72 protein-coding genes (1 of these 72 cut by a window edge) are annotated in these 53,665 nt (G+C 44.6%); 40 read left to right on the top strand and 32 right to left on the bottom strand.

Annotated features, from left to right (window positions below; genetic code table 11):
• The 4 genes from ACE1CM_RS35550 to ACE1CM_RS35535 form a co-directional block, all read left to right on the top strand.
• On the top strand, positions 1-195 hold the final stretch of the coding sequence (locus ACE1CM_RS35550) for a CHASE2 domain-containing protein (RefSeq protein ID WP_374883623.1). It extends 2,091 nt beyond the left edge of the window; the window shows 195 of its 2,286 coding nt (coding positions 2,092-2,286); its start codon lies beyond the left edge, outside the window; the stop codon is at positions 193-195.
• Between the two features lie 19 nt (positions 196-214).
• The gene (locus tag ACE1CM_RS35545) at positions 215-982 is read left to right on the top strand and encodes a DUF928 domain-containing protein (RefSeq protein WP_374883622.1); all 768 of its coding nucleotides are present in this window, start codon (positions 215-217) and stop codon (positions 980-982) included.
• Between the two features lie 176 nt (positions 983-1,158).
• Positions 1,159-1,323 (top strand): hypothetical protein, encoded by a 165-nt coding sequence (locus ACE1CM_RS35540; protein ID WP_374883621.1) that lies wholly within the window; start codon positions 1,159-1,161, stop codon positions 1,321-1,323.
• A gap of 17 nt (positions 1,324-1,340) precedes the next feature.
• Entirely contained in the window at positions 1,341-2,153 is an 813-nt protein-coding gene (locus ACE1CM_RS35535) for a DUF928 domain-containing protein (RefSeq protein WP_374883620.1), read from the top strand.
• Positions 2,154-2,274: 121 nt separating this feature from the next.
• Here ACE1CM_RS35535 and ACE1CM_RS35530 read toward each other — a convergent pair whose 3' ends face one another.
• On the bottom strand, positions 2,275-3,051 hold the full coding sequence (locus ACE1CM_RS35530; RefSeq protein WP_374883618.1) for a DUF4058 family protein: 777 nt from the start codon (positions 3,049-3,051) through the stop codon (positions 2,275-2,277).
• Positions 3,052-3,084: 33 nt separating this feature from the next.
• On the opposite strand from ACE1CM_RS35530, the gene ACE1CM_RS35525 reads away from it, so the two are divergent.
• On the top strand, positions 3,085-3,246 hold the full coding sequence (locus tag ACE1CM_RS35525) for a hypothetical protein (RefSeq protein WP_374883617.1): 162 nt from the start codon (positions 3,085-3,087) through the stop codon (positions 3,244-3,246).
• Here the strand turns inward: ACE1CM_RS35525 and ACE1CM_RS35520 are convergent.
• From ACE1CM_RS35520 to ACE1CM_RS35510, 3 genes are read right to left on the bottom strand one after another with little or no spacing between them, the layout of a single operon-like run.
• A complete protein-coding gene (locus tag ACE1CM_RS35520) occupies positions 3,243-3,629 on the bottom strand; it encodes a helix-turn-helix domain-containing protein (protein ID WP_374883616.1) in 387 nt (128 codons plus the stop codon). The two genes, ACE1CM_RS35525 and ACE1CM_RS35520, sit on opposite strands and share 4 nt — an antisense overlap.
• 16 nt (positions 3,630-3,645) lie before the next feature.
• Complete coding sequence (locus ACE1CM_RS35515) at positions 3,646-4,395, bottom strand: sugar transferase (protein WP_374883614.1); 750 nt, start codon at positions 4,393-4,395, stop codon at positions 3,646-3,648.
• Positions 4,396-4,432: 37 nt separating this feature from the next.
• On the bottom strand, positions 4,433-5,248 hold the full coding sequence (locus tag ACE1CM_RS35510) for a PEP-CTERM sorting domain-containing protein (RefSeq protein ID WP_374883613.1): 816 nt from the start codon (positions 5,246-5,248) through the stop codon (positions 4,433-4,435).
• Positions 5,249-5,275: 27 nt separating this feature from the next.
• On the opposite strand from ACE1CM_RS35510, the gene ACE1CM_RS35505 reads away from it, so the two are divergent.
• Entirely contained in the window at positions 5,276-5,422 is a 147-nt protein-coding gene (locus ACE1CM_RS35505; protein WP_374883612.1) for a hypothetical protein, read from the top strand.
• Between the two features lie 33 nt (positions 5,423-5,455).
• Here ACE1CM_RS35505 and ACE1CM_RS35500 read toward each other — a convergent pair whose 3' ends face one another.
• Positions 5,456-6,148, bottom strand: coding sequence for a PEP-CTERM sorting domain-containing protein (locus ACE1CM_RS35500; RefSeq protein ID WP_374883611.1), 693 nt, complete (start codon positions 6,146-6,148; stop codon positions 5,456-5,458).
• 93 nt (positions 6,149-6,241) lie between these two features.
• Positions 6,242-6,976 carry a C-type lectin domain-containing protein gene (locus tag ACE1CM_RS35495; RefSeq protein ID WP_374883610.1) on the bottom strand — a complete coding sequence of 245 codons (735 nt, stop codon included), beginning with the start codon at positions 6,974-6,976 and terminating at the stop codon, positions 6,242-6,244.
• Positions 6,977-7,256: 280 nt separating this feature from the next.
• On the opposite strand from ACE1CM_RS35495, the gene ACE1CM_RS35490 reads away from it, so the two are divergent.
• The 3 genes from ACE1CM_RS35490 (at position 7,257) to ACE1CM_RS35480 (ending at position 8,495) form a co-directional block, all read left to right on the top strand.
• On the top strand, positions 7,257-7,514 hold the full coding sequence (locus ACE1CM_RS35490) for a hypothetical protein (RefSeq protein ID WP_374883609.1): 258 nt from the start codon (positions 7,257-7,259) through the stop codon (positions 7,512-7,514).
• 103 nt (positions 7,515-7,617) lie between these two features.
• Positions 7,618-8,016, top strand: a complete 399-nt coding sequence (locus ACE1CM_RS35485) for a UPF0175 family protein (RefSeq protein ID WP_374883607.1) — start codon at positions 7,618-7,620, stop codon at positions 8,014-8,016.
• Positions 8,013-8,495, top strand: coding sequence for a DUF3368 domain-containing protein (locus ACE1CM_RS35480; protein WP_374883606.1), 483 nt, complete (start codon positions 8,013-8,015; stop codon positions 8,493-8,495). The genes ACE1CM_RS35485 and ACE1CM_RS35480 overlap by 4 nt, the downstream gene beginning before the upstream one ends.
• Here ACE1CM_RS35480 and ACE1CM_RS35475 read toward each other — a convergent pair.
• The 13 genes from ACE1CM_RS35475 to ACE1CM_RS35415 form a co-directional block, all read right to left on the bottom strand.
• A complete protein-coding gene (locus ACE1CM_RS35475) occupies positions 8,462-8,716 on the bottom strand; it encodes a type II toxin-antitoxin system VapC family toxin (RefSeq protein ID WP_374883605.1) in 255 nt (84 codons plus the stop codon). The genes ACE1CM_RS35480 and ACE1CM_RS35475 overlap by 34 nt on opposite strands.
• 418 nt (positions 8,717-9,134) lie before the next feature.
• Positions 9,135-9,326 carry a hypothetical protein gene (locus tag ACE1CM_RS35470; protein WP_374883604.1) on the bottom strand — a complete coding sequence of 64 codons (192 nt, stop codon included), beginning with the start codon at positions 9,324-9,326 and terminating at the stop codon, positions 9,135-9,137.
• Positions 9,327-9,346: 20 nt separating this feature from the next.
• Positions 9,347-9,640, bottom strand: a complete 294-nt coding sequence (locus ACE1CM_RS35465; RefSeq protein WP_374883603.1) for a hypothetical protein — start codon at positions 9,638-9,640, stop codon at positions 9,347-9,349.
• Positions 9,641-9,756: 116 nt separating this feature from the next.
• On the bottom strand, positions 9,757-9,879 hold the full coding sequence (locus ACE1CM_RS35460) for a PEP-CTERM sorting domain-containing protein (RefSeq protein WP_374883602.1): 123 nt from the start codon (positions 9,877-9,879) through the stop codon (positions 9,757-9,759).
• 531 nt (positions 9,880-10,410) lie between these two features.
• The gene (locus tag ACE1CM_RS35455; protein ID WP_374883601.1) at positions 10,411-17,304 is read right to left on the bottom strand and encodes a CHAT domain-containing protein; all 6,894 of its coding nucleotides are present in this window, start codon (positions 17,302-17,304) and stop codon (positions 10,411-10,413) included.
• Positions 17,305-17,372: 68 nt separating this feature from the next.
• Complete coding sequence (gene fghA / locus ACE1CM_RS35450; protein WP_374883600.1) at positions 17,373-18,221, bottom strand: S-formylglutathione hydrolase; 849 nt, start codon at positions 18,219-18,221, stop codon at positions 17,373-17,375.
• Between the two features lie 345 nt (positions 18,222-18,566).
• Positions 18,567-18,977, bottom strand: a complete 411-nt coding sequence (locus ACE1CM_RS35445; protein ID WP_374883599.1) for a peptide chain release factor 1 — start codon at positions 18,975-18,977, stop codon at positions 18,567-18,569.
• Positions 18,978-19,049: 72 nt separating this feature from the next.
• Entirely contained in the window at positions 19,050-19,619 is a 570-nt protein-coding gene (locus ACE1CM_RS35440; RefSeq protein WP_374883598.1) for a CAP domain-containing protein, read from the bottom strand.
• Between the two features lie 68 nt (positions 19,620-19,687).
• Positions 19,688-20,668: an alpha/beta fold hydrolase gene (locus ACE1CM_RS35435; protein ID WP_374883596.1), complete on the bottom strand. Its 981-nt coding sequence runs from the start codon at positions 20,666-20,668 to the stop codon at positions 19,688-19,690.
• A 14-nt stretch (positions 20,669-20,682) separates the two neighbouring features.
• Complete coding sequence (locus ACE1CM_RS35430) at positions 20,683-20,898, bottom strand: hypothetical protein (RefSeq protein ID WP_374883594.1); 216 nt, start codon at positions 20,896-20,898, stop codon at positions 20,683-20,685.
• Positions 20,899-20,918: 20 nt separating this feature from the next.
• Entirely contained in the window at positions 20,919-22,028 is a 1,110-nt protein-coding gene (locus tag ACE1CM_RS35425; RefSeq protein ID WP_374883593.1) for an S-(hydroxymethyl)glutathione dehydrogenase/class III alcohol dehydrogenase, read from the bottom strand.
• A gap of 155 nt (positions 22,029-22,183) precedes the next feature.
• Positions 22,184-22,657 carry a DUF3368 domain-containing protein gene (locus ACE1CM_RS35420; RefSeq protein WP_226586869.1) on the bottom strand — a complete coding sequence of 158 codons (474 nt, stop codon included), beginning with the start codon at positions 22,655-22,657 and terminating at the stop codon, positions 22,184-22,186.
• Complete coding sequence (locus ACE1CM_RS35415; protein ID WP_226586870.1) at positions 22,654-22,935, bottom strand: UPF0175 family protein; 282 nt, start codon at positions 22,933-22,935, stop codon at positions 22,654-22,656. Before ACE1CM_RS35415 ends, ACE1CM_RS35420 begins: the two co-directional genes overlap by 4 nt.
• Positions 22,936-23,238: 303 nt before the next feature.
• On the opposite strand from ACE1CM_RS35415, the gene ACE1CM_RS35410 reads away from it, so the two are divergent.
• Positions 23,239-23,667 carry a hypothetical protein gene (locus ACE1CM_RS35410; protein WP_374883592.1) on the top strand — a complete coding sequence of 143 codons (429 nt, stop codon included), beginning with the start codon at positions 23,239-23,241 and terminating at the stop codon, positions 23,665-23,667.
• Entirely contained in the window at positions 23,667-25,835 is a 2,169-nt protein-coding gene (locus ACE1CM_RS35405) for a DHH family phosphoesterase (protein WP_374883591.1), read from the top strand. Before ACE1CM_RS35410 ends, ACE1CM_RS35405 begins: the two co-directional genes overlap by 1 nt.
• A gap of 71 nt (positions 25,836-25,906) precedes the next feature.
• On the opposite strand, the gene psb30 is transcribed toward ACE1CM_RS35405, so the two are convergent.
• Complete coding sequence (gene psb30 / locus ACE1CM_RS35400; RefSeq protein ID WP_226586892.1) at positions 25,907-26,038, bottom strand: photosystem II reaction center protein Ycf12/Psb30; 132 nt, start codon at positions 26,036-26,038, stop codon at positions 25,907-25,909.
• 373 nt (positions 26,039-26,411) lie between these two features.
• Here psb30 and ACE1CM_RS35395 point away from each other — a divergent pair, with 373 nt between their 5' ends.
• The 4 genes from ACE1CM_RS35395 (at position 26,412) to ACE1CM_RS35380 (ending at position 29,592) form a co-directional block, all read left to right on the top strand.
• A complete protein-coding gene (locus ACE1CM_RS35395) occupies positions 26,412-26,774 on the top strand; it encodes a YkgJ family cysteine cluster protein (protein WP_374883590.1) in 363 nt (120 codons plus the stop codon).
• A gap of 388 nt (positions 26,775-27,162) precedes the next feature.
• Positions 27,163-28,623, top strand: a complete 1,461-nt coding sequence (locus tag ACE1CM_RS35390; protein WP_374883589.1) for a serine hydrolase — start codon at positions 27,163-27,165, stop codon at positions 28,621-28,623.
• Positions 28,624-28,826: 203 nt separating this feature from the next.
• Complete coding sequence (locus tag ACE1CM_RS35385; protein ID WP_374883588.1) at positions 28,827-29,237, top strand: TMEM165/GDT1 family protein; 411 nt, start codon at positions 28,827-28,829, stop codon at positions 29,235-29,237.
• A gap of 76 nt (positions 29,238-29,313) precedes the next feature.
• Positions 29,314-29,592 (top strand): TMEM165/GDT1 family protein, encoded by a 279-nt coding sequence (locus tag ACE1CM_RS35380; RefSeq protein WP_226586894.1) that lies wholly within the window; start codon positions 29,314-29,316, stop codon positions 29,590-29,592.
• Between the two features lie 65 nt (positions 29,593-29,657).
• On the opposite strand, the gene ACE1CM_RS35375 is transcribed toward ACE1CM_RS35380, so the two are convergent.
• Positions 29,658-30,161, bottom strand: coding sequence for a hypothetical protein (locus tag ACE1CM_RS35375; RefSeq protein WP_374883587.1), 504 nt, complete (start codon positions 30,159-30,161; stop codon positions 29,658-29,660).
• A 167-nt stretch (positions 30,162-30,328) separates the two neighbouring features.
• Here ACE1CM_RS35375 and ACE1CM_RS35370 point away from each other — a divergent pair, with 167 nt between their 5' ends.
• From ACE1CM_RS35370 to ACE1CM_RS35340, 7 genes are all read left to right on the top strand, one after another.
• Entirely contained in the window at positions 30,329-30,889 is a 561-nt protein-coding gene (locus ACE1CM_RS35370; RefSeq protein ID WP_374883586.1) for a DUF2808 domain-containing protein, read from the top strand.
• Between the two features lie 187 nt (positions 30,890-31,076).
• Complete coding sequence (locus ACE1CM_RS35365; RefSeq protein WP_374883584.1) at positions 31,077-32,486, top strand: DUF5009 domain-containing protein; 1,410 nt, start codon at positions 31,077-31,079, stop codon at positions 32,484-32,486.
• A gap of 225 nt (positions 32,487-32,711) precedes the next feature.
• On the top strand, positions 32,712-33,323 hold the full coding sequence (locus ACE1CM_RS35360) for a hypothetical protein (RefSeq protein WP_374883583.1): 612 nt from the start codon (positions 32,712-32,714) through the stop codon (positions 33,321-33,323).
• A gap of 70 nt (positions 33,324-33,393) precedes the next feature.
• Positions 33,394-33,738: a type II toxin-antitoxin system RelE/ParE family toxin gene (locus tag ACE1CM_RS35355; RefSeq protein ID WP_374883581.1), complete on the top strand. Its 345-nt coding sequence runs from the start codon at positions 33,394-33,396 to the stop codon at positions 33,736-33,738.
• Positions 33,710-34,024 carry a DNA-binding protein gene (locus tag ACE1CM_RS35350; protein WP_374883580.1) on the top strand — a complete coding sequence of 105 codons (315 nt, stop codon included), beginning with the start codon at positions 33,710-33,712 and terminating at the stop codon, positions 34,022-34,024. Before ACE1CM_RS35355 ends, ACE1CM_RS35350 begins: the two co-directional genes overlap by 29 nt.
• Before the next feature lie 23 nt (positions 34,025-34,047).
• Positions 34,048-34,905, top strand: a complete 858-nt coding sequence (locus ACE1CM_RS35345) for a hypothetical protein (RefSeq protein ID WP_374883579.1) — start codon at positions 34,048-34,050, stop codon at positions 34,903-34,905.
• A 120-nt stretch (positions 34,906-35,025) separates the two neighbouring features.
• Complete coding sequence (locus ACE1CM_RS35340; protein ID WP_374883577.1) at positions 35,026-35,337, top strand: type II toxin-antitoxin system HigA family antitoxin; 312 nt, start codon at positions 35,026-35,028, stop codon at positions 35,335-35,337.
• A 101-nt stretch (positions 35,338-35,438) separates the two neighbouring features.
• Here ACE1CM_RS35340 and ACE1CM_RS35335 read toward each other — a convergent pair whose 3' ends face one another.
• Positions 35,439-36,134, bottom strand: coding sequence for an MAE_28990/MAE_18760 family HEPN-like nuclease (locus ACE1CM_RS35335; protein WP_374883576.1), 696 nt, complete (start codon positions 36,132-36,134; stop codon positions 35,439-35,441).
• Complete coding sequence (locus ACE1CM_RS35330; protein ID WP_374883574.1) at positions 36,131-37,216, bottom strand: DUF262 domain-containing protein; 1,086 nt, start codon at positions 37,214-37,216, stop codon at positions 36,131-36,133. Before ACE1CM_RS35330 ends, ACE1CM_RS35335 begins: the two co-directional genes overlap by 4 nt.
• A 99-nt stretch (positions 37,217-37,315) precedes the next feature.
• On the opposite strand from ACE1CM_RS35330, the gene ACE1CM_RS35325 reads away from it, so the two are divergent.
• Complete coding sequence (locus ACE1CM_RS35325; protein ID WP_374883573.1) at positions 37,316-37,504, top strand: hypothetical protein; 189 nt, start codon at positions 37,316-37,318, stop codon at positions 37,502-37,504.
• Between the two features lie 156 nt (positions 37,505-37,660).
• On the opposite strand, the gene ACE1CM_RS35320 is transcribed toward ACE1CM_RS35325, so the two are convergent.
• On the bottom strand, positions 37,661-37,891 hold the full coding sequence (locus ACE1CM_RS35320) for a helix-turn-helix domain-containing protein (RefSeq protein WP_374883572.1): 231 nt from the start codon (positions 37,889-37,891) through the stop codon (positions 37,661-37,663).
• A gap of 235 nt (positions 37,892-38,126) precedes the next feature.
• On the opposite strand from ACE1CM_RS35320, the gene ACE1CM_RS35315 reads away from it, so the two are divergent.
• Entirely contained in the window at positions 38,127-38,324 is a 198-nt protein-coding gene (locus tag ACE1CM_RS35315) for a hypothetical protein (RefSeq protein WP_374883571.1), read from the top strand.
• Positions 38,325-38,471: 147 nt separating this feature from the next.
• On the opposite strand, the gene ACE1CM_RS35310 is transcribed toward ACE1CM_RS35315, so the two are convergent.
• The gene (locus tag ACE1CM_RS35310) at positions 38,472-38,819 is read right to left on the bottom strand and encodes a DUF86 domain-containing protein (protein WP_374883570.1); all 348 of its coding nucleotides are present in this window, start codon (positions 38,817-38,819) and stop codon (positions 38,472-38,474) included.
• Positions 38,800-39,123, bottom strand: a complete 324-nt coding sequence (locus tag ACE1CM_RS35305; RefSeq protein ID WP_374883569.1) for a nucleotidyltransferase family protein — start codon at positions 39,121-39,123, stop codon at positions 38,800-38,802. The genes ACE1CM_RS35310 and ACE1CM_RS35305 overlap by 20 nt, the downstream gene beginning before the upstream one ends.
• Positions 39,124-39,502: 379 nt before the next feature.
• On the opposite strand from ACE1CM_RS35305, the gene ACE1CM_RS35300 reads away from it, so the two are divergent.
• Positions 39,503-40,081: a sugar O-acetyltransferase gene (locus ACE1CM_RS35300; protein WP_374883568.1), complete on the top strand. Its 579-nt coding sequence runs from the start codon at positions 39,503-39,505 to the stop codon at positions 40,079-40,081.
• A gap of 146 nt (positions 40,082-40,227) precedes the next feature.
• On the opposite strand, the gene ACE1CM_RS35295 is transcribed toward ACE1CM_RS35300, so the two are convergent.
• Both ACE1CM_RS35295 and ACE1CM_RS35290 read right to left on the bottom strand, forming a co-directional pair.
• Positions 40,228-41,034 (bottom strand): pentapeptide repeat-containing protein, encoded by an 807-nt coding sequence (locus tag ACE1CM_RS35295; RefSeq protein WP_374883567.1) that lies wholly within the window; start codon positions 41,032-41,034, stop codon positions 40,228-40,230.
• 5 nt (positions 41,035-41,039) lie between these two features.
• Entirely contained in the window at positions 41,040-41,678 is a 639-nt protein-coding gene (locus ACE1CM_RS35290) for a hypothetical protein (RefSeq protein ID WP_374883566.1), read from the bottom strand.
• Between the two features lie 178 nt (positions 41,679-41,856).
• Between ACE1CM_RS35290 and ACE1CM_RS35285 the strand changes: the two genes are divergently transcribed.
• The 3 genes from ACE1CM_RS35285 to ACE1CM_RS35275 all read left to right on the top strand — a co-directional run bounded on the left by ACE1CM_RS35285 (position 41,857) and on the right by ACE1CM_RS35275 (position 43,053).
• Entirely contained in the window at positions 41,857-42,078 is a 222-nt protein-coding gene (locus tag ACE1CM_RS35285) for a hypothetical protein (RefSeq protein WP_374883565.1), read from the top strand.
• Positions 42,075-42,380 carry a hypothetical protein gene (locus tag ACE1CM_RS35280; protein ID WP_374883564.1) on the top strand — a complete coding sequence of 102 codons (306 nt, stop codon included), beginning with the start codon at positions 42,075-42,077 and terminating at the stop codon, positions 42,378-42,380. The genes ACE1CM_RS35285 and ACE1CM_RS35280 overlap by 4 nt, the downstream gene beginning before the upstream one ends.
• Positions 42,381-42,570: 190 nt before the next feature.
• Positions 42,571-43,053 carry a pentapeptide repeat-containing protein gene (locus ACE1CM_RS35275; protein ID WP_374883563.1) on the top strand — a complete coding sequence of 161 codons (483 nt, stop codon included), beginning with the start codon at positions 42,571-42,573 and terminating at the stop codon, positions 43,051-43,053.
• Positions 43,054-43,306: 253 nt separating this feature from the next.
• On the opposite strand, the gene ACE1CM_RS35270 is transcribed toward ACE1CM_RS35275, so the two are convergent.
• Positions 43,307-43,558 (bottom strand): hypothetical protein, encoded by a 252-nt coding sequence (locus ACE1CM_RS35270; protein WP_374883562.1) that lies wholly within the window; start codon positions 43,556-43,558, stop codon positions 43,307-43,309.
• 116 nt (positions 43,559-43,674) lie between these two features.
• Here ACE1CM_RS35270 and ACE1CM_RS35265 point away from each other — a divergent pair, with 116 nt between their 5' ends.
• The 3 genes from ACE1CM_RS35265 to ACE1CM_RS35255 are packed head-to-tail and all read left to right on the top strand — an operon-like array spanning position 43,675 to position 44,485.
• The gene (locus ACE1CM_RS35265; RefSeq protein ID WP_374883561.1) at positions 43,675-43,932 is read left to right on the top strand and encodes a helix-turn-helix domain-containing protein; all 258 of its coding nucleotides are present in this window, start codon (positions 43,675-43,677) and stop codon (positions 43,930-43,932) included.
• A complete protein-coding gene (locus tag ACE1CM_RS35260) occupies positions 43,907-44,200 on the top strand; it encodes a helix-turn-helix domain-containing protein (RefSeq protein ID WP_374883560.1) in 294 nt (97 codons plus the stop codon). The genes ACE1CM_RS35265 and ACE1CM_RS35260 overlap by 26 nt, the downstream gene beginning before the upstream one ends.
• Positions 44,201-44,227: 27 nt before the next feature.
• Complete coding sequence (locus ACE1CM_RS35255; RefSeq protein ID WP_374883559.1) at positions 44,228-44,485, top strand: helix-turn-helix domain-containing protein; 258 nt, start codon at positions 44,228-44,230, stop codon at positions 44,483-44,485.
• Between the two features lie 154 nt (positions 44,486-44,639).
• Here the strand turns inward: ACE1CM_RS35255 and ACE1CM_RS35250 are convergent, their stop codons facing one another.
• Positions 44,640-45,269: an HAD-IB family phosphatase gene (locus ACE1CM_RS35250; RefSeq protein ID WP_374883558.1), complete on the bottom strand. Its 630-nt coding sequence runs from the start codon at positions 45,267-45,269 to the stop codon at positions 44,640-44,642.
• A gap of 250 nt (positions 45,270-45,519) precedes the next feature.
• On the opposite strand from ACE1CM_RS35250, the gene ACE1CM_RS35245 reads away from it, so the two are divergent.
• From ACE1CM_RS35245 to ACE1CM_RS35225, 5 genes are all read left to right on the top strand, one after another.
• Positions 45,520-45,975: a DM13 domain-containing protein gene (locus ACE1CM_RS35245; RefSeq protein WP_374883557.1), complete on the top strand. Its 456-nt coding sequence runs from the start codon at positions 45,520-45,522 to the stop codon at positions 45,973-45,975.
• Positions 45,976-46,027: 52 nt separating this feature from the next.
• On the top strand, positions 46,028-46,516 hold the full coding sequence (locus ACE1CM_RS35240; RefSeq protein WP_374883555.1) for a quercetin 2,3-dioxygenase: 489 nt from the start codon (positions 46,028-46,030) through the stop codon (positions 46,514-46,516).
• Positions 46,517-46,561: 45 nt separating this feature from the next.
• Positions 46,562-47,128: a peptide-methionine (R)-S-oxide reductase MsrB gene (msrB, locus tag ACE1CM_RS35235; protein ID WP_374883554.1), complete on the top strand. Its 567-nt coding sequence runs from the start codon at positions 46,562-46,564 to the stop codon at positions 47,126-47,128.
• A gap of 207 nt (positions 47,129-47,335) precedes the next feature.
• On the top strand, positions 47,336-48,340 hold the full coding sequence (egtD, locus tag ACE1CM_RS35230; protein WP_374883553.1) for an L-histidine N(alpha)-methyltransferase: 1,005 nt from the start codon (positions 47,336-47,338) through the stop codon (positions 48,338-48,340).
• An 89-nt stretch (positions 48,341-48,429) separates the two neighbouring features.
• Positions 48,430-48,873, top strand: coding sequence for a GNAT family N-acetyltransferase (locus ACE1CM_RS35225; RefSeq protein WP_374883551.1), 444 nt, complete (start codon positions 48,430-48,432; stop codon positions 48,871-48,873).
• A gap of 12 nt (positions 48,874-48,885) precedes the next feature.
• Here ACE1CM_RS35225 and ACE1CM_RS35220 read toward each other — a convergent pair whose 3' ends face one another.
• Positions 48,886-50,157, bottom strand: coding sequence for an ATP-binding protein (locus tag ACE1CM_RS35220; RefSeq protein WP_374883550.1), 1,272 nt, complete (start codon positions 50,155-50,157; stop codon positions 48,886-48,888).
• 175 nt (positions 50,158-50,332) lie between these two features.
• On the opposite strand from ACE1CM_RS35220, the gene ACE1CM_RS35215 reads away from it, so the two are divergent.
• Positions 50,333-51,007 (top strand): response regulator transcription factor, encoded by a 675-nt coding sequence (locus ACE1CM_RS35215; protein WP_374883549.1) that lies wholly within the window; start codon positions 50,333-50,335, stop codon positions 51,005-51,007.
• Between the two features lie 148 nt (positions 51,008-51,155).
• Here the strand turns inward: ACE1CM_RS35215 and ACE1CM_RS35210 are convergent, their stop codons facing one another.
• A complete protein-coding gene (locus tag ACE1CM_RS35210) occupies positions 51,156-51,365 on the bottom strand; it encodes a high light inducible protein (RefSeq protein ID WP_374883548.1) in 210 nt (69 codons plus the stop codon).
• Positions 51,366-52,026: 661 nt separating this feature from the next.
• Here ACE1CM_RS35210 and arsM point away from each other — a divergent pair.
• From arsM to ACE1CM_RS35195, 3 genes are read left to right on the top strand one after another with little or no spacing between them, the layout of a single operon-like run.
• Positions 52,027-52,995 (top strand): arsenosugar biosynthesis arsenite methyltransferase ArsM, encoded by a 969-nt coding sequence (gene arsM, locus ACE1CM_RS35205; protein WP_374883547.1) that lies wholly within the window; start codon positions 52,027-52,029, stop codon positions 52,993-52,995.
• A gap of 9 nt (positions 52,996-53,004) precedes the next feature.
• A complete protein-coding gene (locus ACE1CM_RS35200; protein ID WP_374883546.1) occupies positions 53,005-53,271 on the top strand; it encodes a hypothetical protein in 267 nt (88 codons plus the stop codon).
• Entirely contained in the window at positions 53,181-53,477 is a 297-nt protein-coding gene (locus ACE1CM_RS35195; protein ID WP_374883635.1) for a methyltransferase, read from the top strand. The genes ACE1CM_RS35200 and ACE1CM_RS35195 overlap by 91 nt, the downstream gene beginning before the upstream one ends.
• The last annotated feature ends 188 nt before the right edge of the window (positions 53,478-53,665 follow it).

Genomic DNA, 53,665 nt, shown 5'->3' with positions numbered 1-53,665 from the left:
GGTTTAATCGCTTGGAAGGTTCGCAGACTACCGGATTTGATACTAGCTGCTGCTGTAGCTGTTGGTGTTTTGTATGGAGTCTGTTTTGTTGTTTTAACCCAGGGTGGATGGGTACCGCTAGTGCCTTCAGGTTTGGCATTAGTGATGACTGGGGGGAGTGGGTTCGCTTACATAATTTACCAACAGCGACAATAGTAGAAAGGTTCAAGATGGTATGAGCAAAGGTAAACTGCTATTGAGGCAGATCTCGCTTAACTTATTTTTGGTTTTAATCATTATTCAACCTAACTTAGCCGCGACGCTAAAATACGACCCGCCAACGCAAGGAATGCCAAGCGATCGCACAGACGGAGGCAGCCGCAATCACCCGCCATTCCCGACAACGCTACAATACGACCCGCCAATGCGAGGCGCACCAGGGGATCGGGGAGATGCAGGGAGTCGGAGTCCTTATGATATCTCAGCTATTAGCCCTGCCACTAATTTGGGATTGACTGCTGCCGAGTATCCGACTTTCTGGCTTTACGTGCCGACTCGCATTTCATCTCGCTTATCAATACAGTTAATACTGCGGAATGAAAACAAACAAGTTATCTACCGAACTACTTTTGAAATCACCCAAGGAAAAGGAATTGTAAATTTTCGTCTGCCCAAAACAGCGCCTCCTTTGGAAATTGGTAGGAAATATCAATGGGTGTTCCGTAGCGAAGATCTTACCCGCTACGGATGGGTTGAACGGGTGGCACTCAAACCCGAAATTGTCAGTCAATTAGCAACTGCAACACCACGGCAGCGGGTGCTAATTTTTGCTCAAAATGGCATCTGGTACGAGACTTTAACTGAATTAGCTGAACTGCGTCGCACCCATCCCCAGGATGCTGAAATTGCTGCTGATTGGGCGGCTTTGTTGCAACATCGGTTGGTGCGTTTGGACAAGATTGTTGCAGAACCTTTTCTTCCTTGTTGTACGCCTGAAGAATAGATATCTCCAAAACAGGACTGATACTAAATCCGCTTTGATTACCCCTTTGATGCCGAACGACTGAAGTCGCGGCTATACAAACAAAGACCGCCTGCGCGGTCTATAAGAATAAAGGGGTCGTTGGCCCGGATTTGGTATGATGCAAAGAAACCGGGTTTCTCGGAAAAATCGTTGATTTGTCAGCTACAGATCTAAAAAGAAACCCGGTTTTTGGCCTGGTTGTGGGGTGGTGTCCCGCCTGCCTGTTTGAGGATGGCAATCTTTCCGGAAAAGTGATGGAACTGGGTGTAGTGCTAGATACCCCTTTCGCAGCGATCGCACGGCGCTATACCTATAAATGAACCCCGATCCGAATGGGATGAGCAACTACAAACTGTTCTTGAGGCAGATATCAGTTAACTTATTTCTGGCTTTGACAATTGTTCAGCCCAGCTTAGCAGCACCAAGGATGGGCAAGATGCCCATCCGACAAGACAAATCAACCCCAGAATTCAACCCGACAACAACAGGGGCACTTAGCGATCGCCAAGATGCAGGTGGTCGAAATCACCCGCCATCACCGACAAGGCTAGAATACGATCCGCCACAGCGAGGGGCACCTGGCGATCGCAACGACGCAGGTAGCCGGGGATCGGAGGAATTGTTGGCTCTAGTTCCTGTGAATAAATATGGATGGACTACTGCTGAATATCCCACTTTTTGGTTTTATCTGAAGCGTCAAACTTCCTCAACCAGCACTATCAAATTAGAGCTAATCGATGAGAATCAAAAAGTAGTTTATCAAACCACTTTGGCGCTGACTCAAACAGAAGGAATTATGCATATTACTCTCCCGAAAACAGCGCCTAGATTGGAAATTGGCAAGCAATATCAATGGGTGATTTTCTCGGGTAATATGGATAATGAAATGCACGCTAGCGGGTGGATAGAACGAGTGGCATTGACACCCGAATTGGCGAGTCAATTGCAGCAAGCCAAGCCAAGAGAGCGGGTGCTGATTTTTGCTAAAAAAGGCTTTTGGTACGAGACTATTACCGAACTGGCTGCACTCCGCCGTGCCAATCCCCAAGATGCTCAACTCGCTGATGATTGGGTTGCTTTATTGCAAGATCCAGATGTTAGTTTGAAGGAGATAATTTCCCAGCGTCTTGTGCCTTGCTGCACGCCTTAATTAACGTAAGTTGCTAGACGAGGCAGCAGCCCACTTTCCTCTCCCTCTCGTTCCCAGGCGTAAGCCCGGAGAACGAGATCTGGGAGGCAGAGCCTCCTGACGGGGTAATGCAATTGAAACTTTATTGTGCATCTCGCCCTCTCAGCAATGTTTCTGCCCACTGGCTATCTGCCTCGGACAGTGGCGGTTGTGGTGGCTGGGTGTAATCGATTGCTAAATGATACCGCCCTTTTTCGTAAACGCGGTTGAGCAAGGGTTGTAAATCTAAAATTGGCTCCACCTCACCGGCAGAGAGAGGAATCGGCACGGGTGGGATTGGCTGGCGCAAGCTGAAGGCATACAATTCTCCCGTGGGTCGCCGATCGCCACGACAAATTAAAATGCGATAATCCCCCAAGTTTTGACTTTCAATCGGAAAGGGTTTACCACCTCGCAACAGATCGATTTCAACTAGATGAGTAGCGCTGGTTAAAACTTGATTTCGTTTGCGATCGTAGGCTATGCGCCCTTCACCGGAACGCTTATTTTTGGGAGACAAAAGTTCGATTGTGGTAACGACGATACCTGTAGCAACTTCTCGAATTTCGAGATACCGCTCGTTCACTTCTTCTGCCATTGGAACTGTCACCTTCTCAGGTTGAACGGACAAGGATAGAGTAGCAATAGATGAGGTAGTTTCTGCTGTTCTGCTAGTTAGCACCGCGACATCGGAAATGCCAACTAAAACGCTTTCTGCATCGTTGCTGAAGTAAGTCCGTTTTTCTATTTCGACTCGATATTTCTCGCTGAGACGATCGACCAAATCATCTGCGATCGCTACAATTAAACGATTATGCACAGCTGACCACAATTCTGGATTTTCGAGATAGGGATTCATTCCAGGCCAGGGCGATCGCATAGGACAGTTCCACTAAGTCAGAGACATATATCTATGGTACTGGTTGGCATCCAGATCGATCGTCGCCAGCGATGCGATCGCCACAGGAGGCAAGAGCCTCCTTTCCTCTCGTTCCCAGGCGTAAGCCCGGAGAACGAGATGCGGTGGGCTGCTGCCTCCCCAGGGGATGTTGGTTCTTTTTATCTCATCAGTTAGTCATTTCCCCAGTGGCATCTGGCATTTTCTCTCAACATGGCAATTAGTATGACCAGTAATTTTTGTTCAAAAAACCAAGCATATTCTTGCATAATTTCATCAGAAAGTAGCAAGGGATTGGGGTCACACTTGTTGTGGTCTGGGTAAGCGATCGCCAAGCGTTGCGTCAGCATTATCCCTTGCCAATCTAGCCCTAATTTATTGCTAATTTCGATAAAGTTTGTGGGTGAAACGGGTTTGCCATTGAAATAGCTAGTCATCGTAGAACGAGAAACGCCTATCGCTTCAGCCAAATCTATTTGGCGAGCAAAGCGACGATATAGAGCATGTTTCACTGTTGGGATATGCTCTGGAGACACTCGAATTCCTGGTGTTCTTGCCATAGTCTTTAGCCGTTCCTTAAAAAGCTCCTTGTCGGGTAATTACTACCCAAATTGTCTTGAGAATCAACCACAGGTCATACCAAAGACTCCACCGTTTTTGGTAACGCAAATCTAATGTAACAATTTGTTCAAAATCATTGACAACAGAACGACCGTTGACCTGCCATTCGCCTGTTATACCGGGTTTAACATTTAACCTGCACCAATGGCGATCGCTATAATAAATAACTTCATCGAAGCTGGGCGGACGAGTGCCAACTAAACTCATTTTTCCCACCAAAACATTCCAAAACTGCGGTAGTTCGTCCAAACTGGTACGGCGCAAAAAACGACCGACTCTGGTGATGCGCGGGTCATTCTTATTCTTAAAGATTGCTCCACTGGCTTCGTTTTGAATCTCAGATTTCAAGGCGTCGGCATTGTTGACCATTGTGCGAAATTTATAAATGGTAAAGGGACGACCTCTCAGTCCGCAGCGCTTTTGCCGGTAAATGATAGAACCAGGACTATCTAGTTTGATGGCAATGGCAATGGGGATAAATAATATGGCTAGAATTAGCAGTCCTACGATACTGCCTACAATATCTAACGAGCGTTTAAAAATGCAGCGAGTGGAGAGGTGAGTTGTGGGGAATAATCGGAAAGGTGATGAAGGGAAAAGAGTTGGTTTAATTGTTGGAGTTGTGAGCATATTTGAGGAACCATGAAGAGGTAAATCATAGGAAGAGAAGATGGGGGTAGATGTGAAGAGTAATGGCGATCGCATATGATTTGGATGTGGTGCGATCGCGCGAGTGAATCAATCAGTTCAAACTGCTACCTGACGCAGGTTGTTTGCGTCTCAATAAAAAACCTGCACCAAAGACACCAAAAGCCAATAAACTCAACGCAGAAGTGGGTTCGGGAACGCTTGCTGGTGGCGTTGGAGTTGAAGTTGAAATAGTGGCAGCAACACTTGTAGTGTCAAACCAAAAAGTTTGGTTGCTGCCAAAGCCTACAGCAAAGTCTATGATATCGCCAGTATTAAGTGATAGAGTATTTATAAATGACTTAGCACTGGCAGCACCAAAACCGTTAACTAAATCGTTGAAAATCGAAATACCATTCCGAAGAACATGGACATCCGTCGTTGTTGGACCTACAAAGTCTGCTCCAGCAAACTTTGTAGAAAGTGAGTAAGTTCCTGTTTCAGGCGCAACCCAACGAAGAATACTATATTGCCCATTTGCACCAGGATGCAACAAGACTTCATCTCCTGGGAGTTGCCCTGTACCACAGTTTAATGTGCTTCCGGTGTTGTTGTGTCCGACAGCGGGATTGTCCCAGTAGGGATTGCTTGAGAAAGAGCCTATCCATCTGTTAAGTTTTCCATCACATACAGTATCAGTTTGGCTGAGTTGATTGAAAACAGATCCAAGTGTTTGCGACCACCCATAGCGCCAAACACCATTAGGATTATTAGTTGTAGAAAAGTCAGCGGCAGCGTTGAAAGTCAGAGCAAGACTGGGACTAGCAGCGAAACCAACAATGGCAGTTGCCATTAACATGATTTTGGATGTTTGGAAAATTGACATGAAAAATCGTCCTTGTAATTCTTCAAGATGAGCTAATCTGTTCAATGAGCGATCGCATTTACGCAAGGATAGATGCATCAATGTCTTCAATCGGCGATCGCATCTAATTTAGATATCTGCCAAAATTCAAGTTTTTCGCGGCGGCTGAGATATTGTTACAAAAGTTTATATTCGGGAGGCGATCGCATTGCTCAAGGAAGTAAGTGCGATCGCATATGATTTGTATGTGGGGCGATCGCGCGAGTGAATAAATCAGTTGAAACTGCTACCTGAAGCAGGTTTTTTGCATTTCAACAGCGAACTAGCGCCGAATGCAGCCAACGCTAATAAACCCAATGCAGAAGTAGGTTCAGGGACAGATTGAGATTCGCCAGCAGTGACTTGATTAAAGGTGAAATCGTCGAAAGCAGCAGTACCATTCCCAGTAATTTTTACAGAATGAATTCCAGTCGCAGAAATGCTCAGAGTAGATGAATCTTGTGCCGAAAAACTTCCTAACAAATTCCCATCAACTCCAAATGCTTCAATTAATAGCGATCTCGTCGGGTCAGGCCACCTGTCTGGCTTAATAGAGACAAAGTTGGTTACTGCTTTTATAGCAGGATTTGATGGCATAAAAAAGCTAGCAAAAATTGGATCGGAGTAGCTTAATATGCCATTCTTGATGGCTCCAATTCCATTGCTTCCACTCACTGCATGACCGAATCCTAAATTAACAAGAGCTACTCCAGAATTGCCAGAACTGTCTGAGCTGAAGCTAACGCCTGATGTCTCTAAAAACTGATTCGATATACGTGCCTGTGAAGGAACTGGATTCCCTGCATAAAAAGTCATTGCCCCACTCAGGTTATCAAAATTTATGGTAATAGCGAGGCTGGGACTAGCGGCAAAACCAAGCATGGCAGATGCCATTAACATAACTTTGGGTGTTTGGAAAGCAGACATGAAAAAATCTCCTTATCGTTAATTGGAATTAATGCAGCGAATCAGCGCGATCGCATATTCTGGGTATGTGATGCGATCGCGCTAGTGAAGAAACTACCTGAAACCGCTACCATTTACTTGCTGTTGCTGTTTGCGTTTCAGCAGCGAAGCTACACCTAGCGCACCAAATGCAAATAAACCTAATGCAGAATTAGATTCAGGAACAGATACAGATTCATCCGGATTAGAAGTACCGTACTCCACGTAATAACCTTGACGTGCAAAACCCGTCCAGTCATTCCACGTACCAGGAATTGGTCTGTAGTCTAGGTGTGCATAATCTTCGTTCCCCAAATTATTAGGTTCGCCAAGACTCCAGTTTGAATAGGCACTGTTAACTGCCGCTCCCCCTGACCAAAATATTGTTCCCGCTTCTGGTCCTGTTACCCATTTCCAGATTCCTTCTTGTTCGGCATCGCTAGCACCAATCCACCCCCAAGCATCAAAATTAGTCCAAGCTCCAGGGGGAACAGGAGGATTGGGAAAGTCAGGCAAGATTAAGTTCGAGACAATAAAGTCCATTTCGACTTGAGAAGTAATTGTCGTCAAATAACCTTGGAGATTGTTGAAAATTCTTGTTTCAGCAGCAGATTTTGCCTCATTCCAAGTGAAACGACCAGGAACAAATTCGTAGTAGTGTCCTGTCGCTGAATTAAACAAAACAGTCGCTTGTACCCTTTTGGGTATTAGAGACACTAGCATCAAGGGTAGGGCTGCTAAAACTAAACCCCGATTTAACATGGAAAGAAACCGTTGCTTAAGCTTTGTGGATTTTCTTAAGCCAGACATATGCAACATCCTCCTTGTGATTCTGAAATAGTAAGAGAAACCACTCATGCTTTTGGAGATGAGCTAATCTCGATCAACTAGCGATCGCATTCACGCGGGTATAGATGCACTCAATTTGAGCAATGCGCGATCGCATCTAATTTAGATATCTGCCAAAATTCAACTTTTTCGCAGCGGCTGGAAATTTTTACAAAAGTTTATATTAGGGAGGCGATCGCCAAATAACAAAGTATAATCAACAACATTAATCTTCTAGTCGTCTCACATGGGAATCAGTTCCATGTCCATATCCGAACCAGAAAAGCAACCATCATTAAAACCGATTAATCTCCCCGATCCTCAAATGCGAGCGATCGCGTACAGTCTAGATACTTTGATTCCAGGACTCTACATTTGGCTAGGTGCCATCAAGATTCGCATCGGCGGTAGCTTACCGGAAGAAAGCTATCCGGGAACAATTCACAGCCCAATTGGCATTGCCTTAGTTCTTCCAGGCTACCGCATCTATAGCAGTTACCAAGGTAGCTATGACCCTTGACAACCTTGCCATCTACAGAATTTGAGTTACTTTTACTGAGAACAAGCTATAGTAAAATAAGTAATTTTATTCAATCATTATGATACCACAAACAAAAAAAATAGTGACAGATGAACAAAACCGTTTAGTTGCCGTGTTAATTGATTATCAAGACTGGGAAAAAATCGAGCAATTATTAGTGGTTCATCAGGGTAAAGAAGCAGCCACTTCAGACAGTAAAACACCTCAGATTGAAGTTAATTTTACTATCCCGGTGCGAGATATACCAGATACCCATAGGCAAGAAGCAGAAAGCAAAGCGAAAGAAGCCTATGTAATGACGCTCTTGAGACATGGAGATATCAGCACCGGAAGAGCAGCAGAAATATTAGGGATGCCTCGCGTAGATTTGTTTGATTTAATGGGTGAGTATGGCATTTCAGTGTTTCCAGATTATACACCCGAAGAATTAGAGCGTGAAGTGAATGAAACAGCTCGGATGCTGGAGAAATACAAGCAGTGATTATTATTTCAGACACCACACCTCTAAGCGAATTGTCTAAAATCGGACAACTGAATTTACTCAAAGATATTTTTGGACAAGTAATCATTCCTCAAGAGGTTTACAATGAAGTCACTACAGGAACTCATCCAGCAACAACAGAAGTCCCATTAGCTAAGTGGATTGAGGTACGAATGGTTAGCGACTCCCAAAAAGTTTTAAACCTAAAGAATACTACAAGACTTGGTTGGGGTGAGTGTGGAGCAATTATCTTAGCTGAAGAATTAGGTGCAGATAGATTGTTGATAGATGATTCGCCAGCTAGAAGAGAAGCTGAATCTCGAAACTTACCCGTTGTCGGCACCGTTGGCATACTATTACTTGCCAAACAACAAGGTTTGATCCCTAATGTTAAAGAAGTTTTAGATGATCTCATTGCTAATGGTAAACGTATAAGTCAACAGCTCTACCAGCAAGTACTTAATTCGGCAAAGGAATAGCGATTTGCCAAAGCGATACTGGCGATTAACAAATCTGCTCGTCCAATCTTGCGTAGTTTCGGGGTGACACGTAGGCGATCGAACTGTTCTGCTGCTACCTGACTGATCGGCACAATTAGAAGCTTGTTCAGTAATTCTTCTGTACGGAATAAAAGCTCTTGTGCTTTCAACAAGTCAACCCCTGTTTCAGCTTTGAGCAGGTAATCAATCCGTCCCCGCAAAACTTCAACTTTTGTGATGATAGTAATTCCAATAACTCAAGTTGCTAGTTATAAAAGCGATCCCCCCAACCCCCCAACACACGGGGGGCTTAAGAGAAAGTAAGAGGGATTTCCCGCCTTTTTAAGCAGGTAAATCGATTTAAAGTCCCCCTTACTAAGGGGGATTTAGGGGGGTCTCCAAAGGTTAAGCTTATAACTAGCAACTTGGGTTAAATACCGATCTTTAAAGTCTTTCAGTCCACTTAAGTGGACTTTTGCTATTAGCCCGGAAATTGATTTCCGGGCGGGCTATGAGACTGATGCAATATCTGAGTAAAACCACCAAAGAGATGAGCTTAATAACTGAATTTCTTCCGTCGTCGTGCCCAGCGAGTCTCTTGCCAAAGACGAATAAACAGAACGCTCGATACAATCGCTCCTAAGAACCATTTAATCGCATTTTTTGCCAGCGCTTGGCGCTGATTTGCCCGCTTGTTGATTGTGCGTTCAATGTTTGTTCTGCTTTGGCGATTTCTGAAGACAACTGGCTTTTTAACTTTTCTGGATCTTGAGCATCTTTAATTTCCGGTGAGTTGCCTTGGTTGTTTAAACGACTGGCAAAATTAGTCAACTCTGCGGTTGAAGCATTGTTTAATTGAGTTTGAAACTGTTGAAGTTGCGATCGCTGCTGCTCAACTTGTGCGTTAATTTGAAACAGATAATAATTGTTGCACCCAGAAAGCTGGAGAATTTTTCACTTTTTAGGCTTAAAGTGTCGCGTTTTTCCCAGATGCGGGAAGCTACAGCCAGCCAAAACAGAATACTTGTACCCAGAAAGAAAGTGGGTGCAGTTTTACTGACTAAAGTTAGGTGAATAGCAATTAAGCTGACTGCTATTCCCACGAGCCAATATTTGGGATTGTGTAAAAGCTTTAGCGAGTTCATGATGGTAAAAGGTATGGCCTCGTACTACAGAGAAAAGATAACTGATTGAGTTTCATAAAAGTTTATTAAAGGTTAGACAAAAAACAGTAAAGCTATGAAACCCATACTAGGCAAGGTTAGCTTATTTTCTTGTCTTTAAGCTTCCTTTGTTTTTTTGAATATTCTCGTTTTAGTAAACCTCCAAATCCCAGAGCTAACCCTGAGCCAAGTAATGTGGTGATAGGTTCAGGAACTGCCATAAGTGTGAAAGAAGCCGTATTTGGAGCAGTACTGGTAGAAAATTTTTAACTCCACAGTCTCAGGACAGAATAACCTCTCAGCTTGGCAAATACACCTAAAAACTAATCAGTATCGCTGTCACTGTTAGTCAACAGGCATAGCTATATTTAGGAACTTTGACGTTGCGTCTGCCTCAACATTGAAGAAGCTTAAAAGTTACTTACAGTAAGGTTTTCAGCTTAGTTGATGCTTCATAGCAGCGTCCCTAAGATGACTCTCAACTCAGATCTTGCACCAGTCCACTCACCCGCCGTGGAATCAATTCCACGGATCATAGCTCAAGTCCATTGAAATGGACTGAAATCTATAGCAAGCATTTAGTCCTCTTGAGAGGACTTTCGCTATTAGCCAGGGAATTGATTCCCTGGCGGGTAAGCGGGTAGGTGCAAGATCTGAGTCAATGAGCGATCGCATCTATTACAGATATCTGCCAAAATTCAACTTTTTCGCAGGAGCTGAAAATTGTTACAAAACTTAACCTCAGAGATGCCCTACCACGGGTTACCAATTAACGTAAACGCTGCCCAAAAATAAGGATGAGAAAAGTCTGTATCTGCGGTTTCGGGCAATTCCACTGCTGTACCATCCCAAAGGCGCAATTTTCCCGCTGCTACTCGCACCTGACCTTCTATTAAAGCAATTTGCGCTTGTCTGATCGCTTCAGACCGAATTGGCGCTGTTTGTAAGTGCTGGTAAAATGCCACCATCAGTCCCAGAGTACCCTTATCGTTGGCGCGCCACAAACTTGCCAGCGCCGATTTTACTCCCGCTTCCACTCCCAATCCAGCAAATCCTAATTCTGCTTGTTCGTCTCCTAACGCAGTTTGACAAGCAGAAAGTACTAACAATTCCACAGGTGGATTGTTCCACTTTAACTGGCGCATTTGCGGCAGCAGCAAGCGATTATCCCACAGTTGAATGTAAGAATTATCGGGATTTCCTGCCTGAAATCTGGCATGGGTTGCTAAATGGATAATTTCAAATTCTTGCTGATGGCGCTGTAGGTTGAGATTATTCAGCGTGAAACTTTCATTTAAAAATCGGCGATTTTGCCCTAATTTAGCAGTAATGGTCGCTAATTCAACTGGTACAAAGGGCAAAGGTTCTTGTTCGCGAAAGGTTGCCGCACCCATGCCTAAAATTCTGGCTTTTTGCAGATTGATGTAGCGAGGTTGGGTTAAGCTGAAACTGGGAATTAAAGCTAGACTGTATTGCTGGATGAGAAAGTTTTGTCCATCGTGAAGTGCGGCGAAGGGAAGCGATCGCAACGTCGCATCTGGTACGAACATTATATTGGTAATACCTTGCGATCGCAATGTTGGTTGAACTGGTGCAATTAGAAGTTCGTACAGTTTTTGCGCGGATGTTAAATAACTGGTGGTGCGGGTTTTATAAGGATTGGTAACTTCACCGCGAAATTCGCTTGCTAGCGCTAGCACTTGTTGGCGCATCGCGTTGGGAATTAGCAGGCGCAGAGGTTCGCTAGTTCCCGTCACCAGTATAAGTTCGATGGGGTCGTTGGCAGAGCGATCGCACAAAAGTTGTCGCAGTTCTAAATTAGTTTCCCTGACTAACCAAGACTCCCGCGAAGGACAGATTAAAGCTGCATTTGTCCCCAAGTTGCTGCGACTAAATACTATGTATAGCACCGCCGATTTTATTTTCGTTTCCCTTTCCGTTTGTCGCAACCGCTGCTGAATATTTTCTAAAGTAACGATAGGCGTAACAGCAGGTTGACCAAAATAAGCTTCAAATTCCCGCGTCAGCACCTGTTCAATTGCAGCGACAGAGGCATCAATTTCTACAGGAACAGTATCGCTAGTTTCTGATTGAATAGGAGGATTTTTTTGATTATGAAGAAACTCAGTATCGTCTACCTGTGCGCTAGGTTGCGGTTGGGGTTGCGGTTGTGGTTGTGGTTGCGGTTGCGGTTGCGGTTGCGGTTGTGGTTGTGGTTGTGGTTGCGGTTGTGGTTGCGGTTGTGGTTGTAGAGTTGCGCTGTCGGTAACTAAACCAATATTGCCCAAATTGAAAGCACGGGGAAAAGATTCTCCTGGAGATAGTGTAAATTCTCCCGTAGTAATAGCAGATTGAGTGCCATTCGGTGTCAAACTGCCGATTACAAATGGTTGAATGGGAGGCGTTTCGTCTCCGCCAACGTGGCGAATTGTAATCGAACCTCCCCCTAAATTACCTGCTGTAGAAATACTCGCGGTTCCTGTTGGGGAAAAAGCAGTGGAAAATGAACCAGTAGCGCGGAAAAAACCGCCTGTAGACTCAATAAAAACATCTCCGCCTCTGCCGTTATTTCCTCCTTGGGTGTTGATGAAACTTACTTTAATATCTCCAATCGGATCTAGGGTAACGTTACCCCCATTTCCAATAGTTGCACTGGAGTTAATTTCGCCAGTTGCAATCGCGGTTTGAGCTTGAAGGATAATATTACCGCCGCTGGTGACTCCAGATGAATTCAGGTTACCAGTAGTAATGGTTCCCGTTTGGGAGGTTAGGGTAATATTTCCTCCTCTATTTGTTGTGGAATTAGAGTTGAGATTGCCAGTAGTAATGTTAGCAGGTGTGGTGAGATCGATCGCCCCGCCATCCCCGGTCCCAGAACTAGCATCAACTATCCCCGCCGTTGTATTAATTTGCCCTTGTTGACTGGTAAGAGAAATCGCACGACCAGAGTTAACAATACTGCCTGTAGTAATATTTCCCTGCGCTGTTACAGTAATCGTGGCATTATCAGCACCTCTAAGAGTGCCGCCTGTATAAGTAATAGAACCAAGAGTTTGTAACGTCACCGGGTCTTGAAACGTCGCATCTCCTGCTAGATTTATTCTGCCGCTTCCATCGGTCCTGCCAATAGTAATCGAACGAAAACCATTTCCCAGCAAACTTATTTCTGCACTGGTTAACTCTAGAACGCTATCGTTTCGACTATCTGTCCCTCCAACTTGAATTGCTTGGTTAACCGTTGATGGTTCAATTCTTAAATCACCCGTGCCTGAAACAGTACCAAAAAAATTAATTTCATCTCCAATTAGGGTCAGGTTACCAGCACCGCCATCGATGTTGCCGCTAATGCTAGCTGCGGGAGTAAAATTAAATGTATCTGCTTCAGTTCCTCCCGTTAAGTTTTGGAATTGACTAAAACTCAGCGTCCCGTTGTACGTGCCGCTATTATTTCCGGCGATATTCCAATTGTTAGGTGTATTTCTCCCCATCAGCGTACTCGTCGCATTGTTCGTTCCAATGATATTTTCAATACTGGTAGCTGTCAAAGCCTGTAAATTGACGACTAGATTGCTGGTGAAGTTAGCATAATTTAAGGTATCTGTTCCGCTGCTGCCATCAATCGTGCCGTTCCAGTTAATCCCATCATTAAAAACAAATTCGTCGTTCAGGTTGCCGCCAACCAGACGTTGAAAATTGCTAAAGTTGATATTGTTATTAAATCTGCCGCTATTATTTCCGGCGATCGCCCAAGTATTGCTATCATTATTGCCAATTATGGTACTGGTGGCATTCGTCGTTCCAATAATGTTGTTAATATTGAGGTTGTTGATTCCGATTGCGTTCAAGTCTACTGTGACAGGAACGGTAAAAGCAGAATAGTCAAGAGTATTTATACCCTGATTCCCATGGATAATTCCGCCCCAGGTTACTCCATTAGCCAAGATAAAGTTATCATCTAATCTTCCCCCGATCAAGCGTTGAAAGTTGCGGAAATTGAGGACATAATTGAGCCGCCCGCTGTTGCTGGTTATGATATTCCAAGTATTGTTAAAATCGGGAGCGATTAAAGTACTGGTAGCATTGTTTGTGCCAATTATCGTTTCAATGCTGATAGCATTGAAGGTAGACAAATCTATATTAATAGGAATCGTGGAACTGGAATAATCTAGCGTATCGTTTCCGGCATTACCATCAATTACTCCACTCCAGTTCACCCCATTGCGGAAAATGAAGTTATCGTCTAACAGTCCGCCAACCAGATTTTGAAATTGAATGAAATTCAGCGTATTGTTTAGCGTGCCGCTGTTATTGCTGGCGATATTCCAATTGTTGTTTGTATAGCTGCCAATGAGAGTGCTAGTAGCATTATTTGTCCCAATAACTATTTCAATACCAGTTGCTCCCAAAACAGATACATCTACAATTAAGGGAGTCGTAAAGGCAGAATAATCTAAAGTGTCAGTTCCCGTGTTTCCAGCGATAGTTCCGCCCCAGTTGACGCCATCATTGAAAACAAAATTATCATCCAGCGTACCACCTACAAGATTTTGGAAGTTCCTAAAGCTGAGAATATTGTTAACCGTGCCGCTGTTCGTTCCGGTGAGGTTCCAATTGTTGTTTGTATTCGTACCAATGAGAGTACTCGTTGCGTTGTTTGTGCCAATAACTGTTTCAATGCCAGTTGCACCCAGATTAGCTAAATTTACGCTTAAGTTGCTGGTAAAAGCAGAATAATTGAGGGTATCGGTTCCCGCATTGCCATCGATGGTTCCTTGCCAATTTGCGCCATCATTGAAAACAAAATTATCGTCTAGGGTTCCACCCCTGATATTTTCAATGTTATTGAAAGTAAAACCGTTTGCATAACCGCTAATACTGCCTGAGTTGCTACCTGTAATTGTCCAATCTGTATTGCGGTTAGCACCTACTAAAGTTGCACCGCCTGCAATATTCACTGGAATGTTGAATGTGGCATTAGGGTCGAGTGTAATTGTCCCAGTGTTGTCGGAACTGCCAATAATAATTTGCGAGAAACCATTATTTTGTAAATTGGCGAGTTTGGAGTTATCAAGATTTAAGTCATTGTTCTCAAAACTTCCGCCTATAGTAATACCCAAACTGGGGTTGAGTGGTTGCAATCGGATTGTGCCAGTCCCTCTAATTTGAGTTGTGCCAAGTAGGTTAATTTCATCACCTTTTAAAGTAATATTTCCGCTGCCAGGAGTTGGGTTAATATTAATGTCGCTGAGTGTAACTTCATTGCTACTGAGATTAATAGCACCGCTGGTAGATTGAATAATGCTATCAGTATAGAGAAAAATCAAATCAGTGCCAGTGATATTGATGACCCCACTGGTAGATTGAACTCTGCTATCAGTGATGAAAATGTCATTATTGCTAGCGAGTGTTATAGCACCAGTGGTTGATTGGATGCTGCTGCCATTATTGATGAAAATGACATCAGAGTTATTGATAGTTATGGCACCAGTTGTAGATTGGATGCTACTGCCAACATTGAGGAACATGCCACCAGTGCCACTAAGCGTTATTGCACCATTATTAACGGTTAACTGACTACCGTCGCCAATTGTCAGACGACCACCACCGTCGCTGACATTAAACCTAATATTTCCATTCCCTGTAGCGGTTAGTCGGGTGGCATTGTTGAGCAAAATGCCATGTCCAGGAGGCTTGCCAGTGCCGTTGATTGTAATATTTCCATTTTCAACTGTGAACTGACCACCCGTAATAAAAACGCCAGGATTGTCACTACTACTGCCATTGAATGTAATATTTCCATTCCCTGTAACATTGATTGGACTGTTATCAAAAGATACAGCAATCGTGTTAGGAGAGGTAGCTGTACTTGTAATCGTAAGATTTCCGCCACCTGTATTAATAGTAGTACCCGTAAGGATATGCATTACAGGAAATAAGTTGGGATTACTGCCCCTACCTCTTGCTGTTAAGCTGATATCACCGCCAGCCGAATTTAGAATAGGATTACCAATAATGCCTAGTCGATTATTTGCATTGAAAACAAGATTCAAGGGGGCGCTGTTTGCTGTCCCTTGAATCGATTGCAAAATGGCAATATCGTTATCAGCATTAAGCGTCAGAGTTCTTTCGGCAGCTAGATTAAACGTCAGCGGCGCATTCCAAGTAATATCCCCAGCTTGTCCGCCACTATTTCCAGTTGAAATAGTAACATTGCCAGCATCGAGTGCAGTTTTAATTAAATCAACTCCCAACTGTGCGTTGTTACCAGATGGTTCAAAGGGTGAATTAGCGTCGATATTGGTGTTACCGCTACCGGCAACAATGGTGATATTGTAAGGATCGATTAGCCATTCGCCGCCTAAACCTGCTGGTGCGCCTACGTTGGGGACTGTGGTAATTGTAAGCGATCGCATCCCGCTAGTCTCAATAAATCCCCCATTCCCAGATTGCACCCCACCCCGTGCGGTCAGCGTACCGTAAACTTGGGCAGTATCTTGTGCAAAAACAATTATTTGCCCCCCATTTCCCCGTTGCCAAGCATCAGCAGCAACAACAGAATCGGGACTAATAAAGGTATATTGAGCATTAGGAAGATCGCCAAGTCCAGAACGATTACCGCCGATGAAAATATTACCCCCGCCATTCGCCCCAGAAGCATTAATATGAGCATCAATAACGGCAATGCGCGAACCTAAAATATTAACTTCTCCTCCAACTGCCTGCTGACTGCTACTAGAGACGATCCCAGAAACAATCGCGGTTCCTGCTTGATTTGGTATGGCAATACCCGAACCCGTCAGAACTACTTGCCCTTGTTGGTTCACCGAAATAGCATTCGCATTACCGACATTACCGCCAGTGAGTAATTGAGGCAAAGACAGCGGTCTTATTCCTGTTTCACTCTCTGATGTCAGCGGCAATTCTATACTTAACAAATGTCCCGCTTGAGAAATGCGAATAACATTTCTCCCCGGAATTGCGGCAATGGTAATTCTGCCTCCCGGTGCTTCTAATGTGCCGAGATTGATTGTATTTCCACCCAGTAAGGTTAAACTTTCTCCCGTGCCGACGGCTAGATTGCCAAAATTAACGATGCTTCCAGGATTGAGGTTATCAAACCTAAATTCGTTCGGCGTTCCGACTAAGACTGACCAATTATTTTCCCCAACCGCATTGAACCAATTATTGTTACCAAAACCGATACCAGTGGAGGTGGTTGCAGTAAAGGCAGCAGGTACGTTTAATTGAGCATTGGCACCAAAAATAATCCCTGCGGGATTCATTAAATATAAGTTAGAATTGCCACCCAACACCTGAATCAGTCCGTTAATTAAGGACGCTTCCCCGCCATTGATGCGTCCGATAATATTGCGGATGTTGGGATTAGATAGAAAATTGGCAATTTGACCTTCTGATAAGCCGAATTTTTCAAAGCTGTGAAACAGATTTGCCCCATCTCCGGATAATTGTCCCCCCTGAATGTTAAATTCGTTGCGGTTTGGGATAACTTGCGTGTTAGTTCCGTCTGCTGCTGGCACAATAGATTGAGCAAAAGCGCTAGGAGAATTAATCTGAGGCATGAAACCGATTAATCCCGTCACAGTTAAGCAGACTAGCGTCGATTTGAGGGGAATTGGGTGTAGCATCAGAGTAACCTCCCACGCAACCATTGCTAGATTCGTATTGACCGCCAGACTATCCGGAGAAGTGCTTTTTATCCAAACAAAGCAGCCGCGTGATGGCTAATATGGTCTTCCATAAACGTGGCGATAAAGTAATAGCTATGGTCGTAACCTGCTTGCATTCGCAAGCTTAGTGTCTGTCCGACTTTTGCACAAGCTTCCTCGAATAATTCTGGTAGCAATTGGTTAGAAAGAAACTTATCTTCCATGCCTTGGTCGATCAGAATGGGACGATTATATTGTGCAGTTAATACTAATTCGCTGGCATCGTATGCCCGCCAAGTTTCTGGATCAGATCCAAGATAGTTCGTAAATGCTTTTTGACCCCAAGGACAGCGCATCGGTGCAACAATAGGAGCAAATGCAGAAACAGATAGATAGCGGTCAGGATTTTTTAACGCACAAATTAGCGCCCCATGTCCCCCCATTGAATGACCAAAAATACTTTGTTTTTGTGGAATTGCTGGGAAATGTTCGGCAATAATACTAGGCAATTCATCAACTACATAGCTGTACATTTGATAGTGGGATTTCCAAGGTTCAACCGTAGCATCGACGTAAAAACCTGCGCCCGTACCAAAATCCCATTCCTCATCTTCACCGGGAATTCCCGCATCGCGAGGACTGGTATCTGGAACTACTAGCATTAATCCATATTTGGCTGCAAATTGTTGCGCCCCTGCCTTGACCATAAAGTTTTCTTCAGTGCAGGTTAAGCCTGAGAGAAAATATAAAACCGGCACCGATTTTGATTTAGCCTGGGGTGGTAGATACACGGCGAATTTCATTTTGCTATTACAGGCAGAAGAATGATGGCTATAAAAACCAACAGTTCCACCAAAACAAGTATGTTCGCTGACTAGGTTGGGAGATGCAGACATAAGTTAATTGCAAGCTTGCTAATTGGTAATGGGTGATTGGTGCTTTTTTATGAGTTATATCATGTCGCGTGACATCCCTAGCCTTAGCCGCGGCACGCTTTAACGAGATTAGAAACCGGGTTTCTCTGAAAAATCGTTTAGCAAGGAAAGAGATCTACTCAGAAACCCGGTTTCTTGGCGCAGATTGATTGGTAAAATCCGCCCCTACAACATTAAATTTTTAGGTTTTAACGTCGAGTGCATCTGCTAACTGCTTTTGGGTCAGAAATCGCTGCACTCTAAGCCGCATCAGCGGCGATCGCTCAGATTTGTTCGCCATCACCGTAAATTGATCTCTAGATTTTTTTATCTCCAGTAAGGCCGACCTTTCCAGAATACGCCTAATATGATTCCAACGAATGTCAATTCGGACAAATTTAATATAAATGAGGGAATTGGCAGCAGCGACTTTATCCAAAAACACAATATCAAACACGCTACTAAAGCCCATAAATTCGAGGTGTTGAGAATGAAGTTGCGCTGGCGTTCTGTTAGGTAAACGGCAAGCGCGCCAATTCCTAATGCTACAGCGAACGCTATTAAAATTCCCAAAGGTGGCGCTAATATTATTAAGAACATTTTTTGCAGAGGTACAAGGTATACCAGCGCCAACAGTAATAACAAGTCGAATGCGGTAGCGATCGCTGTCGTTATCGCAGCATATTTTAGCAGCGATCGCCAAGGTAATAATTTTAAACTGCGGAGGGGATCGTTCATGGCAAAACCAATCGTCTAGGGTGATTTACACTAGGTTAACGCACCTAAAAAGACGCCCTGTGGGAGTAGCACTCAATACACTCTTTGTCCGATTACATTCCCTGGTGGACTGTATTGACAAACTAAATAATCATTTCCACCCCCACTCGCCAAAGCGCAACCAACTTGTCTAGTATTTCTCCAAATTACTTGGGTGTAGTGACCGACATCTTGCCACTTACCTGTATTAGAAACATTGGGGAAAGTTCGATTTGGAATAAAATATTGCTTTTCGCTTCCCCAACCATCTACCATCTGCGTGAAACTAAAACGCCCCGCGGTTCCCATCCAAAGGTTTTCGCCATAACGACGATTGTTACTGTGTTCAAACCTACTTGTTCTAGCCAGTTGATTTGCCCATTGTTGCGCCGAACTTGCTACAGTATCAGACCATTGTAGCGGTGGAACTCTTACTGAGCGACGGTATTTATTATGCGCTGCCAGAATTTCATTTTTATTAATTGCTCGCGCCCTTTGTGCCAACAATATCTTAGTTTTCCCAGGTGTCAGCGCCTCCAGGGAAAAACTAGCACTAATAGTAGCTAAACTGAAGCCGATTCCAGCAGCTACTGCTAAAGAAGTTTGCTTGCATAGTTTAGGCATTGTGGATAACTCCATACAAACCATCGTCAAACTTTAGTTTTCAGGACAAGCACTCAAAAATGGTCTATTTAATTGACCAATTTGATTTTATCCAATAATTTCTGAATCGCTTCTATGATAACCTCTGGCTGATCTACCCAAACAAAATGACCGCTTCTGGTCGCTTGTATTTGGGTACAATCTGTTGAGAGTTTGAGCAATTCGGCGTGCATTCTGTCTCGCAGTTGATTCGCCGCTGCAATTGGCATGTAAAAATTCCAAATTGATCGCTTAAAAAAGGTACTGGATTTAATACTAACAATCGGAATATCGCCCAAATTACTTACCTGATGAACTTGCTTAGCACTCGCCTCTAAATTCCACATTTCCCGCCACATGGTTATCCAGTGTTGTGACTGGTAAAAAGACCGCTTGATTTTTTGTCTAGTTGCTGATGGAAATTGACCCAGTTCTTTTTTGATAAATTCAAACATTCCCACCATTCCCAAAAGCCGGATTAAACCCAACATTGACCCCAGCATTGACATGGCAAATCCGGACATAAAAAATAATTGTAGTAGTCGCAGAGTCAAGGACATATTTAACATTTCTGCTTCATGCAACCCATCTGTGAGAACAATTCCTACAACTTTTTCCGGAAACTGACTCGCATAAAGGCGCACGTTATAACTGCCAAAAGAGTTACCGACCAAGATGTAAGGCGGCGCTATCCCTGCTTTAACAAGCATTGCATCTAATTCTTGGACAATCTGTTTGCTGGAACGGTTTTTTGGACTGGGATCGCTCCATCCATATCCCGCTCGGTCATAAATACAAACCTTTGTCATTTTAGCAATTTCTTCGATTAATAAGTAACCCTCTATTCCACCCAAACTATGGTCAAGGATAACGGTTGGATTTCCTTCGCCTCGCGAGTATAGGTGCAGTTTGTAACCCCCCATGTCAATCAGTTGACCGGGGGGTTTATGCCTGCGATTCTCAATCCAAGTAGTGAGGTGGTGATAAGTTGTTGTTGCTAATAAAAACAACAAGTCAATTGAGATTGGCATAACATATTTCCAGGTCAGGTAAAGAAACCGGGTTTCTCGCAAAAATCCTCGCTTTTTTCCCAGAGATCGTCGCCATAAACAAAGGTGATAGGTCGGGTAGCAGACAGAATCAGGATTGACGCAAAGAAACCGGGTTTCTCTGAAAAAATTGTCTGTTTGTCACCAGATATCGCCGCCAGAAACAAAGGTGATAGTTCGCAGATTTTGCAGCGTTCAATCTGAAATCTCAAATCTCAAATCTCAAATTCCTTCAGAATGTTAAAACGCTGCGAATTGATTCGCCTTTGTGCATTAAATCAAATGCTTCGTTGACCTGTTCGATCGGCATTACTTGAGTAATCAAGCTATCGATATCAATCTTGCCGTTCATGAACCAATCGACAATTTTAGGCACGTCGGTGCGACCTTTTGCCCCTCCAAAAGCGCTGCCTTTCCAAACTCGTCCGGTGACTAATTGAAACGGACGGGTACTAATTTCTTGTCCTGCACCTGCTACCCCGATAATGACGCTCGTTCCCCAACCTTTGTGGCAGCATTCTAATGCTTGTCGCATCACGTTAATGTTGCCGATGCATTCAAAACTGTAATCTGCTCCCCCTTTGGTTAATTCCACGAGGTAAGCAACTAAATCTCCAGCCACTTCTTTGGGATTAACAAAGTGCGTCATGCCGAATTTTTCGGCTAATTCGCGCTTGGCTGGGTTGATATCTACTCCCACAATCATATTAGCGCCTACCATCTTTGCGCCTTGAATTACGTTTAAACCCACCCCGCCTAAACCGAAGACAACGACATTGGAACCTGGTTCAACTTTGGCGGTATTGACAACTGCACCCAGTCCAGTTGTAACGCCGCAACCTATTAAACAAACTTTCTCAAATGGGGCATCTTCGCGAATTTTGGCGACGGAAATTTCGGGTAATACGGTATAGTTGGCAAACGTTGAAGTTCCCATGTAGTGAAGGAGTTTCTGCCCATTTAGTGAGAATCGACTCGTACCATCGGGCATGACACCCCGCCCTTGGGTTACCCGAATCGCTTGACAGAGGTTGGTTTTGCCGCTGAGACAGTATTCGCAGTTGCGGCATTCTGGGATGTAAAGGGGAATAACATGGTCGCCCACTTTGACTGACTTTACTCCCGACCCTACTTCTACGACTACACCCGCGCCTTCATGCCCCAGGATAGCGGGAAACAGTCCTTCTGGGTCGGCACCGGAGAGGGTAAATGCGTCGGTATGACACACCCCCGTTGCTTTAATTTCTACCAGTACTTCCCCTTGTTTGGGGCCTTCTAGCTGTACGGTTTCGATGCTTAGGGGTTTGCCTGCTTCAAAGGCGACTGCTGCTTTAACGTCCATCTTGCTCTCTCGTAGCCGATTTTTTGAGGGTTTGTATAGATTATGATGCGATCGCTATCCAGAAGACTAGCAGGATCTCTATTGCTGGGGATAGATAACCTGTGCTTTGGAGAGGATTTCTTGGCAGCCATACCTGATGGCTACCGATTTTGTGTTTATTGGTAGCTATCGAGGAGGCGCTGAATTAATACAGGGGAAGCACGAAAATTTGTTTGCTGAAGTTGGGCGATCGCTTCTGGAAAATTGATTAAGCCTTGAGCAGCTGCTTCATCTAAAATACCTAGTACGCCGATAATGCGGATTCCTAGATTTGTGGCAGCACGTCTTCCAGCTCTTTCATCAATTATAAGTAAGTCTGCAAGGCATTCTTGAGCCAGGGTGATGGCAGCTTGTTCACCTGGATTGAGGTTGCTGAGAGTTGCATCCGGTGTGCTGGTGACTGGCTGAACGATTAGCCATTCAGGTGCATTGGCGATCCATTGCTGAAGTTGGATCGGTGCCCCCGGATCTGCGAGTTCATCCCTTACTATTTCGGGAATGATGACTTGAGCATACATTTGGGGCAGTAAGTCTAGTTGGTTAATTAGCAGTAGGTAAAGAATAGGGGAAGTATCGGAAATAACAATCATGAGGTGATGGCTTGTTTCCCTCTCAACTGGCGCAGGGTTTCGCGATCGCTTTCCAAGTCTTCTTCGTTGTAATGTAGGTAAGCATGGTGGGCTTTGAGGAAGGCATCGACTGCCCAACGGGAGGGTAAATTGAGGATTTGTCCCACCTGAAAATGAGTTATGCGCTCGGTGCGGTAGGCTTCGATGACTAGGAGTTCGAGTAGGTAACGCTGCAACTCCTCTGGTGTTTCGGTAAGTTGCTGGGCAATGTTGTCGGGAATATCAAGGGTAATTTTCATAGTGGCTTTCCTCCTACTTATGATCTTAATTGCCTGGAAGTAGTTGGTTGCGATCGCCTCTGAGTCCTCCTAGTAGCGCCAGCGCCAATCCCATACAGTCGCTTACGAACTATGGTAGTGCTAATCCCCTAGCGCTGAAACGCTACTACGAACAATCGCGAGCGCTACCTGCAATGATAAAAACAGGGAAAAAGACTTAAAAAAATCTTGACTTTTTCCCAGAAAGCTGATACCCAAGTTAGGGTCAAAATATATAAGTTTTGAGTTCAAAACCAAAAACAAGTTTTTGGGGGTTATCTATATATGTTTAAAACACTTCTGCCTGGGATTTTAACCGCAACGACGCTGCTCGTTGCTCCGGCACTCCTGCCCAAATTAGTCGAAGCAGGGCCAAAATTTTTGGCAACGGGAAAGACGATCCAACCCGGACAAGCTATCAGCTTACAGGTAACAAACAATACTTCCGAATCAATTCAAGTCGAACTGCCATCTTACACCGGCCCGATTACCATGCGACCCCGACAAAGACTAAAGTTAAGCTTCAGGCTTAGACCGAAGGATAAAGGTGTATCTTTTTTATACTGGAGTCCGCAAGCGAATCTGCCGCTGCAAGCAAGGGTTGCTAAACCAAATGCCCAAAGTTTACAGGTAGAATTGCGACCCGGTAGTTACTATAATGACGATCGCGCGATATTTGATTCGGAATTTAACGATACGCTATATATCTTCTAGTGCCTAATTTTCAATTACCTAACCAGCGGTGGGAAATTGCCCCGTCGCAAATAGAACCAGCCCAAAAGTTGGCGGAGGTTACCCAGCTTTCACCGCTTTTGGCGCAAGTACTGCTAAATCGGGGGATTGAAACGCCCGAACAAGCGCAGCTGTTTTTATCGCCCGAATTGGCAGCTTTACCAGAACCAATCGCGGAATTCCCGGATTTGGCAATTAGCCTGGAGTTGTTGGAAAATGCGATCGCTCGCCATCAAAAAATCGCCATCTGCGGCGACTACGATGCCGATGGTATGACAAGTACGGCTTTGTTGTTGCGAAGTCTCCGCTGGTTAGGGGCAAATGTCGATTATGCCATTCCCAGTCGCATGAAGGAAGGTTACGGCATCAATCGCCGCATTGTAGAAGACTTCCACTCCGAAGGCGTAGCGCTGATTCTAACCGTCGATAACGGCATTTCCGCTTACGATCCAATTGATCGGGCGCGCCAGTTGGGTGTAAAGGTTATTGTTACAGATCATCACGACCTGCCTCAGCAACTCCCCCCCGCCGATGCAATTCTCAACCCAAAATTAATTCCAGAATCTTCCCCCTATCGCGGACTTGCCGGTGTCGGTGTTGCCTATATCTTGGCAGTATCTTTGGCGCAACAAATGGGTAAAGCCAAGGGATTAGTCAAGCCTTTATTAGAATTATTTACATTAGGAACGATCGCAGATCTCGCTCCTTTAACCGGCGTGAACCGCCGCTGGGTAAAACGCGGTTTGCAACTACTCCCCCAATCTCAGCTAGCAGGCGTACAAGCATTAATTCAAGTTTCTGGAGTCCAGGAAGCAGGTGGGCAGGTGAGTCCAGGGAACCTGGAGAATTACCAATTAGCCATTAGCAATTACCAATTACCAATTACCAATTCAAAATCTCTAAAACCAGAAGATATTGGCTTTAGATTGGGACCTCGCATTAATGCAGTGGGACGAATTGCCGACCCTCAGATTGTCATCGATTTACTCACAACCGATGATATGGGATTAGCCCTAGAAAGGGCAATGCAGTGCGAACAGATTAACCGACATCGACAACTATTGTGCGAGGAAATTGAACAAGAAGCGATCGCCCACATCGAACAAAGTCAGCTAAACTTGCAGCAAGAGCGCGTCTTGCTTCTCGTCCAACCCAACTGGCATCACGGCGTCATCGGCATCGTCGCCTCTCGCCTCGTGGAACGCTACGGCGTGCCGGTATTTATTGGCACATATGAAGATGAGAGTGGAGAACACATTCGCGGTTCGGCGCGGGGAATTCCGGAATTTCACGTATTTGAAGCGTTAGAATTTTGCGCCGACCTCTTAGGTAAGTTTGGCGGACACAAAGCCGCCGGGGGATTTTCTTTACCGGGTGAGAATTTGGAGAAGTTGCGCTCGCGCCTTCGCACTTTTGCCCACCAATGCTTGCAACCAGAACACCTCAAACCAGTGGTAAAAATTGATGCACAAGCGAGTTTAGATCAAATTAACCTTGACCTTTATCGACAAATAGACGCGCTCCACCCTTGCGGGATTGAAAATAGCGCTCCGGTATTTTGGACGCCCAACGTGCGAGCAATTGACCAACAAATTGTGGGTAAAGGACACATCAAACTCACCCTAATTCAAGATGCTGTTGAGCAGGTGGGCAGGTGGGGAGAGGAGAATTACCAATTACCGATTGCCAATTACCAATTACCAACCCAAATAAAAGCGATTGCATGGCGTTGGCGCGATTATTTTCCCTTACCGTCGCGCCTGGATATTGCCTATAAGTTGCGAGAAAATAACTGGAATGGCAGCAAAAGTATTGAACTGGAATTAGTAGGCGTGCGACTTGCCTCGCCTCAAGTAAACCGCACTGTCAAAGCATTTCCCCCATTGATTTTTCCCACTATTCCAGCAAAGGCAGAGTTTTACTATAACGAACGCCGCTACACTTGCGGTTTATTTGCCAACGGTTCAAAGCAGGAATTAAGAATCCGAAATTCAGAAGGAAAAGTCCTCGCCATTGCACCCGGACAAACAACAGGTTTACTCGGCATGAATCGCGAAGAATCTGAGGAAATTGATATTTCTCAACCTGGTTTTTATCAGTTAATCCAGGCGGCGCTTCAAGCTTTGGAAATTGCTGAAAAAAATCATTAGTCATTAGTCAGTAGGGGCGAAGCACGCACCAAAAAACCAATGACCAATGACACTCGACCAATTACCGACTATTAAAGGTCGCCGCCGCGACTTGCCAGTACCAAGATTACCGCAGGGCCAGCCAGCACGATCAAAGCCAGCATGGTCAGCTGGGCGATAACTTCAAAGTTGATGCTGCCGAAAAAATTGGTGATAAAGTCCATAATTTCCTCCCGAACTAACCCAAGGTTCCGAATGGCTAACCTAAAAAATCCGCATTCTATCTTACCTGGCGATCGCACCTCTTTTTTAAGTATCTTTACAAAACTATAAAAAAAGCTAAACAAAAATCAAAGGGGGGTTGAAGAGGACGCGGGGAGTGGGAGAGGCGGCGACGCAAAGAAAGTTGTTGTGAAAGACTCTCTGTATCGACCTGGCTTGGGTAATGACGTTCTCCGGGCTGAGCCCGGAGAACGAGGGTAATGGGCAAGAATCGAGTACCGCTTCGCGTTATAATAGTGGGTCTGATTGGGCTGAAACTCAACCGCAGTAATAGTTTCCCAAATCTAAAATCTGAAATATCAAATCTAAAATCCAATGGCGACTTGGCAGTGTGTTAAGCAATGTGGAGCCTGCTGTCATCTTGACCCCCAGGAGCGTCCCGACTTAGAAGAGTATCTATCCCCCCAGGAACTAGAACTGTATTTGACCATGGTGGGTGAAGGGGGATGGTGTATCCATTTTGACCAGTCAAACCGCAGTTGCCGTATTTACCCGGAGCGTCCGCGTTTTTGCCGAGTGGAGCCAGAAACCTTCCAGGATATGTATGGCATTGAAGCCCAGGAGGTAAGCGACTTTGCAATTGACTGTTGCCATCAGCACATAGAGTCAACTTACGGGCGTCGCAGCATAGAGATGGTTCGTTTCAACAGCGAAGTTTATGGCGCATCGGGTAGGTGAGCAGGTGGGCACGACGGCAAAGAGGCAGAGGGGGAGAGGGGCAGTTGAATGCATATTCTCCTTTGCTCCCCATCTCAAGAGCTGCCCTACTCCTCTGCTCCCTTGCTCAAGAGATCGCCCGCGCACCTGCTCACTCGCTGACTCGCTCACCCGCTAAATTACTGCCCTCGTCCATCCCAATGACCCATTACCCATTACCGATTACCAACTGCCACTTTTTGTCAAAAATTCTTAACAAACAGCCCGTCAAATGTAACTGCAAGCGCTCAATAATCCAAACTGGCAGCCGCGTCAAGGGAAATATGCTCTGCTACTTTCTATTTGCCAGGTGAAGCGGTAAAGTTTATGGCTGTATGGAAACAAGCTTGTATGAGGAAAAGGTGTAGGGGTGACTCGACAACCAAGAGTTAAACTAAATAATCCTTACCAAAGGATTGAAGAGCTTGAAACAAAACTCGACCGCGCGATTAAATATATCCGACGGCTGCGGCGGCACAATCATGAAATGCAAAGACAGCTTGCCTACTTTGAAGACAGGTACAGGCAACAGTCTACACCTGTAGAAAGGGAAGTTGTTGTCATGCCTCAACCACAACCACGGCGGCGCAGAAGAAAACCTCCGGTAAAAGGTGCTGAATTTCCCAAGATTGATACTGCTAGGGGTTTCTCCCTCAGACGAAAGCGGATTAGGTGGGTACAACTGCGATTGGCGGCGGTGGCGATTGCATTAACTGCATTGAGTCTTTTTACCATATCCTGGGTAGTGCGATCGCTGTTTCGTCCTCCAGCAACAACACAGCCTAGTGCCCAAGCAGCAGCCGTGACGACGACAACAGCACCCCAGTTAACCGCAGCGCCATTAGTGGCGCCGGAATATCCTTCAGCACAACGGGGATCTTTACCAACTCTCTCAACAGATCTAGATCCGCAAAATTTACAAGCCACCTACAACGTTACTACCCCGCCCAATTTAAAGCGAAGCAAGGATTTACAAGCAATAGTTGATGAGCTTGTAAATATGGCGGTGGATCAAGGACGACCAACCGAGCAATTATCGATCACCTTAATTAACGTTAAATCTGGTGAAGTTGCCGGATATCAACAACAGGATTTGCGTTTTCCTGCCAGCGTCCTGAAAATGTTTTGGATGGTTTATGTGTATGGAGGTTTAGCACAAGGGATTTTGCCCGATGAAGCTGGGTTTAATGTAGACCTCTTTCGCATGATTCAACAGTCTTCTAACGAGTCAGCCAGCCGCATTATCGATGCGGTTACCGGGACAAAATCCGGAGAAAAGCTATCGGATGAAGAATATCAAAATTGGAAGCGGCGGCGGATGTTTCTGACGGAATTTTTCCGCAAAGCCGGGTACGAGGGTATTATTTTAAGTCAAAAAACCCTCTCGAACTTGGATCGACCTAAAGGCAGAGATGGGCAGATGTGGGAAGATCCCCAAGAGCCAATTCGGAATAAAATTTCCAGCGAACAAGCTGCTCGATTGATGTATGAAATTGTCATGGGAAAAGCTATTTCTCCGGAATATAGCCAAAAAATGCTGACCTGGTTGGCAAGGGATTTAAGTCCGGAAGGGAAAGAAGATACGATCCGTTTTGGGGGATTTAACCCAATTAAGGGCTTTTTTGGGGAACCTTTACCAGAAAATATTGATTTTGCTTCAAAAGCTGGCTGGACTTCTTCTGGACGGCACGAGGTCGCGTTTGTGAAAACAAGAGATGGTAAAACCGCTTATATTCTGTCTGTTTTAGCCAGCGATGAAAGCTACTCGAATGATTGGAGTTTATTCCCGGACATGTCGCGCTTTGTGTTCAAGCGCTTGGGCGGATCTTAGTTCAAGGTGAGGGCGCGAGTCAGCTGGTGCGCGAGTCAGCTGGTGCGCAAGGGAGATGGGGAGAATGTGGATTCAAATTCCCCTCTGCCTCCCCGCCGTCGTGCCTCCCCGCCGTCGTGCCTACCTGCCCCGATGCCCGCTTGCCCGATGACTGATTAGAGATAAAATGAGAAAAATATGAAAAAAACTGGTGGGTAGTAAAATTGACTGTAAAACTCTCGTCGTTGCCAAAAAGCGTGGCTAATTCTGGGGATCAACCCCTGACGGAAACAGCACCCCAAGATTTAAAAGCTGCTAACAGACAGCAGGAACAACCAACCACAAAACTGGAACTGGGTGCGTTAGCAGTCTTTGGCTCTACTTTTTTGACCATCTTTTTATCGGAAATGGGGGATAAAACCCAAGTTGCAACCCTGCTGATGAGTGCCGAGTCTGATTCGCCTTGGATGGTTTTTGCTGGCGCTGGGTCTGCACTGGTAGCGACAAGCTTGTTGGGATGTCTGCTAGGTCGCTTGCTGGCAAAGTGGATCTCTCCCCAAGTCCTGAACAAAGCTGCTGGGGCGAGTATGCTGTTGATTGCTGCACAGCTGCTGTGGGAAATCGTTCCTCGCTAATTGCAGATAAAGGTTAAACCTAAAATTAGCCATTAGCCATTACCCATTACCCATTACCAAATCTAAAATTGACATGCTGGACTGGCATTTATTGGGATTGAGTTTTATTACCGTGTTTTTGTCCGAGTTGGGGGACAAAAGCCAACTAGCTGCGATCGCTCTTAGCGGCAGTTCTAAATCTCCCCGCGCCGTGTTTTTCGGCACCGCTGTGGCGCTGCTGCTGACTAGCTTGCTGGGCGTTATCGTCGGGGAAGGGGCTGCACATTTACTCCCCGTGGGTTGGGTGAAAGCGATCGCTGCCATCGGTTTTGCCTTCATGGCTTGGCGGCTGCTATTTTCCCAACCCGAAGAATAAAGTAATTGCAGATTTTAGATTTGAGATTGCAGATTTTGGCGTTTTAAATCTGCAATCTGCAATCTTCAATCTGAAATTCTACCGTAGCACCAGCGGATAACTGCACCGCCAGCGACTAGCTTGAGAATTTCCAATACCCAATAGCCTGAGTGCAAAACATTCATCGTGCCGGGAACCTCAACTGCGGGTTCAAACAGGTTGAGATTTAGCCCCAGCGCGCTCATCTGCGGCGTCAAGGCATAGGTATAAACTAAAGCCACCAACATCAGGATGATGGATAAAATTATGGCTTGGGAGTGACTTTTCTCACTTTTACTTTGCGTGTGTGCCAGCGCTAACGTGCCTGTTAATACCAGGGCAGCGCTGAGTAACTCGATGCGGTTAAAAATCCAGAAAATCAGATAACCCGCCGTGGCAAATCCAGACTCAGCCATCATACCTGAAGCATAAAGACCGGGCATAATTACCAAGTCCAGCACCAGGCTGCTGCTGAGCCAAAAAGCTAAAGTAAAAATAATAATTGTTTGCCACGCAGGCCGTTTTAATTGGACGCTAGAAGCAGCAGACATATAATCTCACCTGCGTTGTATCTTACTTTCAGCTTAGCTAATTTTTTCGATTAGAAATATGAATTATTTTTGCAAACTTGACGGCAATCAATTATAAGAATTATTAAAAACAGGTTCGGGGACTTGACATTAACATGATAAGTAGGGCTGCATTTTGGATTTGAGCCATGAGCTTTTCAACATTGTTAGGAGCAACCTTAGCAGTATCGGCAGCAATTTGGGGAGTTATCGGTCAACCCGCGTTGGCAGTGACGCTGTCGGATGGTACGGTTAACTTTGTGGGAGTGCCGCGTCTAGAGGGGGCGTCAACCACGTTCAACCAGACATATGCATGGGGTGCGACATATTATTTTACAATTTCGGTGCCGGAAGATGCGGGAGAACCGCTGCAACGGATAGCAATCGCCCAGCATGAGGCAAGCGAGGAGATCGAATTTGACCTGGAAGAAAGTCGCGCTTATGAAGGGACGCGCCGCAATCAAGGGAGTAAGATCCCGCTACTAGCAGCAACGTCAAACAAAGATAACCAGACGCTAGATTTAACATTCTCACAGCCAGTACCTCCCGGCAAGACGGTAACCATTGTGTTGAGACCCGTGCAAAATCCCAGGTATGGGGGCGTTTATTTATTTGGCGTCACCGCGTTTCCCCCAGGCGAGAAAGCAACGGGTCAGTTTCTCGGTTTTGGACGCCTGCATTTTTACGATAGAGGAGAGTTGGGTCTATAGCTGTCTCTTCCTGACATAGAGTTGAGTCAAGTTTTACAATACCTACTCAATCCAAAATCTCCAATCTCAAATCTCCAATCTCCAATCTCAAATCTCCAATCTCCAATCTCCAATCTCCAATCTCCAATCTCCAATCTCAAATCTCCAATCTCAAATCTCCAATCTCCAATCTCCAATCTCCAATCCTATGATCGCCCCCTCAAAACGCGCCTACGCCCTCGATGCATTGCGTGGTTTCGCCATTTTAGCGATGGTATTATCCGGGACTATCGCCTACAAAATCTTACCGGCGTGGATGTATCACGCCCAAGTACCGCCACCCGACCATGTTTTTAATCCTAAACTGCCCGGATTAACTTGGGTCGATCTCGTTTTTCCCATATTTTTATTTTCAATGGGCGCAGCAATACCGCTGGCGCTGTCCCGTCGCCTCGCCAAAGGATGGCCTAAAATTAGAGTCATTTTATCTATACTTAAACGCGGATTTCTCTTAGGCGCATTTGCCATTATTCTGCAACATCTTCGACCCCAAGTCATCAATCCCAACCCATCGACGCAAAAATGGCAGATTGCCTTATTAGGGTTTTTCCTATTATTTTTTATGTTTGTTCGCCCCCCAGCATCATGGAAAGCTTGGATACGCAACGCGATTACTTTAAGTGCCTGGATTGCGGCAATTTTTCTGCTAGCTAAAATTCAATATCCAGACAAAAGTGGCTTTTCAGTTTCTCGCAGCGATATTATCCTGATTGTTCTGGCAAATATGGCGGTTTTTGGGGCAATAATCTGGTTATTTACCAGGCAAAACATCTTCTTACGAGTTGGATTGTTAGGTTTATTATTTGCCATCCAGTTATCTTCTACCGCCGATGGTTGGGTAGCACAACTTTGGTCATACTCGCCCGCCCCCTGGATTTTCAAATTCGCTTATTTAAAGTATCTATTTATAGTCATTCCCGGTACAGTCGCTGGCGATTTGATTCTGGAATCGATGCAGACAACAGAATACGAGCAAAAAGAATCTTGGAAAACCTGGCGTTTCGATACTATTGTTTTGTTGATGTTGGCGCTGAATTTGACTTTGCTGGTCGGATTGCAATCCAGATTAGTATTGCAAACAACTTTAGCAACCGCAATTCTTTGCTCGATTGGTTGGTTTTTATTCAAACATCCGACTTCTGCCACCGAAAGATTGCTCAATAGACTTTACAGTTGGGGGATTTTATGGTTGGCAATTGGCTTAGTTTTTGAACCTTACGAAGGCGGCATCAAAAAAGACCCCTCTACCATGAGTTACTACTTTGTCACGACGGGGATGTCTATTTTTATTTTAATCGCTTTTACCATTATTTTTGATATTTTTCCTAAAAAATACTGGTTAAATTTATTAATCGATAACGGGCAAAATCCGATGATTGGGTATGTGGGATTTGCTAACTTACTTTGGCCTATTTTGGCCTTAACGGGATGGGAAGAAAGTATTATAAAATATACTCAAACTCCGGTTATGGGATTTATGAAAGGAGTTGGGTATACTTTGGTTATTGCTTTGGTTGTAAGTGGATTTACCAGGTTAAAATTATTTTGGAGAACCTAGCCGATCTAGAAACCAGGTTTTTCTAACAATACCTTCGCCAATTTTCTGCAACGCCCCCACGCTAAAGCATGGGGCTACACAAACAAAGCCCGCCTTCGCGGGCTAAAATCTTTGCAGGCTGCGTAGGCAGCCTTTGTTCGTATAGCGACACCCTTAAGGGTGTCGGATTTTGGCGAAGGTATTATCTAAAAAACCTGGTTTCTGCAATAATCTATAAGAAAAGCCATGCAGACAGTGCGCGTTGTTTATTTAGTACCTTCTGATGCTAATCCACGCGAGGATTATAGAAATGCGATCGCTCACGCTATTACCCATCTTCAGCAGTGGTATTTAGCACAGATGGAAAATCAGAAAACATTTAGGTTAACAGATACTGTTGTTGAAGTAGTGCAAACAAAACACAAAGCCAGATGGTACGCTACAAATCCCGCAGGCGAATATCATCTTTGGTTTTGGAATAATGTTTTAGCAGATGGTTTTGCCTTGACGGGTGCAAGTTTTAACGACCCTAATTTTATCTGGATTTTTTATATCGACGCGGAAAACGATGAAGGACAATACGGCGGCGCGGGTACTAGCGGTGTAGCAGTATTACCTCAGCACGATATACACGGTTTAATGGGATTGAGTAACGAACCCATTTCGCGCTGGATAGGAGGATTGGGACACGAATTAGGACATGCATTTGGTTTGCCACATCCACCAGGGTGCGAAGAAGATCAAAGTCTGCCGGAGAGTCAGTGTTTAATGTATTTGGGAATGTACAATTATCCCGATACATTCTTGTTAGCTCAAGATAAAGAGACGCTGAATCAAAATAGGTTTTTTGTAGGGTAGCGATATGCCAAGGGCTAGCTGCGCGATCGCTTTATAGTAGATTAATCTACAATCTGCCTATGATTAAATCATGGAAACCCAACCAAGACAAATTCAGAACTACATTACAGCAGACGGAAGAAGCCCTTTTGAAGAATGGCTTGATGCTTTGCGAGATCGGCGAGCTATAGATAAAATTGAGAAGAGGCTTAGGCGGGTAGAGTCAGGAAATTTGGGAGACTATCGCTCAGTTGGAGAAGGAGTCTGCGAGCTTAGAATTAACTATGGGCCAGGATATCGCGTCTATTTTGGACAGATCGGGTCAACAATAGTACTTCTCCTCTGTGGTGGAGATAAAAGTACCCAAGAACAAGACATTGAAAAGGCTAAGGAGTATTGGAGCGATTATGAAAGACGTGAAAGCACCAACCAGTAGGAGTTACCGAGAATATCTAATTTCATCTCTCAAAGATCCCGAAAGATCTGCTGGCTATATTGAAACTTTTTTGGAATTAGAAGAAGGTGACGAGCCTGAATATTTATCATCTATTTTGAAAGATGTAATTGAAGCTCGCGTACAGATGAACGATGTTTCCGAAGAAGTAAAGTTGCGCCATGAAAAGCTAGATAAAATGCTTTCAGAAACTAAGGGGGCTGAAATTTACGCTTTGGTTGAGTTGCTGGATGCGCTGGGGTATCGGATTGCGATCGCACCCAAGTAAATTAATTTTATATCTGGCTCCATATGCTTCAAACCATACCAGAAATATCCATCAAACCTGGATACCGTCCCCAATCAGATGATAAAACCCCTGAAGCAGACGCAATTGACTTTTACCGACTGCGACAACTAACTAATTCCCAACGGTGGCAGATGGGGGTAAAATTAACTCGTTGGGCAAAGACTTTATCCCTACGCGGGATGAGAAAAGCTTGTCCATCAAACTACCAAGAAAAATTTGCTCAATCTGTATTAGGTAGCAAGTGGTCACCAATTTTAACCCCCACCAGCGACTCATCTATGTGGACGCAAGACCCCAGCGAAATTGCCAGACTGTTGCACCCAATTTTTGAAACACTAGGTATCCCTTATTACATTACAGGAGGGGTTGCGGCTTCGGTCTATGGCGACCCCAGAACAACAAGAGATTTAGATTTAGTAATTGAATTAAATCGAAACAATATTTCTCAATTAGTTGAGGCACTAGAAACGGCTGGTTTTTATTGTCCTCCAGGTGCAGTAGAAGATATTCAAAATGGCAGAGGTAAGGTGTTGAGCGTGACTCACATGAGTTTAGTATTGAACGCCGATCTTGTACTGAATGCGAATACCGAATTCGACCGATCTAAAATGGCAAGGCGACGATTAGAAGCGCTCGACGAAGCTGGTATCGAACAGTTTTGGATTGCTTCTCCTGAAGATATTGTATTGGCAAAACTGTTGTGGCGTCAACAGTCTCAATCGCAAAAACAATGGACTGATGTTTTGGGAATTCTTAAAGTACAAGCCGAGCATTTGGAGCAGAGTTATTTAACAGAGTGGGCTGAAAATTTGGGTTTGACTGATGATTTGAATTTAGCTTTTACTGAAGCTGGGATTTGATGCGATCGCGAAAGGAAACCTGGAAAAATGACTATTACTATTGATGCAAATATTTACAGCAGCTTGCTCTCTAAATATCAGCCTCGGATTATCAAAACAGAAGAATAAAACGAGATATTTTTGGAGATTGTTGAAGAATTACTCTCTCGTAAAAAGCTGACTCCAGAAGAAGATGCGCTGCTAGAACTGCTGGTAAAACTGATTGAGGATTTTGAAGATAAGCATTATCAACTTAATACCTCAACGCCACAGTCAAGGCTGCTTCATTTGATGGATGATCGGAGTCTAGAACCAGAGGATTTAGTAGAAATTATGGGTTCGAGTGAGGCGGTAGTTGAGGTAATTAATGGTCGGCTAGAAATCAGTAAAAAACAAGCTGAGGCTTTGGGGAAGTTTTTCCACGTCGATCCGGGGTTGTTTCTGTTTAATTAAGCGATCGCATTCTGTAATTCTCAGGAGAGCGATCGCTTTCAAATAAATGCCGATATCAGTTGTTATAACCATCTCACAAATGAAAAACGGCTAATCAAGAATTATATTTCGCCGTCTAGGTAGCCTTTATTATTTAAATAATCTTGAATATTATCTAAAATTTGACGCAAGTACTCTACTACCTCCTCTTTAATTTCCAGGAGTTCATCTATAGTCTTGTCCCGCCCCACTTCCTCAAAAGACTTAATTCCATGAGCTAAATCATTTATGTTTTCTCTCACAACTAAAAGGTTTTGTCCATTCTTTGTTTTAGAGCAGTCTGTCTGACATGAAAAACCGTATTTTTCGGCTGTTTCTCTAATCACTTTTGCGTCCACATTACCTGAAAAAATTTTTTCACGTTCAAACGTAGCTGTGATAATATCAATAGAAATTTGTGATATTTTTGAATGTAAATTTTTAGGAGAAGAAGTTTTAAAACAGTTTTGCATATTTTGCAAGACAGTTATTCTAATTTGAGGCTTCATTTTGTCAAATGAAACTCCTTTGCTTTTGAAATCATCAAAAATGGCTTCAATCGCATTTCGCATAGTCGATTCAACTAAGTTATAAAGCCACAAAAATCCATTAGCTTTCAAAGTCTTTGCCAACTCTGAGTCAAGGCTTTGTATTTTGTATTTACCAACGCTATGCAATACAGCCAACTTGTTTCTTTCTTTAATCAAATCCTCCAAAAAAATAAAGTAACCATTCACTTCTTGAACTCGCGTATTAAAATCTATGATAACATTATTCATGATTTACCTAATAGTTGGTCACGCACGTACTCAATTCGCTTAACTACTTTAACTCTAGAACTGCTTGCATCACTGCTAGTAAATTTATTGAATTCGTCTGAATTGAGCCAACTCGTAAATTTTGGTATGATGTTCTCTTTTTCTCTCAATGCAAGAGCAACACCTACAGAAAGAGATTCAAATTTAATCCGAGTTGTTGTTTTAGCAGAATTTTTGCCTTGCCGAAACCCTTTCGGAAAATACTTTTCTACGAAATTTAGCATGGAGAGAAATTCTGCTTGCATTTTTTTCCGATCAAACCCCTTATCTTCATTAACTTTCTTCAGGTAATCATCAAGAAAATCATTGATTTTGTTAGCATTAAAATTTTGATAGTTGTTCAAAAAGGCAAAGAATCGCAAGACAAACTCTTGGGGTTCGCGTCGGTTGATAGCTGGAGCATCAAAAGAGCATAGCTCGCGAAATTTTTGGTTTTTAGATAATTCCTCAATCAGATCCAGGAACGAACCACGCAGTATACCTCTGCGCTTTTCCATTTCATTGAGATCAACACTACCTGTATTAATACGTTCAAACAGATCTCTTCGTACTTCCTCGTCTGCCTCTTCAGTGAGTTGAATCATTCGCAGTGTAGCCCGGTTAAAGCGTCTCTGACGAGCAAGTGGCAAATCACTAAAAGTGAAACCATTCAACTTATCTAGCTTTTTGAGTCCGCTCAACGTGAGATGATTCTTGAGAAATCTAGTTAGGGTACGGATACGTTGTGAACCGTCTATGATCTCTAAACGCGCTTCATCGTTTTCGTCATCGCGGATATCAGCGACGAAAATATAAGGTATTGGTAACCCTAGAAGTACAGATTCAATAAATTTAGATTGCCTTGCGTCGTCCCAAGCCATTTCTCGTTGGTAATCTGGTATGAACAACTCATTAGTGTCGTCCTCCTTTCCTGTGGTATATTTCTGAACGAGTATTTCGACCGGATACTCTTTTGTATCGTAGTTAACTTGCTTCTGCTTATCCCGAATCTGTGCATCAGCAGCATCTCTCTGCTCATCCGTGATTTCTGGCTTTGGGGGCATAATATAACCTCAATGGCATAGTTGGGCATTGATGATGAACTAAAGAGGAAGAAAAGGAATTCAAGCCTTTCTCTTCATTATCGACTTATCGGCGATCGCATGACTACCAGCCAATCAAGCTGCGATCGCCCATTGCCCAACTTGCAATCCCCGATCGTCGCCCGCTTTCGTCACCGTAGCGACGCTGAAGCACATTTGCAAGTTCTCCGGCGTCTGATTCCCAATGTCACCTATCAAATTATTTTCGATGTGCCGCTAGAACGCACCGATTTGACACCTGAGTTTTGATCGCCGATCGTAGGGAACATCAATAACATTTCGGTTTAATGAAAAAATCTCGGTTGCCGTGCCCCTACAGCGATCGTTATTGAATAGGTGTTTTAGGGAAAAAGAAAAGCGATCGCACCCTTCCTCCCTCATGTGAAAATGAAACAGCGATCGCACTCACTCATCAAAAGAACCATCCCCAAGCAATTCCAACAACTCCTCCCAAGAACAGCCAAACGTTTCCTTAATGCGGCTAACTGGATCTATTTCTATCTTCGCCATTGGCTGCATGGCATAACGGCGAACGGTAGTGTATGTGACACCAGAACGCAAGGCCAATTCGTTGAGGCTCCAGCTTCGTTGCTTGCAAAGCTCTTTAACTCTGATTTTCAACCCGTACATATTCATCAGTTTATTAGCATTTTTATATTAAAGCTACAATCCTTGCAATTAAGCAATATCGCTATAGCGCTAGCGCTATAGCGATAACGATCTTGACAGATATTTTTAGAGTTAAATACGATTAATTTGTTCGGCGAAAAGCAACAATTTTTCTGAAACAAAATTGTCAAAAGCCAGCGCCTCGACCTACCAAGTTTCCGCGCTGGCTCTGGCTCCCTTATGCAATGGAGATAAACCCATTATGACTTACAGAGAGTGCCTCAAGCCTTGGGCAATTGCCCGTTTGCTTCCCAATTTGCAATGGGCGATTATCGGACGATATCGCACTCGTTCGGATGCCGATGGACATCTTCAGTTATGTCGTCAGCGAGTCCCCAATATCCGATTGGAAGTTGTGTTTGCTCTGCCTGATACCACTGATTTAACACCTGACTGCTGATAACCAATCGTAGGGACACGGCATCAATAAACATTTTGGTTTAATGAAAAAATATCGGTTGCCGTGCCCCTACAGTGATAATTCTTGAATAGGTGTTTTAGGGAAAAAGAAAAGCGATCGCGCATTTCAGTAACAACCTCTTCTGGGTCATGCCTGTCCCTCTGATGGAACAAGAGGCTCAATTTGTTGAATCAGTTCCGGAATAGAGATTGTTGCCACATTCCATACTTCATCCAAATCAACATCGTCATAATTATGGATCAGGATATCTCGCATTCCCGCCATTTGTCGCCAGGGTATTTTTGGATGACTTGCTCTGAATGCTTCCGAGAGTCGCTTAGTCGCTTCCCCAATAATTTCTAGTTGACGCACCACAGCAGACTGACGCATCAAATCAGTTTCAAATGTATTTCTATCAACTCCTGCAATAAACATTTGCACCAATCGAGCTGCTGCCAAAATATCTACAAGCGAACTAAGATCGCGGGGTTGCATAAAACACCTCCGCCGAACTAAGAATAGCTTGACGGCGAATATAATTGTGGCTGCGTTCAATTCCTCGACGGCTGACTAAATCTACCTGACGACCAAAAATCACCTCTAGCTCATCTTGCATATCTACACGATCGAACAAGGTGTGTTGAGAATTTGGCTCAAAAGTTACCAGAATATCAATGTCACTATCTGGGCGAAAGTCATCGCGCAACACCGACCCAAAAAAAGCTAATTCCGATATCTGCCACCGCTGGCAGAAATCAGCGATTTTATCCCTGGGAATTTCAATATTTTTTACCAACATAAAGTTGCCTCTACTTTTTCATTTACTAACTACATTCTAACTTACCGCGCTGGGAAAAAAACTTGTTCTGCCGTCAGTCGCAACTGGGAAAAAACTGAGTAAACAAGCAACCTGTTGGTTCCACGTCGATTAATTATCCGTCAATTAATTCATAGCGATCGCTATCCCCATATTGCTTAATAAATTCATCAACCGTGAGAGTTTTTGCCGATATAACCATCGCGATAGTTCCTCATGGTTTTAGGTTTTTCTAGATGCAAAGTTGCTTTAGTAATAATAATCAACTCACTGGTAGATTATAGCGCGATTCGGAGCCGATAGCTTCGCTAACGCCTTGTAATTAAGAGTTGACGATTCGCTTATCTTAAATACAGAACCTTTGATCGACTACAAAAACGTGGAAAAAACCGAAAAACAGAAAATGCTCGCTGGCGAACTTTATCTTGCTGCCGATGCCGAATTAGTCGCGCTTCGCAAGCAAGCACGCCTTCTTATCAGAACTTACAACAATACAACTCAAGAAGAAACCGAGATGCGAATCCAACTCCTCAATCAATTATTTGCCAAAGTTGGATCTAATGTTGAAATAGAGCCGCCTTTCCACTGCGACTACGGCAGCAATATTTATGTAGGTGACAAATTTTATATGAATTTTGGCTGCGTAATTCTCGATTGCAATCAAGTCGAAATAGGCGATAACGTCGTTTGCGGGCCATACGTTCAAATTTACGCCGCTTACCATCCTACATCACCCGAAATTCGTCTTTCTGGTAAAGAATTAGCGGCTCCCGTCAAAATTGGCAATAATGTTTGGATTGGCGGCGGTGTGATTATTTGTCCCGGCGTCACCATCGGCGACAATACTACGATAGGCGCTGGCAGTGTAGTAGTAAAAGATATTCCGGGAAATGCGATCGCAGTTGGAAACCCCTGCCGAGTAATTCGAGATTTATCTTAATTAATTTATATCTTTCAGCCGCGATCGCAACCCGACGGGGAATCAAAAAACCTAACCCCCCAGCCCCCTTCCCTGCAAGGGAAGGGGGAGAAAGAAAGCCCCTCCCCGAAGCGGGGAGGGGTTGGGGAGGGGTCAAACCATCGATTCTAATCCTGAATTGTGCCATCGGGCATCTTTGTATTTTGCAAGTATGCGCCTGTTAGATTTGCTTTGTGCAGTTTCACGCCTCTCAGGTTAGCGCCTCTCAGGTTTGCTCCGGCGAGATTCGCAAAGCTAAGGTTAGACCATTTTAAGTCAGTTCTACTCAAATCCGCCTCGCTCAAATTCGCCCGCACTAGGTAAGCGCCACTCAAGTGAGTTTCACTTAAATTAGATTTGGGCAAGTTAGTTTTGTACAGGTAAGCTTGGCTCATTTCGGCTTCGTAGAGATTCGCCTCGCTTAAATCCGCACCGCTCAAATTAGCTGCGCTCAAATTCGCCTCGCTGAGATTAGTTCGGGAAAGCTTCGCAGCACCCAAATCCGCCCCTCTCAAATTCGCGCCTCTGAGGTTAGTTCCTATCAAGTTAGATTCGCTCAAATCTGCCCGTTTGAGATTCGCGCCCAAAAGGTCAGATCCAATCAAGTTAGCTTCACTCAAAATTGCCTCTGTGAGGTCAGCGTAACTCAAATGGGCGATGCTGAGATTAGCAGCAGAAAGGTTGGCTTCGCTGAGGTTAGCTTGGTGGAAGTTTGCACCTCCCAACTCGGCGTTGCTGAGGTTGGCTCCTACGAGTAAAGTATTGCTCAAATCCACCTTTCTTAAGTTCGCCCCTTGCAAGCAAGCACCTCTGAGGTTCCACCCTTGCAGGTTAGCTTCGCTCAAATCTGGTTGGATATCGGGGTGTTTGTTTCTCCACTCGATCCATTTGATTCCACCTGCTTCTAGTAGGGCTAGATGCTCGAAATTTGCCATTGCCGTTATTCCTTTCGCCCGCTGCTATTTTCTCGACCAATTACGCTTTCAATTGCCGCTAAGGCACCCGCTGCACCCGCTAGAATATCTCTTTCTGCTCCCCCCAAGTAAACGCGCCCGAAGCTGCCAATCGGCAAAACATCCAAAATGTTAATTGCAGCGGATTTTTCGGCTTCGTTGGCGGCTAGGGCGGCATATGCGGCTGGTTCTACTTCTAGGACGTATAGCGTTTGTCCGGCTAGAATTAACTGTCCCCGCCGCCCGCGATTGATTAGTTGGGTTTGGTATGCGTCGATATTGCGGATGATTTGGCTGGATATGACGCGGGGTTTGAGACATTCTTCTCTACGTACTCCCAGTGTCGCCAATATTGCTTGCCCCGCCGCCCGCACTTCGCCTTGGGAACTGGAATGTACTTCTAGTAAACCGTACAGTCGTTCTACTACTTGCACCGCCGGACGCACGGAGGCGGATTTGACCGCTACATCCGTTATCCGGTTAATTTCGATACCGGGTGAGATTTCGATCCAGAGGGATGTATCTCCCGGTAATGGTAAGAATCCTTGGGCGACTGTTCCCAGATAGGCTGCGTATTGCTGTTGCAAGCTGTCTATATATACATAGCTGCGTAGTTCTACACCCAAGGTTTGCTCCGGAAATACCGCAAGATCTGAGTTTACCGCAATGGAAGGGCTAAAGCCCCTACTACGAACCGTAGGCGATCGCTCCCTTCAAACTGATTTTCCTGGTAGCGTCTTGGTACTGCTACTATGACACCTATACTGAAGTAAACTATTTGTGTAGCGTGAAAATAGAGGTGTTATGGTAGCAATCAATTTCGTGGCAAGCAAATTACCAAGGGTAGTTGTATACATGGAGCCAGAGCTAAAGGCTGCTGGCGAGAAACTGGCTAAAAAGCAGCGGCGATCGCTTTCGTCTTTGATCTGCGTTCTTTTGGAAGCAGCCGCAAAGCAGGATGAAGATGTCAGGGAACAACTGGAGCGAGTTAATACAACCAGCATCAATCGGGAGAACCAATCGTGACGACCAGCACGAACGGTGACAATCAATCCTTTGAGCAACGGCTGGAGTCAATAGAATCGCGCCTCGACAGATTAGAGGGAGAATTTCGCGATCAAGCTGGATTGCTCCTAGACGGTCTTAGAGCGCTATCGGCTCAAACCACAAATCTTGCCAACCGACAGCAGCAGCTTGCCGAAACGATGGTACAACTGGCTCGCAACGCTGAAGCTGACCGAGCCATCATCCGGGAAAACCAAACTGAAATCCGCCGGATCTGGGAATACCTGCTCAGGCAGTCAGGTAACGGTCAGCAACCCACCTGAAAGCTTTCTCAAGAAACGTAAGCCGTTTAAGACTCCTGGAGTAAGGGTAGGGTGCTATCTTCGGTAGCGTAACGCACCAGCAGGAACTCTAAAAACAACAAATAATCTTAAATCAGGATTCATATAGCGGCACTATACATAAATAATGGTGCGTTACTTTATATATGTTAGTTAATTCAGAAGTTGAGTTATGGATGATGAATTTTTGCCAAGGCTGGAAGTTAAAGAATTGTTGGAAAGGTATGCTGCTGGAGAGAGAGATTTTAGAATAGGTGAGTGGATGGGGGTTGATTTGAGTGGATCTGATTTGAGTGGGGTTGACTTCGCTGTTAGGAGTTTCAGGGGAATTATTTACAACAAACAAATCAACCTTAGTTTTTCCAATTTGAGTGATACCAATCTGATTGGTGCCAATCTGTTTCGAGCTTGGATGGACTTTGTCAATTTGACTAATGCCAACTTGGAGGGAGCTTACTTGTGGGAAGTCCACTTGGAAGGAGCGAATTTGACTAATGCCAATCTTAGGGGGGCTAATCTCGGTAGTGCCAATCTCGCTGGTGCTGACCTGACTGGTGCTGACTTGAGGGGTGCTAGCTGGGGCTGGAACGCCAAAGATGCTATTTTCAATAACACCATCTTGCCCGACGGTACTGTCAGAAATGAACGTTATTGAATCATCTAGCTTGTCAGTTAGGGTAGGGTGCGATCTTCGGCAGCATAACGCACCGATGCGAGACAATTAAATAATGGTTGGGGCTAAAGCCCCTACTACGAACGAAGGGTGCGATCGCTCTTACTCCTTTCCCATCCGAAAAGTACTAACGAACCACTCCAGGCACAGAGAACACAGAGATAGCAGAAAAGAAGAGGTAGGTATTTTAGAGCGGGAAAGGGGTGGATAAAATGCGATCGCGCTCCACTGTCGCTCAAATTTGGTCTTGCGATCGCCGCCGCATTAGAACGCTAATCATCTCGCCTTTGTTACGAGTCGGGACTAATTGACTCCAAGCCCCTACTTCGGCAAAACGCACTGAGTGCAAATTGCGAATCACTCCCGTTATCCACTCTTTTGTACCAATCAAAATCATCCGATTGGCTGGAATGCCGGAAGCCGTTAAAGCCTCAATCGTAGCTGCATCAAGGGTTTCATTAGCATTAGCAGGTAGATTCTCTGACATTTTGATTCACCTCATTTCTAGAACATCTTATGTTGACAATCGTCGACAAACCTTTAGCCTAGCGTAGACGATTGTCAGCATTTACTTGGTCATAGCCCTCTGACACTATGGGAGGCATGGCAAGAGCAGGTAAAGCACTCAGACAGGTACTTGAAACCTACGGCATCAGCCAAAATCAACTGGCAGTAGCGATGGGGATAGGACGATCTAGCATTAATCGGTGGGTTAACGAAAGCCGAGATCCTGCGGCTGAAGCAGTCCTAGAAATTATTGAAGGGTTAGAAAAGATTAACCAAGCGGCGGCTGGTGATTTTCTAGCCTTGTATTTGGGGCGCAGCATTGAGCATCTTGAGGAACAGAATCAGTCAGAATAGCGATCGCAACACGGGCGGCATGGGAAGGGCAGGCAAAGCACTCAGACAGATACTAGAAACCTACAGCATCAGCCAGAACAAACTAGCTGGGGCGCTGGGAGTTAAACGTTATGTTGTTTTTCGCTGGTTTCACGAGCAAACAGATGCCAACGCTGAGACAGTTGCAGAAATTGTCAAAGTGTTGCAAGAGATTGAGCCATCGGCGGCTGAAGAATTTGTCAGGCTCTACTTGGGTGAGATTATTACAGGCGATACTCAGCGGGAATAATCTGGCACTTGTGACACCATTGGGGGCATGGGAAAGGCAGGTAAAGCACTAAAACAGGTACTTGAAACCTATAACATCAGCCAGAATCGGTTAGCGGTAACAATCGGTATCAACCGTTCTACCGTTAGCCAGTGGTACAACGAAACTAGAGATCCTTTGGCTGAATCAATTCCAGAGATCGTCGAGGCGTTGGAAAAGCTGAACCGATCGGCGGCGCGTGATTTTCTTGTACTGTATCTGGGGCGCAGCATTGAGCATCTCGGCGAAGAGAATCAGTCAGAATAGCGATCGCAACATGGGGGGCATGGGAAGGGCAGGCAAAGCGGTAGGGGCACGGCGTATGTAAGATATTGCGTCATGCAAAATCTTTGAAATGCCGTGCCGCTACAAGGCGTAATGGTGTTGGTTAATTATTAAGGCATGGGGAAAGCATCCCGGATTATTTCCACAATCGGGCAAGATAGTCGCGCACTGTAAAAAAGTCGTTCCAGGGGATGTAGGGTGTTTGATGTTCATCGAGATATTTGGCGAGGCGATCGCGTGCAAACACTAGAGGTGCTTGCAGTGCCATATTGAGGTCGGTGAGGGAGTCGCCGATAGCGATCGCTTGGTCTGGCGCATATGCTTCGATTACCTTGACTTTCGCCACCATTTCTGTACCTGCTTCGTATGGCGATCGCACCTGCAACTGCACGCCGCTGGTATCTACATCAATTGCATGAATTCCGCGCACCCGTTCCACCAACGATCCCAAAACAACTTCTACCATCCCGCGCAGTCCACCAGAAACCACCACCAAAGGCACGCCCTGAACTTCTAGAAAATCGAGTAATTCTGAAAATCCCGGACGCATTGGTTGGGGTCGGGTTAATTCGATTATTTCCGGGTAGCGCGACGATGGAATTGACGCCAAAATTTGCCGCACTCCCTCTCGCAGTGTCAGTTCTCGTGCATACATTTGGGGGAGCAATTGGGCAGAAAGTTCCGGTGCAAATTGCTTGAGGACTACCTCAAACGTCTCGCGCGCTGTAATCGTTCCATCAAAATCGCAGAAAACAATTCGCTTCACGCTTTCTCCCCACATTATAAGACTTACGCAGAACCTAGAAACCCGGTTTCTTTGCCTAATTCCTGCACATTATACCCGTTTTTTCGCCCCATTTTTTATTTTAATATTAATCTTTCCTGAAATTATCCTGAGATTTTTCTAAGTTAATTCTCAGCATTTTTCATTTAAACTTTCAGTCAGCCATCATGCCAAACCAAATTTTTAAGTTCATAGTTAATTCAAAGCAATCTTAAATTAAACGGTGAAAGCGATGAAACCATCTTCTTTAACCTTAGTGGGTATAGCTTCTATTTTAACAGTCCTGAGTTCTCAACTCACTTTATCTGCCACGCAGCCGAGTCAAATTGTTGTAGCTCAAGCTGCCCAATCATCGACGATTGCTTCTGGAAGTTTTGTATCATCCGAACAACCGACTCAGGGAATGTTTCGCATCGTGATGGAAAACCGTCAGCGTTATCTGGAATTGGGTCAAACATTCAAAACGAATCGAGGGCCAGATTTGTATGTAATTCTGTACCGCACAGATGCACCGCCCCAATCGGGATTAAGAACGCAAGATTACATCATTCTTGGTCGCTTGCAAAAGTTGAATGGCGCTCAACGTTACCCAATTCCAGCTAATGTTAATCTGGCAAACTATCGCGCGGCTGCGATTTGGTGTCGCCGGTTTAATGCCACGTTTGGCTATGGTAAATTAGGTAACTAGAGATTTAGAATATTGGATTATCCCCAGACAATATCTAAAAAATGAGGCAAAAATGGCAAGAAATCAAGACAGCATATTGATGCAACCTGGTGCAGGTTACTCTGCTTGGGTACTGGGAGATTTGTACACCTTTAAAGCAACGAGCGAAGATACAAATCAAGCCTATGGGTTAATTGAAATTGTCATGCAACCCAACAGCGCAGTTCCACCCCACATTCATACAAGGGAAAACGAATCTTTTTACATTCAAGAGGGTGAGATGGAATTTCAACTTGGGGAACAAACAATCGTTGCTACACCCGGAACCTTCGTTCATTCCTCTAAAGGACAGCGCCACAGTTTCCGCAACATCGGCGCCAAACCAGCTAAATTTTTGTGCTGGTTAACACCAGGAGGATTGGAGAAGTTTTTTATCGAAGTGGGTACTACAGTTTCGGCAGAAAATTTGACACCACCTGCTGTGACTAGCGCAGATATCGAAAAATTAATTGCAACTGCTTCCAAGTACGGTTTAGAAATTATTCCGCCTCCGGCTGAGTAAGGACACGGCGTCAAATAAATTTTGGTATTAACCAAAGATTGTAAAATGCCGTGTCCCTACTTTGAACTCGTTGCGATGTTCAGCCTGGGAACGAAAAATCCTGTATCTTGGAATATGAAGAAGCGAAATTTCCTCAAAGCTGGCGTCGCAATTGTCGGCGCAGCATGGTTATCGCGTCATTTACCTTGGAGGTCAGAAGTTATGGCAGCTGCCAACAATGAATTTGAAATTCAAAAAACTGAGGCAGAATGGCGCAAAATTTTGACGCCTGAACAGTTTAACGTACTGCGTCAACACGGCACCGAACGCGCGGGGACGAGTCCGCTTGATAAGCAATATGCTAAAGGGACTTTTGTCTGTGCGGGTTGCGATTTGCCGCTGTTTTATTCGGAAACTAAATATAACAGCGGCACGGGGTGGCCTAGTTTTTATGCTCCGATTGAAGGGGCAATTGGCACATCAGTAGATCGGTCGTTTTTTATGACTCGAATTGAAGTGCATTGTAGTCGTTGCGGCGGGCATTTGGGTCACGTATTTAACGATGGTCCTGCGCCTACAGGTCAACGTTTCTGCATGAATGGCGTGGCGCTTAAGTTTATCGCCGCTGAATAGATTGTTGGTGCGTTACGGCTTTTGCCATAACGCACTTTATTTTAATGCGATCGCATGGTGTTTTTGAAGATAACAGCGAGAGTATTGTAGAAGGGATTTCTCGTTTTCTGGCGAATCCTGATTTAATGAACCGCCATAGACGCGCCAGCGGCTTCCCGTAGGGTAGACGCCAAGAACGCCAAGAAGAAGAAGAAGAAGAGGAAGAAAATGGCAAGAACAATAGTAATGTCTGAAGGTGGGGTAAGTTCTCGGTTGCGCTGGATAAATTTAGGGGATTATGATGGGGTAGATGAGGGTTTGGATGTTATTGAAGGGTTAAGCAATAGTCCTAAAACTCTGCCTTGTCGTTATTTTTATGATGAGAGGGGTTCGCTGTTATTTGAAAGAATTTGTCAGTTGCCTGAGTATTATGTTACGCGCACGGAACAAGCTGTTTTAGCATCCTGTGCTGAGGAAATTGCTCGGTTAACTGGTGCTTGCGAATTGGTGGAATTGGGGAGTGGCAGTTCTCGCAAAACTCGCTGGCTTTTAGATGCTTATAATCAATTGGATTCTCCTCTGTTTTATTGTCCAATTGATGTTAGTGCCGGAATGCTTAAGAGTAGTGCGTTAGATTTGTTGCGGGAATATCCCAAGTTACAAGTCTGCGGCGTTGCTGGGACTTATGAAGCAGCTTTGTCTCAATTGTCTGCGTCTGAATTTGTGCCTCGGATGTTGATTTTTCTGGGGAGTAAGTTGGGAAATTTGTCACCGCACGCTGGCGATCGCTTCCTCTCCCATATCAAATATAACTTACAACCGGGCGAGTTTTTTCTCTTGGGTGTGGATTTGCAAAAATCACCGGAAATTATCGAAGCTGCTTACAATGATACCCAAGGAGTTACGGCAGCTTTTAATTTAAATATTCTGCGTCATATTAATCGTCGCTTCGATGGCAATTTTCCTGTTGACCAGTTTACCCACTTTGCGTTTTATAACCAAGTTGCTGGGCAAATTGAGATGTATTTGCGGTGTTGGCAATCTGGGATTGTCAGGTTAGATTCGCTGAATTTGTCAGTGCCGATTCAAGCAGGGGAAACGATTCGCACTGAAATTTATCGCAAGTTCTATTTACCGAGTTTGATATCTAGCTTGAAACAGCAGGGATTTCAGTCGGTGCGAGTTTGGACTGACCCGCAAAATTGGTTTGCTTTGTTACTTTGTCAGTGCTAAGGAGATGAAGCGATCGCTCTATAATATTGTCAGTTCGTAGTTAGGTTTTCAGGCTTCAATACAAACGTTTTATTATCGGGTTAAGTTCAATGGAAGCTACGTTTAAACCAGCAGAAACTTCTGATATTGATACTCTCCTCATCTTGATACAGGAGTTTTATCAGATAGAACATCTCAAATTTGATAACAATACCTGTGATGCTCTCATTAATCTGTTAAACAATAAATCTTATGGCGGTGTCTGGTTAATTCAGCATCAAGAAGAAACTATTGGCTATGTCGTTCTCACAATTGGCTATAGCTTGGAATTCCACGGACGCGATGCTTTTATTGATGAACTTTATATTAGATCCAATTATTGGGGACAAGGAATTGGCACTAAAACTTTAGATTATATGCAAGAAGTTTGTCGTTCTCTTGGTATAAAAGCGCTGCATCTGGAAGTCGATCGGGTCAATACGAAAGCTCAGGAAGTATATCATCGCTTTGGGTTTCAAGACCACGACCGCTATTTGTTAACTAAATGGCTTTGAATATATTTGAAATCAAGCAACTAAAGGCAATATCGCGCTCACGGTTGTTCCAAGATCAGCAGAAGATTGGATACAAAACTCGCCGCCGTGAGCATCAATAATCCGCTTGACTATTGCCAATCCCAGTCCGATTCCGGTGGCTTTTGTTGTATAAAATGGTTCGGTTAGTTTCGGTAACACTTCTGGGGGAATTGGGTCGCCTCCATTGTGAATTTGAAGGCAAACTTTATCTGGAACGAGGCAAGTTTCTAGCTTGATTGTGACCGTTTCTCCTTCTGCGTTCGCGCCAGCGGAAGGGAGGCATATCGCTTCACACCCATTCCGCACTATATTGATCAATACTTGCTTCAATTTATCCTCATCCCCGATAACTTTAACACCAGTAGATGCCGGGATAAATTCAATCTCACAACCCATTGCTTCTGGCATATTCCGCAGGGTTTCCAAACTTTCTGCAATAAATTTGTTTAAATCTATTTTGGTCAAATTCAATGCCTGCGGTTTGGCATAAAGTAAAATTTCCCGCAACAACCGTTCTAGGCGATTTGCTTCGTCTAAAGATAGATAAAGTCGCTCTCGATCTAATTCGGATAAATCCAACCGCTTAAAACCATTCAATCCCAATTTGATTGTGGTTAAAGGGTTGCGAATTTCATGGACAATCGTAGCTGCAAATTCGCCAATCGCTGCTAAGCGTTCCCGTTCTACTAATTTGGCTTGCGCCATCCGCAATTCTTCAGTCCTTTTTGCGACTTCATCCTCTAAAATTTCGTTAAATTGTCGCTGTTGTTGGTAAAGATAATAATTATCAATCGCAGTGGCGGCGCGTTCGGCAAACATTTCGGCAATGCGAATTTCTACTGGGGCAAACTTGCGCGGTTTTTTATGAAATGAACAGATAGTACCAATTGCTTCTCCGTGGGAAGGACGCAAGGGGACGCCCAAATAAGCGCAATATCCTTCTGGTGCTTTTCCATAGTCGTTGCAATTTCTGACATTCTGCACCACCAGAGTTTGCCCCGTTTTGACCACTGTCCCCGTTAAACTACCGTGCAACGAATAAGTTTGATCGGCAGCATCCCCGATGTCAATACTGCTTGCTAAGACTTTCTCTAACCCTTCCTGGCATAAGGTTACCACCGACCAATCAACCCCAAGCAATTGACTGACGCCGCAGGCAATTTCTTTCAGATAGCTACTCAGTTCCCCCGTTCGATAGCTGAGGGATGATAAAATTTCCAGTGTTTGCCTTTCTTGTTGCCACTGAAGCCATTTCCAGAACATACGGTCCTCCTTGCTTGAGGCAATATGTCAAATAAAGTAAAAATTTGACCATTGCAGTCAGCGATCGCAGTTATACTCATATAACCCATTATCACCATCACCCTAGCAAAAAGCTGAAATTCTTTACATAACCTTGTTTTACTAATAAACCTTGAATCTAAAATCTAAAATCAATATGACCGCACATATTTTACTGATTGAAGATGAAGTTAAACTGGCTCGATTTGTAGAAATCGAGTTGACATACGAAGGATATCGAGTCAGCGTCAAGAACGATGGTTTAGAAGGACTCGTCGCCGCAAGGGAATTGCATCCCGATATTATACTTCTCGATTGGGGGCTGCCAGGGTTAACGGGGGTGGAAATCTGTCGCCGCTTGCGAAGTACGGGGGATAAAGTACCGATTATTTTATTAACCGCTAAAGATGAAATAAGCGATCGCGTCGCCGGATTAGATGCTGGTGCTGATGATTACGTCGTCAAACCTTTCAGCATTGAGGAATTATTAGCTAGAGTGCGCGCCCACCTCCGACGCACGCAAGAACCTAACCCCGATGTATTAAAATTTGCCGACCTCAGTTTAAATCGCAGCACCCGCGAAGTCTTTCGCGGCGATCGCAGTATAGAATTAACTGCCAAAGAATTCGATTTACTTGAATACCTCCTCGCCCATCCCCGCCAAGTCCTCACCCGCGATCAAATCTTAGAAAAAGTTTGGGGTTACGACTTTATGGGCGATTCTAATATTATTGAAGTTTATATCCGCTACCTGCGTCTAAAATTAGAAACCGACAACGCGCCCCGGTTAATTCATACGGTGCGCGGTGTCGGTTACAGCTTGCGCGAATAATTCAATTGCAGATTGTAGATTTAAGATTGTAGATTTAAGATTTTAGATTTGAGATTTTAGATTTAATTTTAGTCTTCAATCTAAAACATCCAATCTTAAATCTCAAATTCTGACAAATCTGCAATCTTAAATCTGAAATCTCAAATTCTTACAGATTGCTTATCCAACCAATTACCCCATGTCCGGTGATGACTTCCAACGCCAGCAGGGAGACAAAACCAATCATCGCCAGACGCCCGTTTAGCTTTTCTGCATACTCGGTAAAACCAGTGCGAGAAGTGCTATCTACATACATTTTGGGTTCGATAGCGTAATTATTCAGTCTGCCGCCTTCTTCAACGATGTAGCGTGAGTTCATTGTTTTCTATCCTTCTTGTTCCTTGTTGTAAATAAATGTAACAGATTTTTAATTTATGTAAAGGTGATATTAGTCACAATAATTAAGTGATCTAGATCGCATCCAGGGTCAGAAACCGGGTTTCTGGGTAGATCGGTGGTTTCACAGCGACGATGTTGGAGAGAAACCCGGTTTCTTTGCGTAATATCATGTTCGCTGGCATCGGCATCGCGCGGGGGGCGGGTTTACAGCAGATTGCTTTTCGTGTCAGGTACAGCCTGCGTGGGTGTAGAGACGTTACATGTAACGTCTCTACACCTACACGAACCTTCGGTGTACCTAATACGGCTGCAATCGGCTATATCAACATAATTCGCTTCCTGCCAAAAGGGACTGCTGAAAGCGTGCCCCTACAACAGCATTAACCATAGGAGTAGAGACGTTACATGTCGAGTAGAGACGTTACATGTCGAGTAGAGACGTTACATGTCGAGTAGAGACGTTACATGTCGAGTAGAGACGTTACATGTAACGTCTCTACTACCGGACAGGATATAAGTCCTGTTTTGGTCTGGTTGAGGCAAAAACTTATTTAGGAAAAGTTGAACAATCCCTGGGAAGAGGCTCTAGCAGAATTAAACTACTACCCTAGTGTTGTTACAAGTTTGAAAGTTTGACCAAAATGACCTATCTCGAAACCGCTGCGGAATTTTACAGCAAAGTGGCGCAAAAGCCAGAAGTAGGATTGTGCTGCGTGCAAAGCAGCCCCTTGCAACTACCGGGACTGAAAATTCCGCCGCAAATGCAGGAAATGAACTATGGATGCGGGACAACGGTTCATCCTGCGGAATTGGGAAATTCGCCGACGGTGTTGTATGTGGGCGTCGGCGGAGGTTTGGAGGCGTTGCAATTTGCTTACTTTTCCCGGCGTCAGGGTGGAGTAATTGCGGTCGATCCGGTGGAGGAAATGCGGAAAGCGGCGTCGCGGAATTTGGCGGAAGCAGCGAAAGAAAATTCTTGGTTTGATACTGGTTTTGTGGATATTCGCGAAGGAGATGCGTTTAATTTGCCGGTTGCTGATGCTTCGGTGGATGCGATCGCCCAAAATTGTCTGTTTAATATCTTTGAACCCGCCGATCTAAATAAAGCACTCAAAGAAGCTTTTCGCGTCTTAAAACCAGGCGGACGCCTATTAATGAGCGATCCAATAGCTACTCGTCCCATCCCGCTGCACCTGCGCCAAGATCAACGCTTGCGCGCGATGTGTTTATCTGGCGCATTGACTTATGAGGAATATACTCAACACTTAGTTAATGTCGGGTTTGGTCAAGTAGAAATTCGCGCGAGGCGTCCCTATCGGCTGTTAGATTGTCAAACTTACAATCTGGATCGACCTTTACTTTTAGAAAGCCTCGATTCTGTTTCTTACAAAGTCGAAATTCCTGCCGATGGCGCTTGCATTTTTACCGGCAAAACGGCAATTTACATGGGAAATGAAGAATTTTTTGATGATAATGCGGGGCATATTCTTCAACTCGGTATTCCCGCCGTCGTCTGCGATAAGACGGCTGGTAAGTTGGGCGCGTTATTATCTAAAGATGTGTTAATTACCGATTCTACCTGGCACTACAATGGTGGTGGTTGTTGTTAGGATGAAATCATGTCCGAACCAAACTTACCTCAAAATCCGATGGAAATACCGCCCCAAATGGCATTGCTGCAAATGGTATCTGGTGGCTGGGTTTCCCAAGCAATTTATGTAGCAGCTAAACTGGGGATTGCTGACTTATTAAAAGATGGCCCAAAAAGCAGTCAAGCAAACGTGCCAAGCGTTTTATTGAAGCAAAAGGAGTTAGCGATCGCTGCGAATTCGTTAGCGGTAATTTCTTTGAATCAGTGCCAACTGGAGGCGATGCTTATATTATGAAACACATTATCCATGACTGGGATAATGAGCAAGCGATCGCTATTCTAAAAAACTGCCATCAAGCAATGGTTGAAAATGGCAAACTGTTGCTAGTCGAGGCAGTAATTCAGCCAGGAAATCAAATGCCCCTACCTAAGGGAAGAAATCCCTCTTACTTTTTCTTAAGCCCCCCTTGGGAAGGGGGGTTGGGGGGATCGATTTTATAAATAGCAACTTGAGTTACATATAGAAACAGGGAAGAAATCCCCCTTACCTTCTCTTAAGCCCCCCTTGGGAAGGGGGGTTGGGGGGATCGATTTTATAAATAGCAACTTGAGTTACATATAGAAACAGGGAAGAAATCCCCCTTACCTTCTCTTAAGCCCCCCTTGGGAAGGGGGGTTGGGGGGATCGC

Source organism: Microseira sp. BLCC-F43 (assembly GCF_041929235.1).
Classification (GTDB): Bacteria; Cyanobacteriota; Cyanobacteriia; order Cyanobacteriales; family Aerosakkonemataceae; genus Microseira.
This window is presented reverse-complemented; position numbering and strand designations above follow the sequence as displayed.

Excerpts from the sequence above, each read along its gene's own strand:
- ACE1CM_RS35365 (WP_374883584.1), top strand. The coding sequence starts at position 31,077 with ATGATCGCCCCCTCAAAACGCGCCTACGCCCTCGATGCATTGCGTGGT.
- ACE1CM_RS35345 (WP_374883579.1), top strand. The coding sequence starts at position 34,048 with ATGCTTCAAACCATACCAGAAATATCCATCAAACCTGGATACCGTCCC.
- ACE1CM_RS35525 (WP_374883617.1), top strand. The coding sequence starts at position 3,085 with ATGGTACTGGTTGGCATCCAGATCGATCGTCGCCAGCGATGCGATCGC.
- ACE1CM_RS35210 (WP_374883548.1), bottom strand. The coding sequence starts at position 51,365 with ATGAACTCACGCTACATCGTTGAAGAAGGCGGCAGACTGAATAATTAC.
- ACE1CM_RS35275 (WP_374883563.1), top strand. The coding sequence starts at position 42,571 with ATGGATGATGAATTTTTGCCAAGGCTGGAAGTTAAAGAATTGTTGGAA.
- ACE1CM_RS35320 (WP_374883572.1), bottom strand. The coding sequence starts at position 37,891 with ATGAATATGTACGGGTTGAAAATCAGAGTTAAAGAGCTTTGCAAGCAA.
- ACE1CM_RS35415 (WP_226586870.1), bottom strand. The coding sequence starts at position 22,935 with ATGAAAATTACCCTTGATATTCCCGACAACATTGCCCAGCAACTTACC.
- ACE1CM_RS35465 (WP_374883603.1), bottom strand. The coding sequence starts at position 9,640 with ATGAACTCGCTAAAGCTTTTACACAATCCCAAATATTGGCTCGTGGGA.
- ACE1CM_RS35535 (WP_374883620.1), top strand. The coding sequence starts at position 1,341 with ATGAGCAACTACAAACTGTTCTTGAGGCAGATATCAGTTAACTTATTT.
- ACE1CM_RS35520 (WP_374883616.1), bottom strand. The coding sequence starts at position 3,629 with ATGGCAAGAACACCAGGAATTCGAGTGTCTCCAGAGCATATCCCAACA.
- ACE1CM_RS35460 (WP_374883602.1), bottom strand. The coding sequence starts at position 9,879 with ATGGCAGTTCCTGAACCTATCACCACATTACTTGGCTCAGGGTTAGCT.
- egtD (WP_374883553.1), top strand. The coding sequence starts at position 47,336 with ATGGCAAGAACAATAGTAATGTCTGAAGGTGGGGTAAGTTCTCGGTTG.
- ACE1CM_RS35200 (WP_374883546.1), top strand. The coding sequence starts at position 53,005 with ATGTCCGAACCAAACTTACCTCAAAATCCGATGGAAATACCGCCCCAA.
- ACE1CM_RS35545 (WP_374883622.1), top strand. The coding sequence starts at position 215 with ATGAGCAAAGGTAAACTGCTATTGAGGCAGATCTCGCTTAACTTATTT.
- ACE1CM_RS35435 (WP_374883596.1), bottom strand. The coding sequence starts at position 20,668 with ATGCCAATCTCAATTGACTTGTTGTTTTTATTAGCAACAACAACTTAT.
- ACE1CM_RS35285 (WP_374883565.1), top strand. The coding sequence starts at position 41,857 with ATGGTAGCAATCAATTTCGTGGCAAGCAAATTACCAAGGGTAGTTGTA.
- ACE1CM_RS35310 (WP_374883570.1), bottom strand. The coding sequence starts at position 38,819 with ATGCAACCCCGCGATCTTAGTTCGCTTGTAGATATTTTGGCAGCAGCT.
- ACE1CM_RS35505 (WP_374883612.1), top strand. The coding sequence starts at position 5,276 with ATGCATCAATGTCTTCAATCGGCGATCGCATCTAATTTAGATATCTGC.
- ACE1CM_RS35245 (WP_374883557.1), top strand. The coding sequence starts at position 45,520 with ATGAAACCATCTTCTTTAACCTTAGTGGGTATAGCTTCTATTTTAACA.
- ACE1CM_RS35265 (WP_374883561.1), top strand. The coding sequence starts at position 43,675 with ATGGCAAGAGCAGGTAAAGCACTCAGACAGGTACTTGAAACCTACGGC.
- ACE1CM_RS35325 (WP_374883573.1), top strand. The coding sequence starts at position 37,316 with ATGACTACCAGCCAATCAAGCTGCGATCGCCCATTGCCCAACTTGCAA.
- ACE1CM_RS35360 (WP_374883583.1), top strand. The coding sequence starts at position 32,712 with ATGCAGACAGTGCGCGTTGTTTATTTAGTACCTTCTGATGCTAATCCA.
- ACE1CM_RS35305 (WP_374883569.1), bottom strand. The coding sequence starts at position 39,123 with ATGTTGGTAAAAAATATTGAAATTCCCAGGGATAAAATCGCTGATTTC.
- fghA (WP_374883600.1), bottom strand. The coding sequence starts at position 18,221 with ATGTCTGCATCTCCCAACCTAGTCAGCGAACATACTTGTTTTGGTGGA.
- ACE1CM_RS35410 (WP_374883592.1), top strand. The coding sequence starts at position 23,239 with ATGTTTAAAACACTTCTGCCTGGGATTTTAACCGCAACGACGCTGCTC.
- ACE1CM_RS35395 (WP_374883590.1), top strand. The coding sequence starts at position 26,412 with ATGGCGACTTGGCAGTGTGTTAAGCAATGTGGAGCCTGCTGTCATCTT.
- ACE1CM_RS35335 (WP_374883576.1), bottom strand. The coding sequence starts at position 36,134 with ATGAATAATGTTATCATAGATTTTAATACGCGAGTTCAAGAAGTGAAT.
- ACE1CM_RS35220 (WP_374883550.1), bottom strand. The coding sequence starts at position 50,157 with ATGTTCTGGAAATGGCTTCAGTGGCAACAAGAAAGGCAAACACTGGAA.
- ACE1CM_RS35255 (WP_374883559.1), top strand. The coding sequence starts at position 44,228 with ATGGGAAAGGCAGGTAAAGCACTAAAACAGGTACTTGAAACCTATAAC.
- ACE1CM_RS35425 (WP_374883593.1), bottom strand. The coding sequence starts at position 22,028 with ATGGACGTTAAAGCAGCAGTCGCCTTTGAAGCAGGCAAACCCCTAAGC.
- ACE1CM_RS35455 (WP_374883601.1), bottom strand. The coding sequence starts at position 17,304 with ATGCTACACCCAATTCCCCTCAAATCGACGCTAGTCTGCTTAACTGTG.
- ACE1CM_RS35370 (WP_374883586.1), top strand. The coding sequence starts at position 30,329 with ATGAGCTTTTCAACATTGTTAGGAGCAACCTTAGCAGTATCGGCAGCA.
- ACE1CM_RS35420 (WP_226586869.1), bottom strand. The coding sequence starts at position 22,657 with ATGATTGTTATTTCCGATACTTCCCCTATTCTTTACCTACTGCTAATT.
- ACE1CM_RS35315 (WP_374883571.1), top strand. The coding sequence starts at position 38,127 with ATGACTTACAGAGAGTGCCTCAAGCCTTGGGCAATTGCCCGTTTGCTT.
- ACE1CM_RS35445 (WP_374883599.1), bottom strand. The coding sequence starts at position 18,977 with ATGAACGATCCCCTCCGCAGTTTAAAATTATTACCTTGGCGATCGCTG.
- ACE1CM_RS35350 (WP_374883580.1), top strand. The coding sequence starts at position 33,710 with ATGAAAGACGTGAAAGCACCAACCAGTAGGAGTTACCGAGAATATCTA.
- ACE1CM_RS35215 (WP_374883549.1), top strand. The coding sequence starts at position 50,333 with ATGACCGCACATATTTTACTGATTGAAGATGAAGTTAAACTGGCTCGA.
- ACE1CM_RS35440 (WP_374883598.1), bottom strand. The coding sequence starts at position 19,619 with ATGCCTAAACTATGCAAGCAAACTTCTTTAGCAGTAGCTGCTGGAATC.
- ACE1CM_RS35495 (WP_374883610.1), bottom strand. The coding sequence starts at position 6,976 with ATGTCTGGCTTAAGAAAATCCACAAAGCTTAAGCAACGGTTTCTTTCC.
- ACE1CM_RS35330 (WP_374883574.1), bottom strand. The coding sequence starts at position 37,216 with ATGCCCCCAAAGCCAGAAATCACGGATGAGCAGAGAGATGCTGCTGAT.
- ACE1CM_RS35500 (WP_374883611.1), bottom strand. The coding sequence starts at position 6,148 with ATGTCTGCTTTCCAAACACCCAAAGTTATGTTAATGGCATCTGCCATG.
- ACE1CM_RS35515 (WP_374883614.1), bottom strand. The coding sequence starts at position 4,395 with ATGCGATCGCCATTACTCTTCACATCTACCCCCATCTTCTCTTCCTAT.
- ACE1CM_RS35295 (WP_374883567.1), bottom strand. The coding sequence starts at position 41,034 with ATGGCAAATTTCGAGCATCTAGCCCTACTAGAAGCAGGTGGAATCAAA.
- ACE1CM_RS35375 (WP_374883587.1), bottom strand. The coding sequence starts at position 30,161 with ATGTCTGCTGCTTCTAGCGTCCAATTAAAACGGCCTGCGTGGCAAACA.
- ACE1CM_RS35225 (WP_374883551.1), top strand. The coding sequence starts at position 48,430 with ATGGAAGCTACGTTTAAACCAGCAGAAACTTCTGATATTGATACTCTC.
- ACE1CM_RS35240 (WP_374883555.1), top strand. The coding sequence starts at position 46,028 with ATGGCAAGAAATCAAGACAGCATATTGATGCAACCTGGTGCAGGTTAC.
- ACE1CM_RS35490 (WP_374883609.1), top strand. The coding sequence starts at position 7,257 with ATGTCCATATCCGAACCAGAAAAGCAACCATCATTAAAACCGATTAAT.
- arsM (WP_374883547.1), top strand. The coding sequence starts at position 52,027 with ATGACCTATCTCGAAACCGCTGCGGAATTTTACAGCAAAGTGGCGCAA.
- ACE1CM_RS35270 (WP_374883562.1), bottom strand. The coding sequence starts at position 43,558 with ATGTCAGAGAATCTACCTGCTAATGCTAATGAAACCCTTGATGCAGCT.
- psb30 (WP_226586892.1), bottom strand. The coding sequence starts at position 26,038 with ATGGACTTTATCACCAATTTTTTCGGCAGCATCAACTTTGAAGTTATC.
- msrB (WP_374883554.1), top strand. The coding sequence starts at position 46,562 with ATGCCGTGTCCCTACTTTGAACTCGTTGCGATGTTCAGCCTGGGAACG.
- ACE1CM_RS35530 (WP_374883618.1), bottom strand. The coding sequence starts at position 3,051 with ATGCGATCGCCCTGGCCTGGAATGAATCCCTATCTCGAAAATCCAGAA.
- ACE1CM_RS35355 (WP_374883581.1), top strand. The coding sequence starts at position 33,394 with ATGGAAACCCAACCAAGACAAATTCAGAACTACATTACAGCAGACGGA.